The organism is Klebsiella sp. (assembly GCF_027492335.1).
GTDB lineage: Bacteria > Pseudomonadota > Gammaproteobacteria > Enterobacterales > Enterobacteriaceae > Klebsiella > Klebsiella huaxiensis.
This window is the reverse complement of sequence record NZ_JAPUEW010000004.1, coordinates 1-57,671: the sequence shown is the minus strand read 5'-3', so window position 1 is coordinate 57,671 and position 57,671 is coordinate 1. Positions and strand designations below refer to the sequence as shown.

The 57,671-nt window shown below is 52.2% G+C and carries 49 protein-coding genes, 1 tRNA gene, 1 rRNA gene and 1 pseudogene (1 of these 52 running past the window's edge); 23 read left to right on the top strand and 29 right to left on the bottom strand.

All coding sequences use genetic code 11. The annotated features are described in order from the left end of the window. The 3 genes from arcB to mnmL form a co-directional block, all read right to left on the bottom strand. Positions 1–397: the 5' portion of an aerobic respiration two-component sensor histidine kinase ArcB gene (gene arcB / locus QVF11_RS00485; RefSeq protein WP_112213547.1), read on the bottom strand. 1,943 nt of this gene lie to the left of the window's left edge; only the first 397 of its 2,340 coding nucleotides appear in the window; the start codon lies at positions 395–397; its stop codon lies off the left edge, out of view. 149 nt (positions 398–546) lie between these two features. Continuing rightward, entirely contained in the window at positions 547–1,611 is a 1,065-nt protein-coding gene (gene uxuA / locus QVF11_RS00480; RefSeq protein WP_287854738.1) for a mannonate dehydratase, read from the bottom strand. Between the two features lie 143 nt (positions 1,612–1,754). Then, a complete protein-coding gene (gene mnmL / locus QVF11_RS00475) occupies positions 1,755–2,690 on the bottom strand; it encodes a tRNA modification radical SAM protein MnmL/YtqA (protein ID WP_112213545.1) in 936 nt (311 codons plus the stop codon). 672 nt (positions 2,691–3,362) lie between these two features. Here mnmL and gltB point away from each other — a divergent pair. Beyond that, complete coding sequence (gene gltB / locus QVF11_RS00470; protein ID WP_287854736.1) at positions 3,363–7,823, top strand: glutamate synthase large subunit; 4,461 nt, start codon at positions 3,363–3,365, stop codon at positions 7,821–7,823. A 9-nt stretch (positions 7,824–7,832) separates the two neighbouring features. Beyond that, positions 7,833–9,251: a glutamate synthase small subunit gene (locus tag QVF11_RS00465; RefSeq protein ID WP_112213542.1), complete on the top strand. Its 1,419-nt coding sequence runs from the start codon at positions 7,833–7,835 to the stop codon at positions 9,249–9,251. Between the two features lie 72 nt (positions 9,252–9,323). On the opposite strand, the gene nanQ is transcribed toward QVF11_RS00465, so the two are convergent. The 11 genes from nanQ to zapE all read right to left on the bottom strand — a co-directional run bounded on the left by nanQ (position 9,324) and on the right by zapE (position 18,551). Further along, positions 9,324–9,791, bottom strand: a complete 468-nt coding sequence (nanQ, locus tag QVF11_RS00460) for an N-acetylneuraminate anomerase (RefSeq protein ID WP_287854734.1) — start codon at positions 9,789–9,791, stop codon at positions 9,324–9,326. Next, a complete protein-coding gene (gene nanK, locus QVF11_RS00455) occupies positions 9,778–10,662 on the bottom strand; it encodes an N-acetylmannosamine kinase (RefSeq protein ID WP_287854732.1) in 885 nt (294 codons plus the stop codon). Before nanK ends, nanQ begins: the two co-directional genes overlap by 14 nt. After that, positions 10,659–11,348, bottom strand: a complete 690-nt coding sequence (locus QVF11_RS00450) for an N-acetylmannosamine-6-phosphate 2-epimerase (protein ID WP_287854730.1) — start codon at positions 11,346–11,348, stop codon at positions 10,659–10,661. The genes nanK and QVF11_RS00450 overlap by 4 nt, the downstream gene beginning before the upstream one ends. 49 nt (positions 11,349–11,397) lie before the next feature. Next, entirely contained in the window at positions 11,398–12,885 is a 1,488-nt protein-coding gene (locus QVF11_RS00445; RefSeq protein WP_287854729.1) for an MFS transporter, read from the bottom strand. A 110-nt stretch (positions 12,886–12,995) separates the two neighbouring features. Further along, entirely contained in the window at positions 12,996–13,889 is an 894-nt protein-coding gene (gene nanA / locus QVF11_RS00440; RefSeq protein ID WP_112213532.1) for an N-acetylneuraminate lyase, read from the bottom strand. Between the two features lie 136 nt (positions 13,890–14,025). Then, positions 14,026–14,817, bottom strand: coding sequence for a transcriptional regulator NanR (gene nanR, locus QVF11_RS00435; RefSeq protein WP_110272829.1), 792 nt, complete (start codon positions 14,815–14,817; stop codon positions 14,026–14,028). A gap of 93 nt (positions 14,818–14,910) precedes the next feature. Then, positions 14,911–15,408, bottom strand: coding sequence for a ClpXP protease specificity-enhancing factor (gene sspB, locus QVF11_RS00430; protein ID WP_110272828.1), 498 nt, complete (start codon positions 15,406–15,408; stop codon positions 14,911–14,913). A 3-nt stretch (positions 15,409–15,411) separates the two neighbouring features. Beyond that, positions 15,412–16,050: a stringent starvation protein SspA gene (gene sspA, locus QVF11_RS00425; protein WP_112213531.1), complete on the bottom strand. Its 639-nt coding sequence runs from the start codon at positions 16,048–16,050 to the stop codon at positions 15,412–15,414. A 312-nt stretch (positions 16,051–16,362) separates the two neighbouring features. Continuing rightward, complete coding sequence (rpsI, locus tag QVF11_RS00420) at positions 16,363–16,755, bottom strand: 30S ribosomal protein S9 (RefSeq protein ID WP_110272826.1); 393 nt, start codon at positions 16,753–16,755, stop codon at positions 16,363–16,365. 15 nt (positions 16,756–16,770) lie between these two features. After that, positions 16,771–17,199: a 50S ribosomal protein L13 gene (gene rplM, locus QVF11_RS00415; protein ID WP_004106200.1), complete on the bottom strand. Its 429-nt coding sequence runs from the start codon at positions 17,197–17,199 to the stop codon at positions 16,771–16,773. A 218-nt stretch (positions 17,200–17,417) separates the two neighbouring features. After that, complete coding sequence (zapE, locus tag QVF11_RS00410; RefSeq protein ID WP_287854724.1) at positions 17,418–18,551, bottom strand: cell division protein ZapE; 1,134 nt, start codon at positions 18,549–18,551, stop codon at positions 17,418–17,420. Between the two features lie 190 nt (positions 18,552–18,741). Between zapE and zapG the strand changes: the two genes are divergently transcribed. From zapG to degS, 3 genes are all read left to right on the top strand, one after another. After that, on the top strand, positions 18,742–19,140 hold the full coding sequence (gene zapG / locus QVF11_RS00405; RefSeq protein ID WP_110272824.1) for a Z-ring associated protein ZapG: 399 nt from the start codon (positions 18,742–18,744) through the stop codon (positions 19,138–19,140). A gap of 172 nt (positions 19,141–19,312) precedes the next feature. Continuing rightward, entirely contained in the window at positions 19,313–20,680 is a 1,368-nt protein-coding gene (degQ, locus tag QVF11_RS00400) for a serine endoprotease DegQ (protein WP_112213529.1), read from the top strand. Positions 20,681–20,766: 86 nt separating this feature from the next. Beyond that, on the top strand, positions 20,767–21,828 hold the full coding sequence (gene degS, locus QVF11_RS00395) for an outer membrane-stress sensor serine endopeptidase DegS (RefSeq protein WP_142512728.1): 1,062 nt from the start codon (positions 20,767–20,769) through the stop codon (positions 21,826–21,828). A 145-nt stretch (positions 21,829–21,973) separates the two neighbouring features. Here the strand turns inward: degS and mdh are convergent, their stop codons facing one another. Continuing rightward, positions 21,974–22,912 carry a malate dehydrogenase gene (gene mdh, locus QVF11_RS00390; RefSeq protein ID WP_112213528.1) on the bottom strand — a complete coding sequence of 313 codons (939 nt, stop codon included), beginning with the start codon at positions 22,910–22,912 and terminating at the stop codon, positions 21,974–21,976. A gap of 413 nt (positions 22,913–23,325) precedes the next feature. Between mdh and argR the strand changes: the two genes are divergently transcribed. The 3 genes from argR (at position 23,326) to yhcN-B (ending at position 24,785) form a co-directional block, all read left to right on the top strand. Continuing rightward, on the top strand, positions 23,326–23,796 hold the full coding sequence (argR, locus tag QVF11_RS00385) for a transcriptional regulator ArgR (RefSeq protein WP_110272821.1): 471 nt from the start codon (positions 23,326–23,328) through the stop codon (positions 23,794–23,796). Positions 23,797–24,150: 354 nt separating this feature from the next. Then, a complete protein-coding gene (yhcN, locus tag QVF11_RS00380; protein ID WP_112213527.1) occupies positions 24,151–24,414 on the top strand; it encodes a peroxide/acid stress response protein YhcN in 264 nt (87 codons plus the stop codon). Between the two features lie 104 nt (positions 24,415–24,518). Next, positions 24,519–24,785 (top strand): DUF1471 family stress response protein YhcN-B, encoded by a 267-nt coding sequence (gene yhcN-B, locus QVF11_RS00375; RefSeq protein ID WP_049114908.1) that lies wholly within the window; start codon positions 24,519–24,521, stop codon positions 24,783–24,785. A 208-nt stretch (positions 24,786–24,993) separates the two neighbouring features. Here yhcN-B and aaeB read toward each other — a convergent pair whose 3' ends face one another. The 3 genes from aaeB to aaeX are packed head-to-tail and all read right to left on the bottom strand — an operon-like array spanning position 24,994 to position 28,110. Then, positions 24,994–26,961, bottom strand: coding sequence for a p-hydroxybenzoic acid efflux pump subunit AaeB (aaeB, locus tag QVF11_RS00370; protein ID WP_112213526.1), 1,968 nt, complete (start codon positions 26,959–26,961; stop codon positions 24,994–24,996). Between the two features lie 5 nt (positions 26,962–26,966). Next, positions 26,967–27,899, bottom strand: a complete 933-nt coding sequence (gene aaeA, locus QVF11_RS00365) for a p-hydroxybenzoic acid efflux pump subunit AaeA (protein WP_110272818.1) — start codon at positions 27,897–27,899, stop codon at positions 26,967–26,969. A 7-nt stretch (positions 27,900–27,906) separates the two neighbouring features. Then, positions 27,907–28,110 (bottom strand): p-hydroxybenzoic acid efflux pump operon protein AaeX, encoded by a 204-nt coding sequence (aaeX, locus tag QVF11_RS00360; protein WP_002918640.1) that lies wholly within the window; start codon positions 28,108–28,110, stop codon positions 27,907–27,909. Between the two features lie 132 nt (positions 28,111–28,242). Between aaeX and aaeR the strand changes: the two genes are divergently transcribed. After that, the gene (gene aaeR, locus QVF11_RS00355; RefSeq protein WP_112213525.1) at positions 28,243–29,172 is read left to right on the top strand and encodes an HTH-type transcriptional activator AaeR; all 930 of its coding nucleotides are present in this window, start codon (positions 28,243–28,245) and stop codon (positions 29,170–29,172) included. A 45-nt stretch (positions 29,173–29,217) separates the two neighbouring features. Here aaeR and tldD read toward each other — a convergent pair whose 3' ends face one another. The 8 genes from tldD to csrD form a co-directional block, all read right to left on the bottom strand. Beyond that, positions 29,218–30,663 (bottom strand): metalloprotease TldD, encoded by a 1,446-nt coding sequence (gene tldD, locus QVF11_RS00350; RefSeq protein ID WP_287854719.1) that lies wholly within the window; start codon positions 30,661–30,663, stop codon positions 29,218–29,220. A 213-nt stretch (positions 30,664–30,876) separates the two neighbouring features. Then, a complete protein-coding gene (yhdP, locus tag QVF11_RS00345) occupies positions 30,877–34,674 on the bottom strand; it encodes an AsmA2 domain-containing protein YhdP (RefSeq protein ID WP_287854717.1) in 3,798 nt (1,265 codons plus the stop codon). A gap of 69 nt (positions 34,675–34,743) precedes the next feature. After that, positions 34,744–36,213 (bottom strand): ribonuclease G, encoded by a 1,470-nt coding sequence (gene rng / locus QVF11_RS00340; RefSeq protein WP_110272814.1) that lies wholly within the window; start codon positions 36,211–36,213, stop codon positions 34,744–34,746. Positions 36,214–36,215: 2 nt separating this feature from the next. After that, positions 36,216–36,797: a Maf family protein gene (locus tag QVF11_RS00335; RefSeq protein WP_112213522.1), complete on the bottom strand. Its 582-nt coding sequence runs from the start codon at positions 36,795–36,797 to the stop codon at positions 36,216–36,218. A 7-nt stretch (positions 36,798–36,804) separates the two neighbouring features. Further along, positions 36,805–37,293 (bottom strand): rod shape-determining protein MreD, encoded by a 489-nt coding sequence (gene mreD / locus QVF11_RS00330; protein WP_004139709.1) that lies wholly within the window; start codon positions 37,291–37,293, stop codon positions 36,805–36,807. Further along, entirely contained in the window at positions 37,293–38,291 is a 999-nt protein-coding gene (gene mreC, locus QVF11_RS00325; protein ID WP_112213521.1) for a rod shape-determining protein MreC, read from the bottom strand. The genes mreD and mreC overlap by 1 nt, the downstream gene beginning before the upstream one ends. A 70-nt stretch (positions 38,292–38,361) precedes the next feature. After that, positions 38,362–39,405, bottom strand: a complete 1,044-nt coding sequence (gene mreB, locus QVF11_RS00320; protein WP_002918653.1) for a rod shape-determining protein MreB — start codon at positions 39,403–39,405, stop codon at positions 38,362–38,364. A gap of 305 nt (positions 39,406–39,710) precedes the next feature. Beyond that, positions 39,711–41,651, bottom strand: a complete 1,941-nt coding sequence (csrD, locus tag QVF11_RS00315) for an RNase E specificity factor CsrD (protein WP_112213520.1) — start codon at positions 41,649–41,651, stop codon at positions 39,711–39,713. Between the two features lie 219 nt (positions 41,652–41,870). On the opposite strand from csrD, the gene acuI reads away from it, so the two are divergent. The 11 genes and pseudogenes from acuI (at position 41,871) to fis (ending at position 51,276) form a co-directional block, all read left to right on the top strand. Next, the gene (gene acuI / locus QVF11_RS00310) at positions 41,871–42,845 is read left to right on the top strand and encodes an acrylyl-CoA reductase (NADPH) (RefSeq protein WP_112213519.1); all 975 of its coding nucleotides are present in this window, start codon (positions 41,871–41,873) and stop codon (positions 42,843–42,845) included. 77 nt (positions 42,846–42,922) lie between these two features. Further along, positions 42,923–43,924 (top strand): protein-methionine-sulfoxide reductase catalytic subunit MsrP, encoded by a 1,002-nt coding sequence (gene msrP, locus QVF11_RS00305; RefSeq protein ID WP_112213518.1) that lies wholly within the window; start codon positions 42,923–42,925, stop codon positions 43,922–43,924. Next, complete coding sequence (msrQ, locus tag QVF11_RS00300; protein ID WP_112213517.1) at positions 43,924–44,523, top strand: protein-methionine-sulfoxide reductase heme-binding subunit MsrQ; 600 nt, start codon at positions 43,924–43,926, stop codon at positions 44,521–44,523. The genes msrP and msrQ overlap by 1 nt, the downstream gene beginning before the upstream one ends. Before the next feature lie 393 nt (positions 44,524–44,916). Further along, positions 44,917–45,387, top strand: coding sequence for an acetyl-CoA carboxylase biotin carboxyl carrier protein (gene accB, locus QVF11_RS00295; protein WP_110272807.1), 471 nt, complete (start codon positions 44,917–44,919; stop codon positions 45,385–45,387). A 10-nt stretch (positions 45,388–45,397) separates the two neighbouring features. Beyond that, positions 45,398–46,747 carry an acetyl-CoA carboxylase biotin carboxylase subunit gene (accC, locus tag QVF11_RS00290; RefSeq protein WP_112213516.1) on the top strand — a complete coding sequence of 450 codons (1,350 nt, stop codon included), beginning with the start codon at positions 45,398–45,400 and terminating at the stop codon, positions 46,745–46,747. Positions 46,748–46,857: 110 nt separating this feature from the next. Then, a complete protein-coding gene (locus tag QVF11_RS00285) occupies positions 46,858–47,100 on the top strand; it encodes a YhdT family protein (RefSeq protein ID WP_112213515.1) in 243 nt (80 codons plus the stop codon). Then, entirely contained in the window at positions 47,090–48,541 is a 1,452-nt protein-coding gene (gene panF / locus QVF11_RS00280) for a sodium/pantothenate symporter (RefSeq protein WP_112213514.1), read from the top strand. Before QVF11_RS00285 ends, panF begins: the two co-directional genes overlap by 11 nt. An 11-nt stretch (positions 48,542–48,552) precedes the next feature. Next, entirely contained in the window at positions 48,553–49,434 is an 882-nt protein-coding gene (gene prmA, locus QVF11_RS00275; protein WP_182235093.1) for a 50S ribosomal protein L11 methyltransferase, read from the top strand. Positions 49,435–49,493: 59 nt separating this feature from the next. Further along, positions 49,494–49,661: pseudogene (locus QVF11_RS00270) on the top strand (carbonic anhydrase family protein); the annotation flags it as partial. 328 nt (positions 49,662–49,989) lie between these two features. Further along, positions 49,990–50,955 (top strand): tRNA dihydrouridine synthase DusB, encoded by a 966-nt coding sequence (gene dusB / locus QVF11_RS00265; RefSeq protein WP_112213512.1) that lies wholly within the window; start codon positions 49,990–49,992, stop codon positions 50,953–50,955. 24 nt (positions 50,956–50,979) lie between these two features. Next, complete coding sequence (gene fis / locus QVF11_RS00260; RefSeq protein WP_003855228.1) at positions 50,980–51,276, top strand: DNA-binding transcriptional regulator Fis; 297 nt, start codon at positions 50,980–50,982, stop codon at positions 51,274–51,276. 84 nt (positions 51,277–51,360) lie between these two features. Here fis and envR read toward each other — a convergent pair whose 3' ends face one another. After that, positions 51,361–51,999, bottom strand: coding sequence for an acrEF/envCD operon transcriptional regulator (gene envR, locus QVF11_RS00255; protein WP_112213511.1), 639 nt, complete (start codon positions 51,997–51,999; stop codon positions 51,361–51,363). Between the two features lie 378 nt (positions 52,000–52,377). On the opposite strand from envR, the gene QVF11_RS00250 reads away from it, so the two are divergent. The 3 genes from QVF11_RS00250 to QVF11_RS00240 all read left to right on the top strand — a co-directional run bounded on the left by QVF11_RS00250 (position 52,378) and on the right by QVF11_RS00240 (position 57,146). Continuing rightward, a complete protein-coding gene (locus QVF11_RS00250) occupies positions 52,378–53,517 on the top strand; it encodes an efflux RND transporter periplasmic adaptor subunit (protein ID WP_112213510.1) in 1,140 nt (379 codons plus the stop codon). A 13-nt stretch (positions 53,518–53,530) separates the two neighbouring features. After that, entirely contained in the window at positions 53,531–56,641 is a 3,111-nt protein-coding gene (locus tag QVF11_RS00245) for an efflux RND transporter permease subunit (protein ID WP_287854704.1), read from the top strand. 283 nt (positions 56,642–56,924) lie between these two features. Further along, positions 56,925–57,146 carry a hypothetical protein gene (locus QVF11_RS00240; RefSeq protein WP_110272798.1) on the top strand — a complete coding sequence of 74 codons (222 nt, stop codon included), beginning with the start codon at positions 56,925–56,927 and terminating at the stop codon, positions 57,144–57,146. 234 nt (positions 57,147–57,380) lie between these two features. Here the strand turns inward: QVF11_RS00240 and rrf are convergent. Further along, positions 57,381–57,496: ribosomal RNA gene (gene rrf / locus QVF11_RS00235) — 5S ribosomal RNA — on the bottom strand. Positions 57,497–57,534: 38 nt separating this feature from the next. Next, positions 57,535–57,610: transfer RNA gene (locus QVF11_RS00230), tRNA-Thr, on the bottom strand. Positions 57,611–57,671 lie beyond the last annotated feature (61 nt).

Below are 57,671 nucleotides of genomic sequence, written 5' to 3'. Positions count from 1 at the left end.
GCGTCGTTTCACGTTCTGCTTCAGCTTTTTCACGTTCACCGATTTCCTGATTAAGCTGGGCGATGTTGTCCTTAAGCTGCACATTCAACTTGAGATCGCGCTCGCGCATCTCCTCCAGCTTCTCCACTAGCCGCGAGAGGCGCTGCCGGGACTCTTCCAGTTGCTCAACAACGACCGAGAGGAAATAGACCGCCCACGGGGTAATCAGCAGGCCAAAGAAGATGGAGCGGATAACATCAATACTTTCTACCTGGCCGTGCAGCACCATGGTCACGGCCATTTGCACCACAATCGCCAGTACCACCAGCGCAAGGGCCAGTAGCATGGAAAAGCGCACCAGACCCAACTTCATCATCAGGTCAACATAATACTGCGCCAGCATACGGATTTGCTTCATAGGAGATTCCTTCGCGACAACTTCGCACAATAATACTCAATTCTGAGCAAGACGCTGTAAGTTGTGCAAAAAATGCGGGAAGGATTGTGTTACGCGGCTGACCCAGGATTACAGTCAGCCGGAATATAGATTGGAAACAGGACTGGTCGTTAGCGCTTACTGAGTGCTTCCCATAGCCCTTTGAGGTAGGTTACTCCCAGCGCGCGATCGTACAACCCATAGCCTGGACGCCCTGTTTCTCTCCAAATAAAGCGCCCATGATCCGGGCGAATATAGCCGCTAAAACCATTGTCATAGAGCGCCTGCATCACTTTGTACATATCTAAAGAGCCAAATTCTGATGGGTGAGCGCACTCATAAAAGTCTTTGTCTTTGATGAGATTTATATTACGCACATGGGCAAAATGGATTCGCTTACGACGAGTAAACTCGGCCAGAATCGAGTAGACATCATTAGCCGGGTCTTCCGCGATAGAGCCGGTACAGAGCGTGATGCCATTCGCCTCTGAATCCACCGCCCGACAAATCCAGTCCAGATCGTCACGATTTTTCACCACTCGCGGTAGACCAAAAATTGAGTACGGCGGATCATCAGGATGAATAGCCATTTTCACCCCCACCTCTTCACAAACGGGGATCACTGCATTCAGGAAATAGACCAGGTTTTCACGCAGTACTTTGTCATCAACATCTTTATATTGAGCAAACAGGTCCTGAACTTTTGCCAGCCGCTCTGGTTCCCAGCCCGGCAGCGCAAAACCATTCGAATTTTCCAGAACCTCTTTCACCACCTCTTCAAGACTCTTATCAATATCTTTCTTCTCAAAAGCCATCGTCAGGGAGCCATCCGGCAGAACATAGTTCATGTCCGTCTTCATCCAGTCAAAAACCGGCATGAAGTTGTAGCAAATGACCTTAACGCCAAACTGAGCAAGATTGCGGATAGTTTGCTGATAATTGGCGATATAACGATCGCGGGAAGGTAAACCGATCTTAATATCGTCATGAATGTTGACGCTTTCAATGACTTCCATTGTAAGCCCAGCGGCATGGGCTTGCTTCACCAGATCCTCAATTTTATCAACTGGCCAGACCTCACCAACGGCGACATCATAAAGTGCGCCTACAACACCTTCTACACCCGGAACCTGGCGAATATATTCCAGAGAGACCTTATCTTCATCTGGACCAAACCAACGCATTGTCATCTGCATACGAAACCACCTGAGTCAATGTTATCAATAAATAATAGCCTACTACCATACCAGTTTTCATAACCAGAGAAATATTGATGATAGTGACAAAGATCACATTACTTTTTGCAGGCTGTCGTGAAAGGAACACGTGACGGTTTTCATTATTTCGTAGTTACCGGAGACACCCAGCCAGGACCGATGGCCGAGCCCTGGACACCGTGCTGATTAAGGTATTTATCCAGCTCAACCATCCCGGTCCAGCGGTTCTCACACCATAGTGGTGCCAGCAGCGTCGGACGACGGGCACTGGCAGAAATACGGTGATAAATAATCTCAGGTGGGGTATGGCGAATCATCTCTCCTGCAGTGACCGTATAGTCGTCCAGTTCAATACCGTTCAACCTTCCGGCTTCCCACGCTTTTGCCATGATGCTGCCCTTCACAATATGAAGTGGATGCAACTTAATACCATCAACGCCGGTTTCAACCACCCGATCCAGGGTTTGCAGGCAATGATGCTGCCCCTCTCCCGGTAGCCCGACAATCAGATGTGAACATACTTTCAGGCCACGTTCACGCGCCAGTCGGGTCGTGTGCTGATAGCAGGCAAAATCGTGACCGCGATTTATCCGATGCAGCGTTTTATCATGTGCGGTTTGCAGCCCAAGCTCCAGCCATACTTCATAACCCAACTCCCGATATTCGCTAAGTAAATCTAATACTGCTTCAGGCACACAGTCCGGGCGAGTGCCAACGCACAGCCCAACCATATTGGCTTGGCTCACCGCTTGCTGATACATGGAACGCAGTACCTGAACTTCAGCAAAAGTGCTGGTGTAGGCCTGAAAATAAGCCAGATAGCGCTGAGCGCGATTAACCCGCTGCGCCTGATGCGCCAGCTGTTCGGCAATCGAAATATACTGCTGTTGTTCATCGGCGAAAGAAGCCACATTACAAAATGTGCAGCCGCCACGACCAATAGTGCCATCGCGATTTGGACAGCTAAATCCACCATGCAGCGTCAGTTTATGAACCTTTTCGCCATAACGACGCGCAAGATCCCCACCAAACATATTGACTAATTTTTGTAACTGCATAATCTGATAGACCGGCCTTAAGAAAAGGGCCAAGCCTGCCATTTTTAGCTACCGACGGCGATGACCTGGATCAATCGTCAACGCGGCCGCTTACCTCATTGCATAAACACTCAAGATAACCGCAATTTAATTCACATTCATAGTGATGAGTTTTCCTTATACATAGCCTCTGTTTTTGCAATTATCTTTGCCAGAACATAAAACAGTATTACTTTCCGAAATTCAAATGAAAAGCAGTCAAATAGTCTGTTATAAAAAAACTATTCAGCACAGACCGATAATCTTGTGCCATCGATATAGTGAGACAGATCACACTCAATTATGCCGTCGGTTACGTTTCAGCAGCATTCGAAATGTTATTATTCTCTTAAAAATCATAAAACTAAGTGTTACATAGCACATTTTTGTATAAATAAGATTGCCATTTGACGTATGTGCGGATTCCCGATAACTTGGGAATCCGCTGGAAGCTTTCTGGATGAGCGCTCTGCTCATCATATTTATGCAGTAATTGAGATTCCCTCTTAACAGCAAGTCCTCAAACTTGTGTACCGATGCGAAAAGGATTTAAAGAGGGCGAATGCGAGGTGCAAACCCCGTCGCCATGCTCTTTCTGTGCCCGTGCGCAACGGTTCGGAGGGTGTCCCGTAGAGCCTGGGGAGGTTCACTGATATGTTGTACGATAAATCCCTTGAGAGGGATAACTGTGGTTTCGGCCTGATCGCCCACATAGAAGGCGAACCTAGCCACAAGGTAGTGCGAACCGCTATACACGCACTGGCCCGAATGCAGCACCGCGGCGCGATCCTCGCCGATGGAAAAACCGGCGACGGTTGTGGCTTGCTGCTACAAAAACCCGATCGTTTCTTCCGAATCGTTGCGGAAGAGCGCGGCTGGCGTTTAGCCAAAAATTACGCCGTTGGGATGTTATTCCTTAATAAAGATCCTGAACTGGCCAAAGCGGCGCGCCGCATCGTCGAAGAAGAACTTCAACGCGAAACCCTGTCTATTGTCGGCTGGCGCGAAGTGCCAACCAACGAAGGCGTTCTCGGTGAAATCGCACTCTCTTCGCTGCCCCGTATTGAACAAATCTTTGTTAACGCCCCGGCTGGCTGGCGTCCGCGTGATATGGAGCGCCGTTTATTCATCGCCCGTCGCCGTATCGAAAAGCGCTTGCAAGAAGATAAAGATTTCTACGTTTGCAGCCTGTCTAATCTGGTGAACATTTATAAAGGTCTGTGTATGCCGGCGGATTTGCCGCGCTTCTACCTGGACCTCGCGGACCTGCGCCTGGAATCAGCCATCTGCCTGTTCCACCAGCGCTTTTCCACCAACACCGTGCCGCGCTGGCCGCTGGCGCAGCCGTTCCGCTATCTGGCGCACAACGGTGAAATTAACACCATTACTGGTAACCGCCAGTGGGCCCGTGCCCGTACCTATAAGTTTCAGACGCCGTTGATCCCGGATCTCCACGATGCTGCGCCGTTCGTCAATGAAACCGGCTCTGACTCCAGTTCAATGGATAATATGCTGGAACTGCTGCTGGCGGGCGGGATGGACATTATCCGTGCCATGCGCCTGCTGGTGCCGCCAGCCTGGCAGAACAACCCGGATATGGATCCCGACCTGCGTTCATTCTTCGACTTTAACTCCATGCACATGGAGCCGTGGGATGGCCCGGCAGGTATCGTGATGTCCGACGGTCGCTATGCGGCCTGTAACCTCGACCGTAACGGCCTGCGCCCGGCGCGCTACGTTATCACCAAAGACAAACTGATCACCTGCGCCTCTGAAGTCGGCATCTGGGATTACCAGCCTGACGAAGTGGTCGAAAAAGGCCGCGTTGGCCCAGGCGAGCTGATGGTTATCGATACCCGCGAGGGGCGTATTCTGCATTCAGCGGAAACCGATAACGATCTAAAAAGCCGCCATCCTTATAAAGAGTGGATGGAGAAAAACGTCCGCCGTCTGGTCCCGTTTGAAGACCTGCCTGATGAAGATGTCGGTAGCCGTCAGTTTGATGACGACATGCTCGCCAGCTATCAGAAACAGTTTAACTACAGCGCTGAAGAGCTGGATTCCGTCCTGCGCGTACTGGGCGAAAACGGCCAGGAAGCGGTCGGTTCAATGGGCGATGATACCCCATTTGCCGTGCTCTCCAGCCAACCGCGTATCATTTACGATTACTTCCGCCAGCAGTTCGCGCAGGTGACTAACCCGCCGATCGATCCGCTGCGTGAAGCCCACGTAATGTCGCTGGCCACCAGCATCGGTCGTGAAATGAACGTCTTCTGCGAAGCGGAAGGCCAGGCGCACCGCCTGAGCTTCAAGTCACCGATTCTGCTGTACTCCGATTTTAAACAGCTGACCACCATGGAAGAGGAGCACTATCGCGCCGACGTCCTGGATATCACGTTTGATGCCACCGAAACCACGCTGGCTGAGACGGTGAAGGCGCTGTGCGATACAGCCGAACAAATGGTGCGTGACGGAACCGTCCTGTTGGTGCTCTCTGACCGCAACATCGCTAAAAACCGTCTGCCGGTACCCGCTCCGATGGCGGTAGGCGCGATCCAGACCCGTCTGGTCGATAAGAGCCTGCGCTGCGATGCCAACATTATTGTCGAAACCGCCAGCGCCCGCGATCCGCACCACTTTGCGGTGCTGCTGGGCTTCGGCGCGACGGCCATCTACCCGTACCTCGCCTATGAAACTCTGGCGAAGCTGGTAGATAACAAAGCCATCGACAAAGAGTACCGCGCGGTGATGTTGAACTACCGTAACGGCATCAATAAAGGTCTGTATAAGATCATGTCGAAGATGGGGATTTCAACTATCGCGTCCTATCGCTGCTCGAAACTGTTCGAAGCAGTGGGCCTGCATCACGAAGTGTCTGACCTGTGCTTCCTGGGCGTTGTCAGCCGTATCGGCGGCGCTGGTTTCGACGACTTCCAGCAGGATCTACTGAACCTGTCAAAACGTGCCTGGCTGGCGCGTAAGCCGCTGGATCAGGGCGGTCTGCTGAAATACGTCCACGGCGGCGAATATCACGCCTACAACCCGGACGTGGTGCGTACCCTGCAACAAGCGGTACAAAGCGGCGAATACAGCGACTATCAGCAGTACGCGAAATTGGTTAACGAGCGCCCGGCGGCAACGCTGCGCGATCTGCTGGCCATTACCCCGGACGGCACTACCGTCAGCCTGGACGACGTTGAACCGGCAAACGAACTGTTTAAACGTTTCGATACGGCAGCAATGTCCATCGGCGCGCTGAGCCCGGAAGCGCACGAAGCGCTGGCAGAAGCGATGAACAGCATCGGCGGCAACTCAAACTCCGGTGAAGGCGGTGAGGATCCGGCGCGCTACGGCACCAATAAGGTGTCGCGCATTAAGCAGGTCGCCTCCGGTCGTTTCGGCGTGACTCCGGCTTACCTGGTCAATGCCGACGTTATCCAGATTAAAGTCGCTCAGGGTGCGAAACCCGGCGAAGGCGGTCAGCTACCGGGTGATAAAGTCACCCCATACATCGCCAAACTGCGCTATTCAGTACCGGGCGTGACGCTGATCTCCCCGCCGCCGCACCACGATATCTACTCTATCGAGGATCTGGCACAGCTGATTTTCGACCTTAAACAGGTCAACCCAAAAGCGATGATCTCTGTGAAGCTGGTTTCCGAACCGGGCGTCGGCACCATCGCCACCGGCGTAGCGAAAGCCTATGCAGACCTGATTACCATCGCAGGTTACGACGGCGGCACCGGTGCAAGCCCGCTCTCATCAGTGAAATATGCGGGCTGTCCGTGGGAACTAGGCCTGGTGGAAACTCAGCAAGCACTGGTGGCTAACGGTCTGCGTCACAAGATCCGTCTGCAGGTGGATGGCGGTTTAAAAACCGGCGTCGACATCATTAAAGCCGCGATTCTGGGCGCAGAGAGCTTCGGCTTCGGTACCGGCCCGATGGTGGCGCTGGGTTGTAAATATCTGCGTATTTGTCACCTGAACAACTGCGCAACCGGCGTAGCAACTCAGGATGAAAAACTGCGTAAGAACCACTACCACGGCCTGCCGTTCAAAGTGACAAACTACTTTGAATTTATCGCCCGCGAAACCCGCGAGCTGATGGCTTCGCTGGGTGTAAAACGTCTGGTAGATCTGATTGGCCGTACCGACCTGTTGAAAGAGCTGGATGGTTTTACTGCCAAGCAGCAGAAACTGGATCTGGGCAAACTGCTGGAGACCGCAGAGCCGCATCCAGGCAAAGCGCTGTACTGCACGGAGAACAACCCGCCGTTTGACAATGGCGTGCTCAATGCGCAACTGCTCCAGCAGGCGAAACCGTTCGTTGACAGCAAGCAGAGTAAAACGTTCTGGTTCGATATCCGCAACACCGACCGTTCCGTTGGGGCATCGCTGTCAGGTTATATCGCCCAGACCCACGGCGACCAGGGCCTGGCAGCCGACCCGATTACCGCTCACTTCAGCGGTACTGCGGGCCAAAGCTTCGGCGTGTGGAACGCAGGTGGCGTTGAGTTGCATCTGACAGGCGATGCCAACGACTATGTCGGTAAAGGTATGGCTGGCGGCCTGCTGGCGATTCGTCCTCCGGTCGGCTCTGCCTTCCGTAGCCACGAAGCCAGCATCATCGGTAACACCTGCCTGTATGGCGCGACCGGCGGTCGTCTGTATGCAGCGGGGCGCGCAGGCGAGCGTTTCGCAGTGCGTAACTCCGGGGCGATCACTGTGGTCGAAGGTATTGGCGATAACGGTTGTGAATATATGACCGGCGGGATTGTCTGCGTGCTGGGCAAAACGGGTGTCAACTTCGGTGCGGGGATGACCGGTGGTTTCGGTTATGTTCTGGATGAAGACGGTGATTTCCGCAAACGCGTGAACCCGGAGCTGGTGGAAGTGCTGGACGTTGACTCTCTGGCTATCCACGAAGAGCATCTGCGCGGTTTGATTACCGAGCACGTGCATCTTACCGGCTCTCAGCGCGGCGAAGAAATTCTGGCCAACTGGCCAGCCTTCTCAGCGAAGTTTGCGCTGGTTAAACCGAAGTCCAGCGATGTTAAAGCACTGTTGGGTCACCGTAGTCGTTCCGCAGCTGAGCTGCGGGTGCAGGCGCAGTAAGGGGTTAAGATGAGTCAGAACGTGTATCAATTTATCGACCTCCAGCGCGTTGATCCGCCAAAGAAACCGCTGAAGATCCGCAAGATAGAGTTTATCGAGATCTACGAGCCGTTTTCCGAAGGTCAGGCCAAAGCACAGGCAGACCGCTGCCTGTCCTGCGGCAACCCGTACTGCGAGTGGAAGTGCCCGGTGCACAACTACATCCCGAACTGGCTGAAGCTGGCTAACGAAGGGCGTATTTTTGAAGCGGCAGAACTGTCACATCAAACCAATACCCTGCCGGAAGTCTGCGGGCGCGTTTGCCCGCAGGATCGTCTGTGCGAAGGTTCCTGTACCCTGAACGACGAGTTCGGTGCGGTGACCATCGGCAATATCGAGCGCTATATCAACGATAAAGCATTCGAAATGGGCTGGCGTCCTGACCTGACCGGCGTCAAGCAGACGGGTAAAACCGTCGCCATTATCGGCGCAGGTCCGGCGGGCCTTGCCTGCGCAGACGTGTTAACTCGTAACGGCGTCAAGGCGGTGGTCTTTGACCGCCACCCGGAAATCGGCGGTTTGCTAACCTTTGGGATTCCGGCATTTAAGCTGGAAAAAGAGGTCATGACCCGCCGCCGTGAAATCTTCACCGGCATGGGCATTGAGTTCAAACTCAACGTTGAAGTGGGCCGCGATATTCAGCTGGATTCCCTGCTGAAAGATTACGATGCGGTATTCCTCGGCGTCGGCACCTATCAGTCGATGCGCGGTGGGCTGGAAAATGAAGACGCCTCCGGTGTATTCGACGCGCTGCCGTTCCTGATCGCCAACACTAAGCAGATTATGGGCTTTGGCGAAACGGCTGATGAACCGTATGTCAGTATGGAAGGCAAGCGAGTTGTCGTTCTTGGCGGTGGTGATACCGCGATGGACTGCGTGCGTACCTCCATCCGTCAGAACGCGTCCCATGTCATTTGTGCTTATCGCCGTGATGAAGAGAACATGCCGGGCTCCAGGCGCGAAGTGAAAAACGCGCGTGAAGAAGGCGTTGAGTTCCAGTTCAACGTCCAGCCGCTGGGTGTGGAAGTGAATGCTAACGGTAAGGTTTGCGGCGTGAAAATGGCGCGTACCGAAATGGGTCAGCCGGATGCGAAAGGCCGCCGCCGCGCGGAAATCGTCGCCGGTTCCGAGCATGTGGTACCTGCCGATGCCGTAGTCATGGCGTTTGGTTTCCGTCCGCACAGCATGGAGTGGCTGGCAAAACACAGCGTCGAGTTGGATTCGCAGGGCCGTGTTATTGCGCCAGAAGGTAGCGACAACGCCTTCCAGACCAGCAACCCGAAAATCTTCGCCGGCGGTGATATCGTTCGCGGTTCCGACCTGGTCGTGACGGCAATTGCCGAAGGCCGTAAGGCGGCTGACGGGATTCTCAACTACCTGGAAGTGTAATACGGATACCCGGATAGCTTATTTTATCCGAGTAAATCATTCCGGCCCGATGGTTAATTCCATCGGGCTTTTTTATGCGCTTAACAAGTCAGCACGAACCTTAATCACCACTTTTTTAATATCGGCTGGCTCTGTTACCACGCAGCCTGGCTTATGCGGCTCCCCCGGCATAAATACCGCGAACATACCGGGCCTCAAGGTGATGGACTGCTCACCCACCATTTTACCGCACAGTTGATAATCCTCATCAACGTGCATCTCTTCGCACTGCCGCGCACTGTCGGCCACGCCATAAAAAATACGCTCCTCACCCGCCAGTAAAATCTGGATATCGATAAACTGCGCATGCAGTTCGGCCTTCTTCTTTTCAGGTAAACCTGACGCAAACTGCATCACGTTCATAAAGATATCGCCCCCCTGCAACTCGTAGCTTCCGGGAGCAATACTTTGTAAGTCGTACGCCTGTGCGAGGATTATTGCTTGCTGCAACATGGCCGATATCCCTGCCTGTGACGGATTATTTACATCACCGAAAATCATGATTTCTCTCCCTGCCCCACAGCGCCGCGCCCATTAGCCCGGCATCATGCCGATAGCGTGCTTCACGTAGCGGGACGTGATAAACCGCTGGCTCCTGCGCCAGATATTCACGCACCAGCGGCAAGTATCCATTCGCCAGGCCGATGCTGCCGCCAACCACGACGCACTGACAGTCGGTCAGCGCTTTAAGATCGGCAATCAGCCGCGCCAGCGTTTGCGCCGAGCGCTGAACCAGTGAACGCGCCTGCAGATGATGTTGTTCCGCGAGAGCAAAAATAGATTTCGCATCCAGCCCGGTGAGTTCACCGCCAGCCGCATCGGCAATCGCCCTCCCGGCGGCAATTGCTTCCACGCAACCCACTCGACCACAACCGCAGCGTGGCCCATTTGGGTCAGCCAGCGTATGTCCGCAATGTCCGGCTAACCCCCCGCTTCCGGTTAGCAGCCTGCCGTTAGTGACCATACCGCCGCCAACGCCCGTCGAAACCGTCAGAAAAACCATTTCGCTCACGTTCTCCGTTAACGCACGATATTCTGCCCACGCCGCAGCCTGGGCATCGTTCAGGGCGATTCCAGGCAGTCCGCTGAGTTCAGACAAACAATCGATTAAGGGAAAATGCGCCAGGCCGCCAAGGTTAGCTGGGTTGAGTGCGGTTAAAATGCCGTCCTGAATAATGCCGGTAGAAGCAACCGCAAATCGTTCGGCTTGCGCCAACAGCGGAGCAATCAGCTCTTCTAACGCTACGGCAAGCCCGGCAGGCCGCTCGCTCGCTGGGGTCGGGATTTCCCGCCGTTCACGAATAGTAAGATCCTTATCGACCAACGCGGCGGCAAGCTTGGTGCCGCCAATATCTATCGCCAGCGTGGTCATGGCTGCGCCTCTTTTAACGCCGAGTTATACCACTGGCAAATATGCTCTAGCCGGGTAATCGCTGAACCGACGGTTACCGCCCATGCCCCGTGACGCATAGCTTCTGCCGCCTGAGCAGGGGTGTTATAGCGGCCTTCCGCATTCACCCGACAACCCGCCTTCGTCAGCGCTTCCACCAGCGCCAGGTCGGGCTCATCTGGCGTGTGCAACGTGGTATAGCCTGAAAGCGTGGTACCAATAATCTCCGCGCCAAGCGCCTGACAGGCCAGGCCATCCTCCAGAGAGGAACAATCGGTCATCGCCAATAGCTTGTGCTGATGAATGCGCGCCAGCAGCGCTGCCACCGGAACCGGGCGTTCACGGTCAGTGCCATCAATGGCGATGACATCGGCCCCGGCCTGCGCCAGCGCATCGATATCTTCCAGATAAGGCGTGATCCGCACCGGCGAATCATCCAGATCGCGTTTAATAATGCCAATAATCGGCACCGTAACCAGCGCTCGGGTGGCGTGCAGATTCTCAACTCCTTCAATGCGCAACGCTACTGCGCCCGCCTGCTCCGCCGCCAGCGCCATCGCGGCAACGATCGAAGGATTGTCCAAAGGGCTGCCGGGGACCGGCTGGCAGGAAACAATAAGCCCGCCGTTAGCGCTGATGCGTAAATCCAATTCTTCCAGCAAAGACATAATAGCTCCCTGATGAATGTTTTCGCCCGGCACCGCTGCCGGGCGATCGTTATCTGGTTTTAATTAATCCACTTTTACTGCCACCTAACGGTACCGCGCCGCTGAACGGCTTCCCGTCAATCGCATCATGGGTCCGTACGGCTTCCGGGCGGATCCAACGCTGTACACGGGATGGCATATCCAGACCAATCAACAGGATCACCACGAACGTCAGACCGAAAGAGAGCGATCCCAGTGCAGTACCCAGATCCAGACGCTGGGCAATTAAGGCACCAAGAACCGGCGCAATCGCACCGCCCAGCGCCCCCACGTTATAGGTAAACCCAAGCCCCGCCGCGCGTTGATCGGTATCGAAGTAACCGCCGATCAGTTTCGGTAAGATCCCCGAGATCCCCTGTCCTAACATCTGCTGGAAAAACAGTAGCAGGCCAAGGACCCATATGTTTGTGCCGCCGATAGCAAAGACCGGAATAATCAACAACTGTGAAGCCAGCAAGCTGCAAACGTAAGCCTTGCGGGTTCCCAGCCAGTCGCCAAGAAAACCGCCCACGCAGCACCCTACCGCCGCACCAAAGCCGCTGAAAAACAGAATATTCGCTACCGTGGTATGGTCATAAGCCAATTCGGTTTTCAGATAAGTGGGTAGCAGCGCCTGGATAGGCCACGAGTAAAGGAAAGCGAAAAGCACGACGACCATCAGCATCACGCCAGTGGGCCAGCGCTTACCGCTGCTCTGGACCATAAAGCTGATAAAAATAACCGCGCACATCACGCCCAGTAACAGCACGATACCGGCATTTTGCAAATCGCCTGCAAAGCAAAACCATAGTGCGGTCGCTGCAACAACGGTCATCAGAATATTAATAACCCGATGCTTACCGCGATAAAGCAGATCGACCATCGTCTGCACCGGTTCTTTGCCCTCATGCTTCTCTTTCCAGTCCTCGGCTTCCGGAATATTTTTGCGTAACCAGAGAGCGAAGACGATCGGCACAATGCCAATGAAGAACAGTGCGCGCCAACCCCAGACGGGCACCACCAGGCTGTAAACCTGCGCGGCAATAACGGCCCCGACGGAGAATCCGGAGATCAGAAAACCGCTGGCTTTGTTACGTAAATGCTTCGGCCAGCTTTCAATAACATAAGTCGCGCTTGAGCCATACTCACCTGCCATTCCCATGCCGATAACCAGACGGGCGATAAACATGGTGGTGTAACCTGGCGCAAAACCGCAAGCCAGGGTACCAAGTGAAAAAAGAATAATGCTGGTGACCATCGCCAGGCGTCGACCGTAGCGGTCGCCCATTGCGCCGAGCATCAGGCCGCCAAACCAGCGAGAGATAAAAGCGGCTGAGATCAGGCTGGCCGCCTGGACCGTTGTCAGACCAAAATCCCCCTGGACCTCGGTAAGTACCAGGGCAATCAAGACAAAATCAAAACCATCAAGCAAATATCCCAACCATGCAGCTGAAAAAGCCCGCCACTGAGGGCGACTAAGATGGCGATACCACGGGATGTTCTGGGTAGAAGTACTCATTTTACTCTCCCGATAATTTTTTGTTGTTGTGCCGGGTGGCGGCTTCGCCTTACCCGGCCTACGGTCGAAATATGTAGGCCGGGCAAGCGTAACTCCCCGGCAACTTGCGGTTACGCCTTCTCTGCCAACAACTGCTGAGCCAGCGCTTTCAGCTCCGGCAGGAATTGTTCGTCAACCGGGGCGAACGGCTTACGGCACAGCGGCTCAGCGACAACATCCATATAGTGCAGCACGGTTTTCAGACCACGGAATACGCCGGTTTTAATCAGCAGATCGATAACCTTGTTACATTCGCACTGCAGGTGTTGCGCTTTGGCGACATCACCTGCTTTCAGCGCCTGTACGATCCCCTGATAACGCCACCCCATGATGTTGTAGGTGCTGCCAATTCCACCATCGGCACCTGCCAGCAGGCCAGAAGCGAAGATCTCGTCATAGCCGTTGTACAACACCAGGTCCGGATGAGCCCGACGGATTTGCTCCATCTGATAAAGATCGCCGGAGGTCTGCTTCAGCGCGCCGACGCCCGACAAGGTCACCAGAGTATTGATCTGATCGAGCGTCAGCTTAACGCCGCTTAGGGCCGGGATGTTGTACACCACCATCGGCAATCCATCAGCCGACTCAATAATGGCCTGATAATGCGCGCAATGCTCTTCAAAGCTAAACGGATAATAGAATGGCGTCACCGCAGAAACGGCATCATATCCATAGCTTGCCGCCGCCTGCGCCAATTGTTGGCTTTCAAGAGTACTCACGCAGCCGACATGGGCGATCAGCGTCATTTTTCCCTTCGCCTCTTCCGCCACGATTTCTAATACTTCCTGACGCTCAGCGCCGCTCTGCACAAAGGCTTCACCAGTGGAGCCCCCTACGTAAAGCCCGTCGATCCCCTGGCTCAGATTGAAACGAACCAGCCGGCGCAGACTCCCCTTATCCAGTTTTTGCTGACCATCGAACGGCGTAAGCAGTGCCGCCATGACTCCACGTAAATTGACCGCCATATAAACCTCATAGTGATATTATTGTGATTAACTATGTACCTTTATACCTGTTATACCAGATCAATTAAGCAGCAGCGTAATAGATAACGCTTATAATGCGATCTACTTCACTAAACGATCCTGAGGATCGAGAGGGTTACTTACGTGGCTGTGTTTTCTGGCCGAGGGCGTGCCAGGTGGCGGAGACGCTATTGAGGTGGGTTTGGAGGGCGCGATCGGCTTCATCGGGATCGCGACGGCGAATAGCATCAACAATAACAATGTGTTGTTGATAACTCACGCTATTATGTTCGTGCAACTCACGTTCTGGCACCGTAGGCCGGGCGGCGATTAGCCAATCCAGCAATGCCACGTGAATAGCCATAAAGATCGGATTACCCGGGATTTCCGCCAGCACGCGGTGAAACTCGACGTCAGATCGGATAAACAGCGCATTGTCATCAAGCGACTGGCTGTTGATCTTCAGCGCCTGCATCAGCTTTTCGATCTGCTCGTCGCTGGCATGTTCTGCCGCATAGCGAACCAGGCTGGATTCAAAAAACAGGCGTAGTTGTTCAAAATGCGCGATACCGCCAGGGTGAGACAAAAAGTCTTTCGCCATGCCGGAAAGCTCGCCAATGATGGTGTCCGCTGAAGGTCGGGACACGCGGGCCCGCTCGCCGTTGCTAATTTGCACCAACCCCTTACGCTTCAGCGCCGCCAGCGCTTCACGTACCGAGGGGCGTCCGACGTTAAAAAACGTCATCAATTCACGCTCTGACGGCAGTTGTTCACCTTCGGCAAACTCCCGTCGGCGGATCATCTGCTCCAACTCTTCTTCCACCATTTCGGACAGTTTTTTGCGCGCCAAAGGACGACGGCCCAAACTGTTGCCAATGGAGGATGGAGTATCTTCGGCTTGTGGATCAAATGCGCTCATAGGGACCATTGTGTGATTTGTGACAGCACGTGACGACTGTTCCATCTTAACACAAGAATTTTGCAGAGATCAGAAAACAGGCCCCGAAGGGCCTGATAGAGATTACTTCACGACGCGTAGCGCAGGGCGCCCACCGCGTGGCGGAGTTGGCGTATCATCGGGATCGTCATCATGATTATCTGGCTTATCGCCATCAATCACCGACATGACCGTTTCGCTGTCGTTGCCTGGCAATTCTTCGTCATCATTCAGACTGGTGACGTCTTCATCGTAGGCCGCTTCAGGTTCAAACATGGTGCCCGCACCATTTTCACGTGCGTACACAGCCAGCACTGCAGCCATCGGTACAGAGACATTGCGCGGCACACCGCCGAAACGCGCATTGAAACGTACTTCGTCGTTAGCCAGTTCCAGATTACCTACAGCACGCGGGGCAATGTTAAGAACGATTTGTCCGTCGCGAGCATACTCCATTGGAACAAGTACGCCCGGCAGCGTCACATCGACGACCAGGTGCGGAGTCAGCTGGTTATCCAGCAGCCACTCATAGAACGCCCGTAACAGATACGGACGACGCGGCGTCAGCTGTGATACATCCATTGATTAGCCTCGACCCAGGCGCATTTCACGCTCGGCTTCAGTTAAAGAAGCGAGGAAGGAATCACGTTCAAATACGCGAGTCATATAGCCCTTAAGCTCTTTCGCGCCAGTTCCGGTCAGTTCCACACCGAGAACAGGCAAACGCCATAACAGCGGTGCCAGATAGCAATCAACCAGGCTGAACTCATCGCTCAGGAAGTACGGCTTCTGGGTGAAGACTGGCGCAATCGCCTGTAATTCTTCACGCAGTTGCTTACGTGCATTATCAGCCTGCGTAGCAGTACCGGTCTGGATGGTATTCATCAGCGAATACCAGTCTTTTTCGATACGTTGCATGTACAGACGGCTTTCCCCACGAGCTACCGGGTATACCGGCATTAACGGCGGATGCGGGAAACGCTCATCCAGGTATTCCATAATGATGCGAGATTCCCACAGAGTGAGCTCACGATCCACAAGCGTTGGTACGCTTTGATTCGGGTTGAGGTCAATCAGATCCTGAGGTGGGTTATCCTTCTCCACGTGTTCTATCTCAAAACTAACACCTTTCTCGGCCAGCACAATGCGGACCTGATGGCTATAGATGTCAGTAGGACCAGAAAACAGCGTCATTACCGAACGTTTGTTGGCAGCGACAGCCATGAAAACCTCCAGGTATATTCAGAATTATTGTACTGCTGCCGACCACGCATGGTCAGCCAGATGTAAAAACCCCATTCGCGTGACATCATTTCCATTTATCATCTAAACAAAAAATGAACAATCACCTGCATTTGGGCAGAAAATTGGATGATAGTTTACCAGATTTTGAAGGCGTTGTGGTGAGGGTATTCTGGAAATGCTGAAAAAGTGGCAAGAACAGGGCAGATCCATATGGATAATGACAGATTTATCCATAAAAAAACCCGCCGGAGCGGGTTTTTTCGCAAATTGTTCTGCGTGAGCAGAAAACAATTAACGCTTGGAGAACTGCGGACGACGGCGTGCTTTACGCAGACCGACTTTCTTACGTTCAACCTCACGAGCATCACGAGTAACGAAACCAGCTTTACGCAGTTCGCCACGCAGTGACTCATCATATTCCATCAGTGCACGGGTGATACCGTGACGGATAGCGCCAGCTTGACCGGAAATACCACCACCTTTAACGGTGATGTACAGATCCAGTTTACCAATCATGTCGACCAGTTCCAGCGGCTGACGAACTACCATGCGGGCAGTTTCACGACCGAAGTACTGTTCCAGAGAACGCTGATTGATAACGATTTTGCCGTTGCCCGGTTTGATGAAAACGCGAGCTGCGGAACTTTTGCGGCGACCAGTGCCGTAGTATTGATTTTCAGCCATTGCCTATAATCCCGATTAGATGTCAAGAACTTGCGGTTGCTGTGCCGCGTGGTTGTGCTCGTTACCCGCATAAACTTTCAGTTTACGGTACATAGCACGACCCAGCGGGCCTTTTGGCAGCATGCCTTTAACCGCGATTTCAATCACACGCTCAGGACGGCGGGCAATCATCTCTTCAAAGGTCGCTTCTTTGATACCACCGATATGACCGGTGTGGTGATAATACATTTTGTCTTCACGCTTGTTGCCGGTTACAGCAACTTTTTCTGCGTTCAGAACGATGATGTAATCACCGGTATCTACGTGCGGAGTATATTCCGCTTTATGCTTGCCGCGCAGGCGCAGAGCCAGTTCGGAAGCCAGACGGCCCAGAGTTTTACCGGTCGCGTCAACAACATACCAGTCGCGTTTTACGGTTTCTGGTTTAGCTGTAAAAGTTTTCATTAAAAGCTTACCCAAATAATAAGTTACACGTTGGTGAACACCCAAACGTTTTGTCAGTTGAGGTTCACACGACATTGTCCAGCAAACCTACCCCTTCGAATAGCCTATGCCGGCACATAGAAAGTTTTGGGAAAAAAACCTTCTCGTAACGTGGGGTCGCAAGATTATAGAGAAGTCGGGGTCAAAGATCGACCCCTTTATGTGATTTGTACCCGGTTTTACCCCGGTAAATGCTCTCGCTTCAAATACTCCTCGCTCTGCATCTCCTGCAGGCGGGATAGACAGCGTTGATACTCGAATTTCAACCGTTCGCCCTGATAAATGTCATACAGGGGCACCGCTGCGCTGACCACCAGTTTAACGTGACGTTCATAGAACTCATCCACCAACGCGATAAACCGCCGCGCCTCGCTTTCCATCAGCGACGTCATCACCGGCACATCAAACAGCATCACGGTATGAAACAGTCGCGAGAGCGCAATATAATCATGCTGGCTGCGCGCATCCACGCACAGCGTCGTAAACGAAGCCGCCAGGGTCTGATTTTCTACCCCTAATGTCGACAACGGACGATGGTTTATCTCCAGCGTTGGCGTCTGCTCACGCTTCGCGCCCGCCAGAGCCTGCCAAAGCTTATCCATTTGTTGCTGAGTCTCGGTATTGAGCGGCGACAGCCACAGGTGCGCCTGGGTCAGCGTGCGCAAACGGTAATCAATACCAGCATCAACGTTCATTACATCACAATGCTGTTTAATAGCGTCAATAGCGGGCAGGAAACGGGCACGCTGGAGGCCATTACGGTACAGCTCGTCAGGAGGGATGTTCGACGTGGCTACCAGGGTAATGCCGCGAGCGAACAGCGCTTTCATCAAGCCGCCCAGCAGCATCGCATCGGTAATATCAGAAACAAAAAACTCATCGAAACAGAGCACGTCAGTTTCGGCTTTAAAACGGTCGGCAACGATCTCCAGCGGGTCGCTGTGCCCTTGCAGATGAGTTAATTCTTCATGAACACGCAGCATAAAGCGATGAAAATGCAGACGTTGTTTACGTTCACCTGGCAGGCTTTGATAGAACATATCCATCAACCAGGTTTTCCCCCTTCCTACGCCCCCCCACATATAGAGGCCGCGCACGGCCACCGTTTCGGCAACCGGCTCGCGCTTGCCCAACAGCTTGCCGAATTTTGCCCGCAGACCGCCATTGTTTTGCGGCGCGACAGACGGCTTATTCTGCAATTCATGGTAAATGGCATCAAGGCGGCTAACCGCCTCTTGCTGAACGTCGTCGGGCTGATGACTGCCCTCTTTGAGAACGGAAAGGTAACGCGATGTTGGCGACAGGCTTTGCATGATCTTATTGTTATTCCTTGAAAACCGTAATGCTGTAGCTCACGATTGACGAAAAAAAGGCCGTTCTACACTACGCGATGATACGCCAGGATTCCACTTCTGTGGGATTAGCGGTTATAGTGGCACTATCGGGCGCAGGCGGAGAGCCTAACAGCCACCCTACGGAACCACAAAACAACGGGAGATGTTCATGACCTGGGAATATGCGCTAATTGGGCTAGTCGTCGGTATTATCATTGGTGCCGTGGCAATGCGTTTTGGCAACCGCAAATTACGCCAACAACAGGCGCTGCAATTCGAACTGGAAAAGAATAAAGCAGAGCTGGAAGAGTACCGTGAAGAGCTGGTAAGCCATTTTGCTCACAGCGCTGAGCTACTCGATAACATGGCACATGACTACCGTCAGCTGTATCAGCATATGGCGAAAAGCTCCAGCAACCTGCTGCCAGCGAGCATGGCGGACGCCAATCCGTTCCGTAATCGTCTGGAAGAGTCAGAAGCCGGTAACGATCAGGCTCCGGTCCAGATGCCGCGCGACTACTCTGAAGGCGCATCCGGCCTGCTGCGCGGTGGCGCGAAGCGCGACTAATCCTCCAGCGGCAGTAAAAATATTGTCCGGGCGCCCTCTCAGCGCCCGTCTCCATCTCTCATCCCGGCTACAATTTAAACATTGACCACATTGTTACCTGATCGAAAATTCAATAACATCAGGCCATTCGGGACGTTTCCCATACACCTCAGGTTACGAGAGCCAGCATCTAATGAAGAAACAGACTTTGCTGTTGAGTGCGTTAGCGTTAAGCATTGGGTTGTCGTTGTCCGCCTTACCTCCGGCTGCAGCGTCATTACCAACACAGGTACCGGGCCAGGGCGCATTGCCAAGCCTTGCCCCGATGCTGGAAAAAGTGTTGCCAGCGGTGGTGAGCGTACAGGTTGAGGGTACGGCATCTCCGGCACAGAATATGCCGGAAGAGCTGAAGAAGTATTTTGGCGACAATGCCCCACAAGAGCAGGCGCAGCCGTTTGAAGGTCTGGGTTCTGGCGTCATCATCGATGCAGCGAAAGGCTATGTGTTGACCAATAATCACGTCATCAACCAGGCGCAGAAAATTAGCGTCCAGCTCAACGATGGCCGTGAGTTCGATGCCAAACTGATCGGTAGCGATGAGCAAAGCGACATCGCCCTGCTGCAATTACAAAAGCCCAGCAATCTGACGCAAATCGCTATCGCCGATTCCGATAAACTTCGGGTGGGTGATTTCGCCGTCGCCGTCGGTAACCCATTTGGCCTTGGGCAGACTGCCACTTCCGGGATTATTTCAGCTCTGGGCCGCAGCGGCCTGAACCTGGAAGGGCTGGAAAACTTTATCCAGACCGATGCGTCCATCAATCGCGGCAACTCCGGCGGCGCGCTTCTGAACCTGAACGGCGAGCTGATTGGTATTAATACCGCTATTCTGGCACCAGGCGGCGGCAGCGTCGGTATTGGTTTCGCCATCCCCAGCAATATGGCACAAACCCTCGCTCAACAGCTTATTCAGTTTGGCGAAATCAAACGCGGCCTGCTGGGTATTAAAGGCATGGAAATGAGCGCGGATATCGCCAAAGCGATGAATCTTGATGTTCAACGCGGTGCCTTCGTCAGCGAGGTTCTACCGAACTCGGGGTCCGCTAAAGCTGGGGTCAAATCTGGCGACGTTATCGTTAGCTTGAATGGCAAATCGCTTAACAGCTTTGCCGAACTCCGTTCGCGTATTGCCACCACCGAACCGGGGACCAAAGTGAAGCTAGGGTTACTGCGCGATGGTAAGCCCGTCGAGGTCGAGGTCACGCTGGATAAGAGCACCTCTTCTACCGCCAGCGCTGAACTTATCATTCCTGCCTTGCAGGGAGCGTCGTTAAGCGATGGGCAGATGAAAGATGGGACCAAAGGCGTCGCTATTGATAACGTGGATAAAGGAAGCCCTGCCGCGCAAGCGGGTCTGCATAAAGACGACATTATTATCGGCCTCAACCGCGAGCGAGTACACTCCATCGCTGAACTGCGGAAAGTTCTGGAAAGCAAACCGGCAGTTATTGCGCTGAACGTCATTCGCGGCAACGAAAGTATCTATCTGCTACTGCGCTAAACCTCTTTCCGGACATCGCGTGCAGTGCGATGTCCGGACAAGTCGTGTTATGCTGCGCCTGTCCATCCATCAACGATATCGGCATCATGTCTGGAAAGCTTTTACGTTCAATACTCATTGGCCTGATCGTCGGGGGTCTGCTGCTGGCCATTATGCCTTCGCTGCGCCAATGGCAGCTTTCGCCGACCACGCAATACGATAGCGCGGATGAATCCCCCGCTAGCTATAATCCTGCTGTGCGCCGCGCCGCACCTGCAGTGGTGAACGTGTATAACCGCGCCCTTAACAACACCAGCCAAAATCAACTGACTCTTGGTTCCGGCGTGATAATGGACCAACGTGGCTACATTCTGACGAATAAACACGTTATCAACGATGCGGATCAGATAATCGTCGCGTTGCAGGATGGTCGGGTTTTTGAAGCGCTGCTGGTTGGTTCAGATACCCTCACCGATCTGGCGGTATTAAAAATCAACGCCAGTAGCGGCCTGCCGGTCATTCCGATTAACCCAAAACGCGTGCCGCATATCGGTGACGTGGTGCTGGCGATTGGTAACCCTTATAACCTCGGGCAAACCATTACCCAGGGGATTATCAGTGCCACCGGTCGTATCGGCCTGAACCCGACCGGACGCCAGAACTTCCTGCAAACCGATGCCTCAATCAACCACGGTAACTCCGGTGGCGCTCTGGTGAACTCCCTGGGCGAACTTATGGGTATCAACACCCTGTCATTTGATAAAAGTAACGATGGCGAAACGCCTGAAGGGATCGGTTTTGCTATTCCTTTCCAGTTGGCAACTAAGATCATGGATAAGCTGATCCGCGATGGTCGCGTCATTCGCGGCTACATTGGCATCAGCGGTCGCGAAATTGCGCCTTTACATGCTCAGGGCGGAGGCGGCATCGATCAGCTTCAGGGGATCGTGGTGAATGATGTTGCGCCGGAAGGCCCAGCCGCCCAGGCCGGGATTCGCGCCAACGACGTGATTATTTCGGTTAACGATAAACCCGCAGTGTCAGCTCTGGAAACGATGGATCAGGTGGCGGAGATTCGCCCGGGTTCGGAAATTCCGGTGGTGATTATGCGTGACGATAAGAAAATCACCCTGCATATCGCCGTACAGGAATATCCGGCAACCAACTGACAGTCATGGCAACAACGTCCTCGTTTATTACCGGTCAAGACGCGGGGGAGTTTAGCAGATTTACCAGCAGGTTGAGTCATTCAGGGGCAGGAGAAAACCATAAAAAAGCCGGAAAACAGGTTCCGGCTTATCTTTTCGTGAAAAGTTATTTATTCACAAAATCTTCGCCGAGGGCGATATCTTTCTTCAACGTATCCAGCATCCCTTCCAGAGCCTGCTGCTCGAACGCGCTGAGTTTGCCAATAGTTCGGCGCTCTTCTACGCCATTTTTACCCAACAGTAACGGCTGTGAGAAGAAGCGGGCATATTGACCATCACCTTCAACATAAGCACATTCTACAACCCCTTTCTCACCTTGCATTGCGCGAACCAAAGAGAGGCCGAATCGCGCTGCAGCCTGGCCCATCGACAGCGTCGCTGAACCACCACCGGCTTTTGCTTCAACAACTTCAGTTCCGGCGTTTTGAATGCGCTTAGTCAAATCAGCAATTTCCTGTTCGCTAAAGCTCACGCCAGGAATTTGTGACAATAAAGGAAGAATGGTTACGCCAGAGTGGCCGCCAATAACCGGCACTTCAACGTCTGATGAAGATTTGTCCTTCAGCTCAGCGACAAACGTATTTGAACGGATAATATCCAGCGTCGTGACGCCAAACAGCTTGTTCTTATCGTAAACGCCAGCTTTTTTCAGCACTTCGGCCGCAATCGCCACCGTTGTATTCACCGGGTTGGTAATAATCCCAACGCAGGCTTGCGGGCAGGTTTTGGCGATCTGTTGCACCAGATTTTTCACAATCCCGGCGTTAACGTTAAATAAATCGGAGCGATCCATGCCGGGCTTACGCGCGACACCTGCGGATATCAGCACCACATCAGCACCTTCCAGTGCCGGGGTTGCGTCTTCACCGGAAAAACCTTTGATTTTTACATCGGTAGGGATATGGCTAAGATCAACCGCCACGCCCGGGGTTACCGGAGCAATGTCGTACAACGAGAGTTCTGAACCTGAAGGCAGTTGGGTCTTAAGTAGTAGGGCAAGCGCCTGGCCAATTCCACCAGCGGCGCCGAGGACTGCAACTTTCATCCTAAACTCCTTATTATGGTTAAAATAGTCTTTCGTTACTCCGTCGCCTGGACCTTAATTCACAAGATGAACAATTACAATAATTATGGCTGAAGAATGCGTGGTCGTGCGCAGCGATGCAACAGCTTCGCATTTTCCTCCCTGAGACTGACCATCCAGCAAAGCGTAGTACCGGATCGACTGTTGGTTACAATACACCCAGCGCATTGGGCAGAACAACATCATTTAATAACATTTCATTTACTTTTGTAGCAATTTGCGTGCCGTGACGAAGGCATGTTCCTTATTAGGGTTTTTTGCTAAAATATGCCCCCTTCATAACATTATTTACGCTTCTCCCCTGCGGATTATTTGCATAAAAATGCATGGTTATGCATAATGATGTTGTTTTTACCACCATAATTGGGTGACTTATGCGAAGTTCGGCGAAACAAGAAGAACTGGTTAAAGCGTTCAAAGCGCTGCTTAAAGAAGAAAAATTCAGCTCTCAAGGTGAAATCGTACAGGCGCTACAAGAGGAAGGCTTCGATAATATCAATCAATCGAAAGTCTCGCGTATGCTCACGAAATTTGGCGCAGTGCGTACCCGTAATGCCAAAATGGAGATGGTGTACTGCCTGCCTGCCGAGCTTGGCGTCCCGACAACCTCCAGCCCGCTGAAAAATTTGGTGCTGGATATCGACTATAACGATTCGGTCGTCGTCATCCATACCAGCCCTGGCGCAGCACAGCTGATTGCCAGACTGCTGGACTCTTTAGGCAAGGCTGAAGGTATTCTTGGCAGCATTGCAGGTGACGATACTATCTTTACCACCCCAGCCAGAGGTTTTAGCGTTAAAGATCTGCATGATGCCATTCTCGTCCTGTTTGAACAGGAACTCTAAGCTTCTTCCCTCTGGTTAACTCCAGAGGGCTTCCTCTCAAAAAATCAGCATTTTTTTAACATTTAGTGTGTTTTTCCACTTCTATACATTCCTTTACCTAATGAATATCCCTGAAGCGCACAAAAGATCAAATCATACTATCCATATGATTTTATTAACTATAAAAGTCAGTCATGACCAAAGCCTGACATTTCTAATTCTTATACGTTATAAAGAAGACATTTCTTTGTAATTATTTACAAGAACAACAATTAGCACGGTATTAATATTTTCAGTGATTAGTGTATACTTGATTTTGTGATGAGGGTCACGAAACAAAGACCCCCAACAATAAGATTCGACGAGGTGAACATCATGAAAATCAAAACCACTGTAGCAGCATTAAGCATCCTTTCCGTTCTGTCTTTCGGCGCTTTTGCCGCTGATTCTATTAACAGCGAACAGGCTCAAGGCCGTCAGGCAATCGGCACTATTTCCGTCGGCGCGGTAAGTGCTTCCCCGATGGATATGCACGAAATGCTGAATAAGAAAGCTCAAGAAGAAGGCGCTTCCTCCTATCGCATCATTGAAGCGCGTACTGGTGACCACTGGCATGCAACTGCAGAGCTTTATAAATAAGATTTAACAATTTTCGGTCATTAGCTGAAATGCAGAATATCCCCAGCGGCCTGAGTGCATTGCAACCTCCCGCCGCTGCAAACAATATGATTGGAGTAAAGATTATGAAAAGCGCAATTATCATCGCATCCCTGGGCCTTGCTTCCGTACTCTCTTTTGGCGCGAACGCTGCCGTCAATCAAGTTAACGCTGAGCAGGCACAAAATCTGCAATCTATGGGTACCGTTTCCGTTTCTCAAGTAGGTAGCGCCCCAATGGATATGCGTCAGGAACTGGCGGCTAAAGCCGAGAAAGAAGGCGCCAGCAGCTACCGTATTATTGAAGCCCGTACTGGTGACAGCTGGCATGCTACTGCTGAGCTGTACAAATAAACCCTCGTCGTCTCATCTGACGACTTGCCCCCGCCTGTTGGGGGCTTTTTTTGTCTCTGTCGTGCGTTAAAACGCGAGTTCCCTTCCAGCCCTTCTTCCGCTTCATCAAATGCTAAAGCATCTACGCTGCTTATCGCCAGGTGAGTGTTAGCGCCTTATCCAGCCATAAAACCCGCTATATCAACCTATAACGCGGCGGTTCAGGCGGTTAGCTATTGATCAGTACATGCTGGTATTTATGCAGCATCTCCACCAGCCTGCGCACGGGTTCCGTCACCTGCGGTGATGCTTCCCAGTGCTGTAGCTTTTCCTGATAGATATTGAGTTCATCTAACAGTCTGGCGAAATAATATCGACGTTTATCATCGCTACCGGCAGAAATAACGCGATCGGCTGTACGCCGTAGCTGCCGATGAAACGCAGACAGGTCGTCGTTTATCGGTACAGGTGCATCACGCAGACGTTGATGGGCAATAATCAAGGTCAGCGCCAGACGAAAACGCGCGATATCGCCAGGGAACTTATTCAGCAGTAAAAAAAGTTGGCGATACAGCGCCGGCAGATGGTTCTCCTTGCGTCGCGCCGTATTGGTCGTCAGCGACGAAACCGCTGCCGATACAAACTGGTTTAATAGCACGCGTCCGGTACGTGCCTGTGAATTATCGCGGACCAGCAAGATCACCATCAGCGCGAGGAAACACCCCACAATCTGTCCTAAAGCGCTATCAAGGAACTGGCTAAACTCAAACTTCATCGGGTTATCGAGCACCAGAATATTGATTGTACTGGCCAGCGCCCCCAGCGAGCCCAGACGCCGCTTTTGCACCTCAATGCCGATAAAGAACGCCATCACGGCAAGGCTAATACATAGCAGCAGCATGCTTTGCTGCGTCGCGGGCATAATCACGAGGAAAAACAGCGCACCCAACGGTAAAGCAGCCAACGTGCCGTAGAGGAAATCGATAGCCACCATCCGGGGATTAGGCAAACGCATCGCCAGCGCGGTGACCACCGCAATCATGACCATCGCCCCACTACCCGAAGTCCAGCCAGTCCACAGCCAGAACAGTGTCCCGAGAATACAGGAGATAGATGTACGCCAAAAGTTAACCATCGCATGATGGCGCTCAGCAGATTCAGCCTTAACCACCACTTCGCCCTGAAGAACTTCATTTTCAATACGGCTGATTTTGGTATTGCTGACCACTCCGCGTTTCAATAACAGATAGCGCGTCGCGGCTCCCACCCAACTGTAAATCGTCACCGGGGTATTATGCTCCCCCTTCCAGGTCAGAAAGCGGCGCATCCGTTTTAGTTGCCGGTGAACGTCCTGCACGGTTTCAACTGGTTCAGCAAACAGTTCACGATAGTCATCGGTGACCATTTCAGGGCGCGTATTTTGAATCAGGTAGGTTTCGCAAGCTTGGGTAATCAGGGTCAGAGAAAGAGTATTGATCGCCTTCAGGCGCTGATTCACTTTTGCCCAGCGCGAGGACTCCATAATCAGGTTCCCACGCATACCTTCCAGCGCGTTAGTACGGCGTACCATCGCGCTCCAGGCTTTATCGACTTCTTCTTTATCGCCATGCGCCACGCAAAGCTGCATCAGGCGATATTGATCAATCAGCAGATTATCCAACTCAAGATCGATCTCTTTTTTAATCGAACGCGGTGAAAACAGCAGGTCGGCTAAGATAGCGCTGACGATACCAACAACAATCTCACTGCATCGTTCGACGGCAAACTGCGGTGCCAGCATCGGCTCTGCGTGAATGGTAATGATGATGATAAGTGCGGTATAGCCCGCCAGCCCCCAGGCATAGGAGTTCTCGACACGCACCAGTGATGAGATCCAGGTACAAAAGCCCGCCCACAGGCAGCAGACCAGCATCATCAGCAGCGGAGCGCGGATCATTACAATGATGATCGCAAGCGCGGCTATACAACCAATAAAGGTGCCGACAATACGCAGCATTCCGCGATAGCGAATCGCACCAGAATAGGGTTCTCCCCCGGCAGCAAAAGCCGGGCCAGCGGCGACAATAGCCGCAGTGAGCACCGCCCAACGCGGCGTTTCCAGTTGGAAATGAAAACCGACGAATAGCGCCAGCACTACCGCAGATGCTAATTTCACGGCAAAGCGGAGGTGCCGGGGTTCAATGCTAAAGATCCCCATGACGATTAACCGAACTCACGCAGGCGCATAGCCAGTTTCTGGAAGAAATTTGCCTGGCTAGTATCGCGATCTTCTTTGCCTGTAATGACAACCGTCGCGGTGGTTCCCGCAGGCCAGAGGTTCCCCTGCTGCTGATCAAGATGAATACGTACCGGCACACGTTGCGCCAGGCGTACCCATTCAAGATTGGAATCGATAGAGGCCATTCCTTTTGCATCGCTGCTGCTGCTGGCGTTGGTCACCCCGGCAGCAATGCTGTCCACGGTACCTTTAATCGTGTGCCCGCTTCCCAGAGGGGTGATTTCAGCACGATAGCCTGGACGCACTCCCTCAAGTTTAGTCTCTTCAAGATAAGCCATGACATAGAAAGAGTTCTGTTTCACCAGGGCCACCGCGGTAGAACCCCGGGTAATAAACTCACCACTATAGACGTTCAGGTTAGTCACCCAGCCGTCTGCCGGGGCGCGGATCACCGTGCGATCCAGATCGAGCTTCGCCAGGTCGCGGTTCGCCGTCGCTTTCGCCAACTGATGCTCAACGGTTTGCAGTACGTTGTTCGCCTGGTCTATCTCTTCGCGAGACATCGCCTGCACGCCAAGACGGTTACGGCGACCAGCCTCAACGCGCTTCTCCTGCGCCAAAGTCTGGTAATAGGAGACATCGGCTTCAGCTTCGGCTAATGCTTTCTGGTAACGAGGTTGGTCAATAACGAACAAAACCTGGTCTTTCTTAACCAGTTGGTTATCCTTAATATCCACCTGCGAAATCAGCCCTGAGACATCCGGGGCGATGGCCACGATATCCGCACTAAATCGCGCATCGCGCGTCCAGGGCGAAGCGGTGTAATACACCCATGCGCGAAAAATCGCGATAAATGCGAGGATAACCAGTATCACAGTGATTGCGGTACGGAGGATATTTCTTGTTAGTGTTTTCACATCGACCTCAAACGAACAAACGCGATATCAGATAAAACAGGCAGCAATATAGCGCGGTATTAAACAGCGCCGGGTGCCAGACAAAATCATAAATGCCGGTTGGAACCAGCAGGCGGTGCACCAGCCAGAAGATGGCTAGAGACAATAGCAATTCAAAGAAGATCGGCGGAAACGACAAGCCGAAAATCACAATGACAGGAAACAGACTCATGATGACCTTGATAAGAAGCGTACAGGTGACAAGCTGTGATGAATTTATTATGTAGCTAACAGTATATTAGCGTAATCATTACAGCCTTATCTATATTGTGTGATCTAAATCACTTTTAAGCCAGAGTGAATAATGGAACGACTAAAACGTATGTCCGTTTTCGCCAGAGTGGTTGAACTAGGTTCATTTACCGCCGCGGCTCGCCAGCTCCAGATGAGCGTTTCTTCCATCAGTCAGACTGTAGCCAAACTGGAAGATGAGCTGCAGGTTAAGCTGCTCAACCGCAGCACTCGTAGCCTTGGTTTAACAGAAGCAGGGAAAATCTATTACCAGGGCTGCCGGCGAATGCTGTTCGAAGCCCAGGATGTCCATGAACAGCTATACGCCTTTAACAACACGCCTATCGGTACGCTGCGCATCGGCTGTTCTTCAACTATGGCACAGAATGTCCTGGCTCGCATTACCGCCGAAATGCTCAAAGAGTATCCCGGGTTGTCGATAAATCTGGTGACCGGCATCCCCGCCCCTGATCTCATTGCTGACGGCCTGGACCTGGTAATTCGCGTGGGCGCCTTGCAGGATTCCGGCCTCTTTTCCCGTCGCCTGGGGTCGATGCCGATGGTGCTCTGTGCCGCGAAAAGCTACCTCTATCAGGCGGGATGTCCGGACAAACCCGCAGATCTTGCCAGCCACTCCTGGCTTGAGTATAGCGTCCGCCCGGATAACGAGTTTGAAATCATCGCCCCGGAAGGGATCTCAACCAAGCTGATCCCACAGGGACGCTTTGTGACTAACGATCCGATGACCCTAGTGCGCTGGCTTACAGCGGGTGTCGGCGTCGCTTACGTTCCGCTGATGTGGGTGATCGAGAAGATCAATCGTGGCGAACTGGAGATCCTGCTGCCGAGCTACCAGTCCGATCCGCGCCCGGTTTATGCGCTCTATACCGAGAAGGACAAACTCCCTCTGAAGGTGCAGGTATGTATTAACTCTCTGACGGAATATTTCGTTGAGGTGGCAAAAATTTACCAGGGTATGCACGGGCGCGGAATCACCCGCTAAGTTGATCTGCGCTTTCGCAGGATGCGAAAGCGCATTGGAGAAGTATCAGGCAGTACCGCCGACGGTGAGTTTATCCACTTTGAGGGTTGGCTGACCGACACCAACCGGCACGCTCTGGCCCTCTTTGCCGCAGACGCCGACGCCGCTGTCCAGCTTCAGATCATTGCCAACCATCGAAATCTGCTGCATCGCTTCAATCCCGGAGCCGATAAGCGTCGCGCCTTTTACCGCTTTCGTCACTTTCCCTTTTTCGATCAGGTAGGCTTCAGAAGTAGAGAAGACAAATTTCCCGGAAGTAATATCTACCTGACCACCGCCGAAATTCGGGGCGAAGATACCGTAATCAACCGATTCGATAATCTCCTGCGGCGTGGATTTCCCCGCCAGCATGTAGGTGTTGGTCATGCGCGGCATCGGCAGATGTGCGTAAGATTCGCGACGACCGTTGCCGGTTGGCGCCACGCCCATCAACCTGGCGTTAAGCTTATCCTGCATGTAGCCCTTCAGGATGCCGTTTTCGATCAGTATGTTGTACTGGCCCGGCGTGCCTTCATCGTCGATAGCGACGGAACCGCGACGATCGGCGATCGTGCCATCATCAACGACTGTACACAGTTCTGATGCCACCAGTTCGCCCATATGGCCGCTGAAGACTGAGGTCCCGCGACGGTTAAAGTCACCTTCCAGACCGTGACCCACCGCTTCATGCAGCAGTACGCCAGGCCAGCCCGCGCCCAGTACCACTGGCAGCATCCCGGCAGGTGCGGCAACGGCCGTCAGATTCACCAGCGCCATACGCACGGCCTCTTTCGCCCAGGCATCAGCACGCACTTCGCCATCCTGAGAGGCAAGGAAATAATCATAACCGAAGCGACCACCACCACCGCTGGCACCACGCTCGCGTTTACCATCTTCCTCCACCAGCACGCTGACGGAAAGGCGAACCAACGGACGCACATCAGCTGCTAGCGTGCCATCCGTCGCGGCGACCAAAATTAATTCGTAGACACCGGTCAGACTGGCGGAAACTTCCTGCACCCGCTTGTCGGCGGCACGGGCCGTTTTGTCCACCCGACGCAGAATGTCCAGCTTCTCTTCACGGCTCATGCTCTGCAGTGGATCGATGCTGGTATAGAGGGAGCTGTATTCTACTGCGCCAAGAGTATGGACTTTGCCATCTCCGTGGTCACGCACGATGGTACGAGCTGCCTGCGCACTCTGTTCCAGCGCCAGTCGACTAATTTGGTCGGCATAGGCAAAGCCCGTTTTTTCGCCGCTCACCGCACGCACGCCGACGCCCTGGTCAATATTGTACGAACCATCTTTAATGATGCGGTCTTCCAGAACCCAGGACTCGTGATAGCTCGACTGAAAATAGAGATCGCCGTAATCCAGACGGCGCTCGGCCAGTTGACCAAGAATGGCAAACAGATCCTGATGATTCAGGCCATTTGCCGACAGTAATTGTTCACTTACCAGGTTCAGACTCATCGTTATGCTACTCGTTTGTTGTCGCGTATCAGGCGGAAATAGATACCCTAAATAGTTCAAGTTGCAGGAAGGCGGCAAGCAAGAGAATCCCCAAGAGCATAGATAACTATGTGACTGGGGTGAACGAGCGTAGCCAACGCATCTGCGGCTTGAAATATAACGGGTATAGAACGCTATCTATTGAGAGTGCGATAATTACGCACAATCGTCAAATCATTGCTTTTTGTCGCTCCGCGCCTGGCGCAGGACTTCATTAATTTGCGGCTGATCGATAGGGCCGGTGATGCGATAGCGCAAAATCGAGACCTTGTTCCACAACGGCCCCAGCACCTTGCTGGCGGCAAAGACCGCGGCACCGATAATCGGGTTAACGGCAAAGGCCGCCGCAACGCCTACGGTGGCGGAAATTTCCGGCGCTACCACGGCCTGCAGGTCCAGCTGGCGGCGAACGAGATCGACAGAGCCTTTCATGGCGATATCCGCTTCCAGACCATCGACCAGCGTATCATCGGTATTCATCACGCCGTCTTTAATCCACGCCGTGCTATGAATCGAATCGAAGTAGAACCCTTCGCTAAACGTATCACTAAAGTCAAAACGTAACTTACGCAGCAGCGCATCAACACTCAGCAGACGCAGAAGCTGACCGGCATGGCCGGTGCTCAGGTCGGTAAACTCACCTTTTCCAAGATGGCTTTTTAAGATTCCGTTAAGCGAGGCAACGTCCGGCTGCCACGGCGGCGCGCGCCAGTGCAGGTCATAATCGATATCGAATGCAGAGCCTTTTACCGGAGTTGATACGCCAAAGAAATTCACGAAATCATCGGTTTTATTACCGTGCAGCTTACCTTTTAGCGAGGTCCGTACGCCGCTTGGGGCACTAACCCACACGCCATCCGTAGTCAGGCGACCAAAACCGGTATCCACCAATCCGTTCGCCAGCGTCAGAGTATCCCCGCTAATATTGAAATCACCCTCGATGCGGCCATATTTTTGCCCCCACAGCCAGCACTCTGCGCAGCGAAGCTGAAGATCCGGCCAGCCGTGGAAATCAATTTTGGTATCAGACAGGGGACTGCTGGTTTTCGCCGTCTCGCCGCTCTTCGCTGACGCTGGGTTGTAGTAGAGATAACGAATCGCCGCCAGCCACGGGGCATTTTTACGCATCGTCAGCGTTGCATTAATTTCGCGCCCCTGAGCTTCAACTTTGGTGCCGCCGGCATCGGGCTGTGAAACAAGGCTGACGTTATTCCAGCTCTGGCCCGCCATCGTTAACGCAGGCGTACGCAGCGTGACCCGCTCCGGGAAGACCATATTACTGCTGACATCGTTTGCCGCTCCCCCCTGGAACAGCGCCAGCCACTGCGCACCGTCCATCGGCGGCATGTTCAGTTCTACACCAGATTGCTCAGGCAGCGGTGACACCGCTTTACTGTCAGAGGTCAAAATAGCGCGGTCCAGGGTTAACTTATTACCCAACAACCAGCGGCTGTTAATATGATTTTTTGCGCCAATAGAACCGGTTAGATTGAAGCTGCTTAACCCGCCATCAACCTTGATCTTTACTGGTAAAGATTCACCGGCTTGCTTATCAACTGGCGCAGGTAAGTGACTACTTACATTCTTCAGATCGCCGTTGATATCAACTTTATAGTTCGCACTGCCGTGATACGGCAGCTCAATCGCCACTTTACCGTCCCAGGGTACGTTGCCGCTTAGAGCGCTATCAATCGCCTTGGGTAATAAGCCAGTACGCGACGGCTGCCAGTTGGCTTTCATCCCGACGTCCACCAGGAACGCCTTTTCGCCCTCAGTGGTCGAAAAATCAATATTCAGCGGCTGATTAAACCAGTTGGCGCTCATCGGCTCGCTTTTCAGATCACCATTTGCAAAGCTGAATTTGCCGGTCAGGTTCTGCAATGTGGTGCCGATAGGCTTGATGAACAGGTTGTTGTTCTTCAACTGAACATCGCCTTTCGCAGTGGTCATCTCGCCGTCCAGCGGGATATCAAGATGTAAGCGAGCGCTCACATTACCATCCAGTTGAAGCTCATCCAGCGCCGCACCCAACGTTTTTTTCAATGGGGTCTCATTAAAGTAAGGCCCCACCTCTTTACCCGGCCCGTTAACGTCGGCATCAATCAACAGCTTCTCTCGCGAATAGTCGGGGATAACCGCATCCAGGTTGCTGGCAGTGACTTTACCCAGCATCACCTTATCGGCCTTCATCCATAAACCGTCATTGATAAAGTTGAGGTCGATATTCAGCCCGGTTAGTGCTGGCCAATCAGGCTGGAAAGCAAAGGTGGCGTTCTTAAGCGGCACCGAGACCTGGAACTGGCCTTCGTTATGCTTATATGGGAACAGGTGGGGATTACCGCCGTAGGCCAGCGTGGCATCGGTGGCCTGACCACCTTTAATCGCCCCACTGAGGTAATCTACCAGCTCTTTGCCCATGAGATTTTCCGGGAAGTAGCGCCATGCCTGACCGCCGTCATTGGTACTGATACCGGCCAGAATCCCCAGCCAGGGTTCATCGCCCTGCGGTTGCAGATAGCGGAATCCACCGCGAGCGCGAACACCGATCGCCTGCACATCAATATCGCGACCATCGAGCATAAAGCCTTTATCATTCTTCACCCAGCTCAGGGTCGCATCGCCTTTGGCAATTTCCAGCGGCGCGCGAAAGACCGTCTCATACGGCATTTTCGCCTGTGTCATGCTGACGTGCAGAGCACCGTTCTCCACGCTCCCGGAAACGTTTCCTGAAAAGTGTTCAGCGCCCGGCAACAGCTTCCACTGCTTCCATGACATATCGCTCCAGTCAGCCTGGAAGCGGGTCTTTTCCGCCGCTTGCAAGGGAATATCCAGCGCCAGAAGATTGATTTTTCCGCTCGGCTGGGTAGTTCGCCAGATTTCGCCCAGCGAAGGAGCCAGCTTGTCAGCCATCGGCTGCAGCCCGGTCAAACCGTTAAGGTTAAGATTGCTGGCACGAATGCGCAGTTCGTCGCTGCGCTTGCTGTTGTTCCCGCCGACATCCTGAGCCGGGATCCACGCCATAGCCAGCGCGCCGCGCGGCCAGGGTTTATCATCAATAGAGATGCGCGTATCCGGAATTCGAAAACCCCAGCTTTGATTGTCGCGATAGATATGTGCCGTCAGGTTATCGACCGAAAGATGATGCTTATCTTTATCGCCTTGCCAGCTGGCCCCGCCTTTCTTCAGCCAGACATCGCCGCTGGCAACATCACCTTTATCGATGGTCATCCAGCCTTCAAGGCTAAACCGTGCGCTCTGCAAGGCAATATTGTCCTGCATCCAGCGCCCAAGCCATGGTTTAACGTCGATATCATCGGCCTGAAGCCAGACCCGCCCTTTATTGAGCAGGCCATCTTCGTCGCGCAGATCCATTCGCACCTGCATCACCCCATGCTGGCCGGTCAGGCTACTGAGGCTAAGCTGTCCTTCTGCACGATGGCGATTTTTGCCGTTTAGCCAGGTAAGCTGCGGGATTGCCAACTCAGCCCGCTGGCCGGAAATAGTCAGGAAGCTCAGATGGCTATCGCGGAGGATAAAGTGATCGAACTGGCGGAGGAAAAGATCGCTGATACGGTCGGTTTTCAGCCCCTCACCGCCGTCATTGGTTTGAATCGGGGTGTTAGTATGAACCTGTAACTGCCAGAAAGTGAGATCGCGAAACTGCCAGCGCATATGCAGCAGGCTTTGCCACACGTCCAGCGCCAGGGTGACGCGTTTAATGGAGAGTTCACCGCCATCATTCAGGCCGGTCTTAATATCGCGAACATCAAGCGTAGGGCCAAAAGTTTGCCAACTGGCGGTAATTTGCGAGGCATCGACCGGTACGCCAGCAATAGCGGAAATTTTCGCCAGCACTTGCGGACGCCAGGTGTTCAACTGCGGCAACGCGAGGCGCAGACCGCTCACCAGCAGTGCGACGACGACAATCAATGTTGCCGCGGTGAGCAGTAATATCCCGGGCAGTCGCCTCACGCATCTCTCCTTGTCAGCCTGTTACACTTCATCCGACTGCCTCTCCTAAAAATAGAGGCAAGCGGATGATTACATCATGACCACATCAAACTGCTCTTGATTATAGAGCGGCTCAATTTGCACTTTGACTTGTTTACCGACAAAGATTTCGACTTCAGCCAGCGCATGTGATTCTTCCCCTTTCAGCGTTTCCGCTACCGCAGGAGAAGCATAGACCAGGAAACGATCTGAATCGTAGGCATGATGCACGCGCACGATCTCGCGCATAATTTCATAGCACACCGTTTCCACGGTTTTCACCGTGCCGCGGCCATGACAGGTCGGGCACTCATTGCACAGCACGTGCTCGACGCTTTCGCGGGTGCGTTTGCGGGTCATCTCTACCAGCCCAAGCTGAGAGAAACCGTTGATACTGGTTTTTACCCGATCCTTGCTCAGCGCCTGTTCAAGCGAATGCAGCACCCGGCGACGGTGATCCTCATTGTTCATATCTATGAAATCAATGATGATAATCCCACCGAGATTACGTAGTCGCAGCTGGCGGGCAATGGCCTGCGTCGCCTCAATGTTGGTGTTAAAGATAGTATCATCGAGATTGCGATGACCAACGAATGCACCAGTATTGATATCAACGGTGGTCATCGCTTCGGTCTGATCGATAATCAGGTAACCGCCGGATTTCAGCTCTACTTTACGTTCGAGCGCACGCTGAATCTCATTTTCGACATCAAAGAGATCGAAGATCGGCTGGCGGCCACTATAGTGCTCCAGCTTGTTAGTCATCTCCGGAATATATTCAGCAGTAAACTCGAGCAGCGATTCGTAAGTCAAACGTGAGTCGACGCGAATACGATCGAGCTGTGCATCGGCAAAATCGCGCAGCACACGTTGAGCCAGAGCCAGTTCACCGTACATCTGGTAGCGCGTTTGCTGGCGTTTTTTACGCTCCATGACTTTCGTCCAGACGCGCTTGAGATAGGCAGCATCAGCCGCCATCTCTTGTTCGTGAACGCCTTCAGCCGCCGTACGGATGATAAATCCGCCCTGCTCATCGCAGTAATCGGCCACTACTTTTTTCAGCCGTTCACGTTCAGCTTCGCTTTCAATACGTTGCGAAACACCAACGTGCGAAGCGCCCGGCATAAAGACCAGATAACGGGAAGGAATAGTGATGTCGGTTGTCAGGCGAGCGCCTTTCGTACCGAGGGGATCTTTCACCACCTGCACCATCAGGTCCTGCCCCTGACGCACCAGTTCGGAGATGTCGCGGACGGTAAACTGCTTTTGTTCTTCACCTGCCACACATTCGGTATGCGGCATAATATCGGAAGCGTGCAGAAATGCGGCCTTATCCAGACCAATATCTACAAAAGCCGCCTGCATTCCCGGCAGCACACGGCTGACACGGCCTTTGTAGATATTGCCTACTATCCCACGGCGCGCTTCACGCTCAATATGTATTTCTTGAAGAATACCGCCATCAATATACGCGACACGCGTTTCGGATGGCGTTACGTTAACTAATAATTCAGCTGTCATCTTTATCCCTTTTCTTCACGCAGTGAGTTAAAGTTACTGAGCAACTCATACGTTTCCACCAGCGGTAAGCCGACTACGGCGTGATAGCTGCCATTTATCTTCCTGACGAAACAGCCACCCAGCCCTTGAATACCGTATGCACCTGCTTTGTCTAAAGGTTCACCACTGGCCACATAGTCGGCAATATCCTGCCCGGAAAGCAGGCGGAAGGTCACCTCTGTTATCACCAGGCAATCCAGCGTCTGTTGCTTATCGGCCAACGCCACGGCAGTCATGACCTGATGGGTTTTCCCGGAAAGCATACGCAGCATTTCTGCGGCGTGTCCGGCATCACGCGGCTTTTCCAACACTTCACCGTTAAGAATGACGATGGTGTCCGCCCCCAAAACAGGCAGATCCCGCGGCGCTAACGCCACACCGGCCTGCGCTTTTTCCCGCGCCAGGCGCGAGACGTATTGTTGCGCACTCTCCTGCGCATGACGTTGTTCCTCAATACCAGGAACCAGTCGCTCAAAAGAGAGGCCTAGCTGGGTCAGCAGTTCCTGCCGACGCGGAGAACCTGAAGCCAGATACAGAGTCGTCATATCAACCTTATTGCACTGCAAATTGCTGGCGTACTTTACGCATCAGCAGGAAGATCCATGGCCAGAGCACACCGTTTACTACACTACTCCAGAACACTTCCGGACGGAAAGAGACGTTGATCACTAAAAACTCTGCCCAGAAAACAATGATATCCACGGCGAGCGATAACATCACCACCACCAGCGCCTGCTGCCAGAGCGCCAGATTGCGGAACAACTGATATTTCAGCGCCACCAGATAAGCCACGATACTTAATGATAGTGCGCGAACGCCAAGCGTAGAGCCACTGATGAGATCGAGGATCGCTCCCATCACAAAACCCGTGCCGACATTCACCCGATGGGGTAACGCGAGGATCCAGTACAGCAGGATAAGGAGTACCCAATTTGGCCGGTAGACGCTGATGTCCGCCGGCCAGGGCATAATCTGCAGCAATAGCGCAATGAGAAACGAGAGCCAGATAACCCAGCGTCCCTGGCTACGATAGCTTGCCACTATTGCCCCCCAGCAGGCAGAGGTTGCTGAGCCGGAGGCGGCGTTATGCCGGTTGCCGGAGCAGGCATTTGCGGCCCCATAGCATCCGGTGCAGGCAGAACCTGCGGCATCATCTGAGTCAGTCGTTCATTCGCGACGCGATGAACTTCTTCCGGCGTCATCGGGTTAGCGCCGTTGCGATCGGCTCCCCACAACAACAGCAGATAACGCAAACGCTGAAGGCCTGCGGTCGGGCGCGCCTGAATTACCGTATACGCGCGCTGTGTATCCAGCTTCACGGACGAGACCACACCAACTGGATACCCTTCAGGGAAACGACCACCAAGACCTGAAGTCACCAGGACGTCGCCCACACGAATGTCGGTATTAGCTGGCAGATGCTCCAGTTGAAGATCGTCAGTACAGCCATTACCCGCAGCAATCACGCGAATGTCGTTACGTAGTACCTGAATTGGTAACGCATGTGTTGCGTCGCAAATCAGCAGTACGCGGCTGGTCATCTTCGCCACGGCGACGACCTGACCAACGACGCCTTTATCGCTGATAACCGGCTGACCTTCATAAACGCCGTTAACGCTGCCTTTATCGATAACAACCTGATCGCTGTAAGGATCGTTAACCGTTGAGATGACCTGAGTCACCATTTTTTGCTCGTCCTGGCGCAGCGGAGAACCCAACAGCTCACGCAGACGCGCGTTCTCCTGTTTGTACTGACCCAGCATCAGTAAGTCGCTGTTCTTCAGCAACAGTTCCTGGCGCAGCGCGCGGTTTTCCAGTTCGAGCTGGTCACGGGTTGCCAGCGTTTGCGATACGCTGTCGAGTAGCTCCCGAGGACCATTAGAGACAAAGTAGAAAGGGCTGACGGCAGTATCCATGTACGTTCGGATTTGACTGAACGTACCCAGGCGGCTGTCGGCGATTATCACGCCAAGCGCCACCAAAACCGCCAGAATAAGGCGAATCTGTAGCGACGGGCCACGGCTAAAAATTGGCTTCATAGGCTATGCGTATTCTCGTGTCAGTTAAGACCGGGGCAGCCGTATGCCAGCCGCCCGGATCTCAGGCTGACTACTCTTCGCTGAACAAGTCGCCGCCGTGCATATCGATCATTTCCAATGCCTTACCGCCGCCACGAGCGACACAGGTCAGTGGATCTTCTGCAACTACGACAGGAATTCCTGTCTCTTCCATTAACAGACGGTCGAGGTTGCGCAGTAAAGCGCCGCCGCCGGTCAGAACCATACCGCGTTCGGAGATATCGGAAGCCAGTTCCGGTGGGCACTGTTCCAGCGCAACCATCACCGCGCTAACAATACCGGTCAACGGCTCCTGTAGCGCTTCGAGGATTTCGTTAGAATTCAGGGTAAAGCCACGTGGAACACCTTCCGCCAGGTTACGTCCGCGAACTTCAATCTCGCGCACTTCATCACCCGGGTAAGCAGAGCCGATTTCATGCTTAATACGTTCGGCGGTGGCTTCGCCGATCAGGGAGCCATAGTTACGACGCACATAATTAATCACGGCTTCATCAAAACGGTCACCGCCGATACGTACGGAGGAGGAGTAAACTACGCCATTCAGGGAGATAACCGCCACTTCAGTGGTACCGCCGCCGATATCCACAACCATAGAACCGGTTGCTTCAGAAACCGGTAAGCCAGCACCGATCGCAGCCGCCATCGGCTCTTCAATCAGGAAAACTTCACGGGCGCCTGCGCCCTGCGCGGATTCACGAATAGCACGACGTTCAACCTGGGTCGCGCCAACCGGCACGCAGACCAGTACGCGCGGGCTCGGACGCATAAAGCTATTGCTGTGCACCTGTTTAATAAAGTGTTGAAGCATTTTTTCGGTGACGAAAAAGTCGGCGATAACGCCGTCTTTCATCGGGCGAATAGCGGCGATATTGCCCGGTGTACGCCCAAGCATCTGCTTCGCTTCATGACCAACAGCGGCGACGCTTTTCGGCGATCCGGCACGATCCTGACGAATGGCCACGACGGAAGGCTCATTCAATACGATGCCTTGTCCTTTTACATAGATAAGGGTATTCGCGGTACCCAGGTCAATGGACAGGTCATTGGAAAACATGCCACGAAATTTTTTTAACATACTAAGGGATAATCCTGAAAGCTGGGGCGGAAAACAAAATCCGCTTACTTTACCAACCACGCGCAGCAGCGACAAGGCGAAAAAATCATCTGCTGCGGTGAAAATTAGTGCAGTTCGTTTCCTTTGTTACAAATTTAACTGAGTCCGTCTGATGCTGAAATCTTCAGCAGCGCTCCGCGCTTGAATCTGTAACCTGTCAAAGGTCATGAACTGGCATTTACATTGCGATAATCCGGCAGGTAGACAAGCACACCCCCTTCACTATAGCGCGCGTTATTCTACGTGAAATCACGCTAAACGGCAGATCAAACAGAGTATCTTTGCGAATATTTTTTCACATTTGTGTCAAGTGGCTGTGAGGCGGCAAAAAATTCCCCCTGACCACCGGTGACACCGCATTGAGACAGCACCTGCCACTCGCTACGGCTGAGCACGCCCGTCGCGAAAACCTGAACCGGCATTCCCTTACAGGCTTCAACCAGGCTCTGAACCAGCAGTTGATTCTCACTGCGTTTTTCTATATTTCGCGATAATCCCGAATGCAGCTTAATAACTTCGACGTCAAGCTGCTTGATCCAACTGGTTCCAACCAGCGTCAGACCCGCCTGAACAACAGCCACCCGAATACCTAAAGCATTAATTAGCCGCATAACCGGCTGCAGACGGGCGATATATTGACAAACATCAGCCTCTGCAAGTTCAAAAATAATACGTCGACGCTGCGATTTTTCGCATTGCATCAAAGTATCGCGCAGCCAACGCTGGAATCGCGGGCGAATTAACGACTCAACCGTAATCTGTAAAGCGAGGTTTTCTTCCGGCCAGAAACCTAAAAATGGCAATATTCGGGTAATCTGCAGGCGGTCATACTCTTCTGCCAGACCGAATTGCAACACCATCGGCATATATTCCGCCGCAATCACTTCTTCTTTGCCGTCATAAAGACGGCACATCAGTTCCCGGTGATGAACGCGCCCATCGCGAGTTACGGCGGGTTTCTGGTAGAGTCGCGGTCCGCCTCGGCTAAGCATTTGCTCAATCAGCGTTCGCCAGCGGACGTTACCACGGCCTTTCTCCGGCAAAGAATCATCATAGACTGCCCAACTATTACTGCCTTGCAGTACCGCATTGCGTGTTGCCGCTTCCGCGTGTTCCATGACCTGAGCCGCCGTTTGCCCACTGCGAAATGCACAGATCCCAATATGCATCATATCGTCACGATCGAGAATTCGCGTCGGCGGCAGGGCATCCATGGCTTTCAATAGCAATCCGGCAATGCTGTCAGCCTCTTTTAACGTGCGATGAGGAAGCAGGACAGCAAAATCGCTACGGTGATAGCGGGCCAGCAGCGCGCCGGGGTAGCGCATAATAAAAGTGGAAAGCATGTTGATCAGCGTAAAGTAATGCTCTTCGGTCGCAGCACGTCCCCAGTTATCGCGCAGTAGATCGAAATCAGGCAATCGGATCATCATCACGATGCCATATGACCCGACTTTTTCCTGGTCTTCGAGCAGCGTCGTCAGCTGATTATCAAAGAACAGACGGTTACTCAGCCCAGTTTTTGAGTCCTGAGCGACGTAAGAGCGAATCAGCGTATCCATACGACTTCGCTGATCGCTGGCAAACTGAAGTTCTGATAGCAGCATATCCAGCGCGCTACTGATGTTAGCCGGCCATTCATGTACCGATCCACGAACCTGCGGCCCACGCTCACCATTAAGAATGCGTGCGGCTCGCAGCTCCAGTAACTCCTGTCCTGCCAGTTGACGGCGGATCCAGCGCACGGAGAAAAAGATGATCAACACCATAAAGCCAATGGCGATAGAGAGCGGCGCGGTGACATGTAGAGAACGGAAATAATTAGCCATCGGATCCAGATAAACCAGATGGATAACCATACCAGGGTGCTTAAGCGATGGCACCGTGATATTGCGAAACTGGTTGCTGCTGCCTAACGGGCGATAATTATCGGTACGTGAATGGCGGTAGACCGATTTGCCATTGAGCTGAAAATCAATGTGCACTACTTCCACCGGCGTCATCAGCTCATCCATCTGCGGTTCGAGCTGGTCAAAAGACATAGAAACCAGGCGGTTATCCAGCATCGTCGCCACGGCCTGGACGCGGTTGGACATTTTGAGCTGAATACCATTATAAAAACTCAGCGAAGAACCAATAAGCGTGACAAAGATAGTCAGGCTAGTCAGTAGCGTGACAAACGCTGAGAATTTCGTCGTTAATCGCATCCCTGTGTTAACTCCGCATGTGAATGACTACCCGACAAACATTCGGGCTCCTATAGTGGCACTTAGGCTAAAGTAAGCACTAACTTGCTAAAGAGCGACGCATACTACCAAAGCTGGCGCATCTGGCAATTTATTGCGTTACATCGGTGTCATAATGCCGTTAGCGAGTATAGTCTGCAGAAAAAATTTTCCAATCATCCAACCTATGAGGATCGGCGCATGCAGGCTTTAATCTTAGAACAGCAGGATGGCAAAACAATCTCTTCGGTGCAAACCATTGACGCCAGCCAGTTGCCGCAGGGCGATGTGACAGTGGATATCCAATGGTCGAGCCTAAACTATAAAGATGCATTGGCCATCACCGGTAAAGGAAAAATCATCCGAAACTTTCCGATGATTCCTGGCATCGATTTCGCAGGCTCTGTGCACAGTAGCGAAGATCCACGCTTCCATGCAGGCCAGCAAGTGCTGTTAACCGGGTGGGGTGTCGGTGAAAACCACTGGGGCGGACTCGCAGAGCGAGCTCGCGTAAAAGGCGACTGGCTGGTGGCAATGCCTCAAGGTCTGGATGGCCGTAAAGCAATGGCCATTGGCACCGCAGGTTTCACCGCCATGTTGTGCGTGATGGCGCTGGAAGATGCCGGTATTCGTCCTGAAGATGGCGAAATCGTGGTGACGGGTGCCAGCGGCGGCGTTGGCAGTACCGCGGTGGCTCTGCTGCATCATCTGGGATATCAGGTAGTGGCGGTGTCCGGTCGCGAAAGTACCCATGAATATCTGAAAAGCCTTGGTGCACAGCGCATCCTTAGCCGCGATGAGTTCGCCGAAACCCGCCCGCTGGAAAAACAGCTGTGGGCTGGTGCCGTAGATACCGTCGGCGATAAAGTGCTGGCGAAAGTGCTGGCGCAAATGAACTACGGCGGATGCGTAGCAGCCTGTGGTCTGGCCGGGGGATTCGCCCTGCCGACAACCGTGATGCCGTTTATTCTGCGCAACGTCCGCCTGCAGGGCGTGGACTCCGTCATGACCCCGCCCGCTCGCCGTGCTCAAGCCTGGCTGCGACTGGTTCACGATCTGCCGGAGTCATTCTATGCGCAAAGCGCAACTGAAATTACCCTCGCCGAAGCCCCTGAGTTTGCCGATAAGATTATGGCTAACCAGATTCAGGGCCGCACGCTGGTGAAGATCGCCTAATCTGCAATTTTTCGTGACATATTCGCGATAAGTCTCCGCCTCCGTCATGCTTAGAAAAATGCATGACGGAGGATGCCATGAAACTGAAAAAACTGACGGAAGCCGACGTGACGGCAGAATCCGTTTTTATGCTGCAACGTCGCCAGGTACTGAAAATGTTAGGCATCAGCGCGACCGCCCTTTCACTCTCTCCCACCGCGCAAGCGGATCTGCTGGATTGGTTTAAAGGCAACGACCGCCCACCAGCACCTGCAGGTAAAGCACTGACTTTCGATAAACCAGAACAGTGGCAAAACAATCTGACGCTGACGCCGGAAGATAAAGTATCCGGCTACAACAACTTCTATGAATTTGGGCTCGATAAAGCTGACCCTGCTGCCAATGCTGGCAGCCTGCGCACCGATCCGTGGACGCTGACGATCGGTGGCGAAGTGGCGAAACCGCTGACGCTCGATCATGATGACCTGACCAGGCGATTCCCGCTGGAGGAGCGTATTTACCGGATGCGCTGCGTCGAAGCCTGGTCGATGGTGGTTCCGTGGGTCGGATTCCCGTTACATAAATTACTCTCGCTGGTCGAACCCACCAGCAACGCCCGCTACGTGGCATTTAAAACCCTTTACGCCCCTGAGCAAATGCCAGGCCAGAAAGATCGCTTTATCGGCGGCGGGCTGGCATACCCATACGTTGAGGGGCTGCGGCTTGATGAGGCGATGCATCCTCTGACTCTGCTCAGCGTTGGCGTATATGGCAAAGCGCTGCCGCCGCAGAACGGCGCGCCGGTTCGGTTAACCGTTCCCTGGAAATACGGCTTTAAAGGGATCAAGTCCATCGTCAGTATCGAACTGACTCGCGAGCGCCCACCCACGACCTGGAACCTGGCCGGTCCTGATGAATATGGTTTCTACGCCAACGTCAATCCGCACGTCGATCACCCCCGCTGGTCACAGGCTACCGAGAGATTTATCGGCGCGGGCGGCGTCCTCGATGTCAAACGTCAGCCAACGCTGTTGTTCAACGGCTATGCTGATGAAGTTGCATCGCTGTACCGGGGCCTGAATTTGCGGGAGAACTACTAGTGCGCCTGAACGTAAAACAGATAACCGGGCTGAAAGTGATACTCCATCTGGCCGGTTTTTTACCCTTGATATGGCTTTTCTGGGCAGGAAATCAGGGGTATTTCAGCGCCGACCCGGCAAAAGATATTCAGCACTTTACCGGTAGGATGGCTCTTAAATTCCTGCTGGCGACCTTGCTTGTCTCTCCGCTGGCGCGCTACGCTAAGCAGCCTTTATTGATACGCACCCGACGCTTATTAGGTTTATGGTGCTTTGCCTGGGCCACACTGCATTTGACCAGCTACACGCTGCTCGAACTCGGCATTAACAATCTGGCGCTATTGGGCACGGAAGTGCTCACCAGGCCTTACCTGACGTTGGGCTTAATTAGTTGGTTGATACTGCTGGCCCTTGCGGCGACATCTACCCAGGCGATGCAGCGAAAACTTGGCCGCCGCTGGCAAACATTACATAACTTCATCTATTTAGCTGCGATCCTCGCCCCCATCCACTATCTGTGGTCGGTGAAGATTTTATCCCCGCAGCCGATAATCTATGCACTGCTGGCGGTCCTTGTTTTAGCATGGCGATACAAGAAGTTCCGCCAGTGGTGGCGCTAATTTCGGATGTGTGCAGTTTCCCGCAGATCTTTTATCAACCGCGACTCTTTACACGATAGCGGTTGATAATCTTCCCTGATAAGACCAGTATTTAGCTGCCAAATGCTACGAAATAGTTATAATGTGCGACTTTGGTTTTCCTGACGGGCTTTTTGAGTCCCGAAAAGGTGACAATCGCACATCGAAGGTATATTTTGTTTTTTACCCGAGAATGGCAGAAGATGGCCGCATGATGGCTGATAAGTTCCGCATTTTGCTACTAGACTATCGGAGCTTACCTGTCGACCTCAAAAGAGACGCGGCGTCTTGTTCGTAGCAGTAGTTCATATGCTTTACAGACGGTGCTAACACGCCTGTCACAATCACACTAAACAAAGAGTACGGAACCCACTCATGGATATTCGTAAGATAAAAAAACTGATCGAGCTGGTTGAAGAATCAGGCATCTCCGAACTGGAAATTTCTGAAGGCGAAGAGTCTGTACGCATCAGTCGTGCCGCGCCGAACGTAGGTTTCCCGGTGATGCAACAGGCTTACGCTGCACCGATGATGCAGCAGCCAGCTTTGTCTAACGCTGTCGCTCCGGCGGCAACTCCAGCAATGGAAGCCCCTGCAGCAGCGGAAATCAGTGGTCACATCGTACGTTCCCCAATGGTTGGTACTTTCTACCGCACCCCGAGCCCGGACGCGAAAGCATTCATCGAAATCGGTCAGAAAGTTAACGCGGGCGATACCCTGTGCATCGTTGAAGCCATGAAAATGATGAACCAGATCGAAGCCGATAAATCCGGCGTGGTGAAAGCCATTCTGGTCGAAAGTGGTCAACCGGTAGAATTTGACGAGCCACTGGTCGTCATCGAATAACGAGGCGAACATGCTGGATAAAATTGTTATCGCCAACCGTGGCGAGATTGCATTGCGTATCCTGCGTGCCTGTAAAGAATTAGGCATCAAGACCGTTGCTGTGCACTCAACGGCGGATCGCGATTTAAAACATGTATTGTTAGCGGATGAGACGGTCTGTATCGGCCCGGCTCCGTCCGTAAAAAGCTATCTGAATATCCCGGCAATCATCAGCGCCGCTGAAATTACTGGCGCGGTGGCTATTCATCCGGGTTATGGTTTTCTCTCAGAAAACGCGAATTTCGCCGAACAGGTAGAACGTTCTGGCTTTATCTTTATCGGCCCGAAAGCAGACACCATCCGCCTGATGGGCGACAAAGTGTCTGCTATCACCGCGATGAAGAAAGCGGGCGTGCCGACCGTTCCCGGTTCCGACGGCCCTCTGGGCGACGATATGGATGTTAACCGTGCTCATGCGAAACGCATTGGCTACCCGGTGATTATCAAAGCATCCGGCGGCGGCGGCGGTCGCGGTATGCGCGTTGTTCGCGGTGATGCCGAACTGGCGCAATCCATCTCCATGACTAAAGCTGAAGCGAAAGCTGCTTTCAGCAACGACATGGTTTATATGGAGAAATATCTGGAGAATCCTCGTCATATTGAGATCCAGGTTCTTGCTGACGGCCAGGGCAACGCTATCTATCTGGCGGAACGCGACTGTTCTATGCAGCGTCGTCACCAGAAAGTGGTCGAAGAAGCGCCAGCACCGGGCATTACTCCGGAACTGCGTCGCTATATCGGCGAGCGCTGCTCCAAAGCATGCGTGGATATCGGCTATCGCGGGGCGGGTACTTTCGAGTTCCTGTTTGAAAACGGCGAGTTCTATTTCATCGAAATGAACACCCGTATTCAGGTTGAACACCCGGTAACTGAAATGATCACCGGCGTTGACCTGATCAAAGAGCAATTGCGTATTGCAGCTGGTCAGCCGCTGTCCATCAAACAGGATGAAGTCGTGGTTAAAGGCCATGCGGTGGAATGCCGTATCAACGCCGAAGACCCGAACACCTTCCTGCCGAGTCCGGGTAAAATTACTCGCTTCCACGCGCCGGGCGGTTTTGGTGTACGTTGGGAGTCTCATATCTACGCAGGTTACACCGTGCCTCCGTACTATGACTCAATGATCGGTAAGCTTATCTGCTACGGCGAAAACCGTGATGTGGCGATTGCACGTATGAAAAATGCGTTGCAGGAACTGATTATCGATGGCATCAAAACCAACGTTGATCTGCAGATTCGTATCATGAACGACGAGCATTTCCAGAATGGTGGTACCAATATCCACTATCTGGAGAAAAAACTCGGATTGCAGGAGAAGTAATACTGCCATCGTTGCAAGAGGCCGGATAATCCGGCCTTTTTCTTTTTCTCTCTCTTCTCATCTTTTCCATGCGGTACAATCCCCGCTTTCTTCATCTTCAAGGGACAAAAATGGACAAACGGTTTGTTCAGGCCCATAAAGAAGCGCGCTGGGCGCTGTGGCTGACCCTCCTCTATCTTGCTGCCTGGCTGGCTGGTGCCTATCTGCCGGGCGTGGGTATTGGTATAACCGGCCTGCCACATTGGTTCGAAATGGCCTGTCTGCTGGTACCACTGCTGTTTATCCTACTGTGTTGGGGAATGGTGCGTTTCATTTTCCGCGACATCTCTCTGGAGGATAACGATGCAGTTTGAAATCATCGTCGTCCTGCTTGCCTACCTGTGTTTGGTATTCGGGCTGTCGTTTTACGCGATGCGCAAACGCAGTAGCGGCAATTTTCTCAGCGAGTATTTTCTCGGGAGCCGTTCAATGGGTGGTTTCGTCCTCGCGATGACGCTGACGACCACCTATATCAGTGCCAGCTCATTTATTGGTGGACCGGGAGCCGCCTATAAATACGGACTTGGCTGGGTGCTGCTGGCCATGATTCAGGTTCCGACAATCTGGCTCTCGCTCGGCATTCTCGGCAAGAAATTCGCTATCCTGGCGCGGCGTTACAACGCGATCACCCTAAACGATATGCTACAGGCGCGTTATCAAAGTCGCGCGGTCGTATGGATAGCCAGCGTGAGCCTGCTGGTCGCTTTTGTCGGGGCGATTGCTGTGCAGTTTATCGGCGGAGCCCGACTGCTGGAGACAGCCGCCGGAATTAAGTATGAAAATGGGTTGCTGATCTTTGGCATCACCATTGCGTTGTATACGGCCTTCGGCGGCTTTCGCGCCAGCGTCCTCAATGACACCATGCAGGGTATGGTAATGCTGATCGGCACAATCGTGCTGCTGGTTGGCGTCGTCCACACAGCTGGCGGTTTACATAATGCTGTCGATACGCTACAGCACATCGACCCGAAGCTGGTATCGCCACACGGTGCGGATGATATTCTCACCCCTGCCTTTATGATGTCCTTTTGGGTGCTGGTATGCTTCGGCGTTATCGGCCTACCGCATACCGCCGTGCGCTGTATTTCCTATAAGGATAGTAAAGCCGTCCACCGCGGGATCATTATCGGTACCATTGTTGTCGCGATCCTAATGTTTGGTATGCATCTGGCCGGCGCGCTGGGAAGAGCGGTGCTGCCTGACCTGACCGTCCCGGATCAAGTGATCCCGACTCTGATGGTACAGGTCCTGCCGCCGTGGGCCGCCGGCCTGTTTCTGGCCGCGCCAATGGCCGCAATCATGTCGAACGTTAACGCCCATTTATTGCAGGCATCGGCTACGATCATTAAAGATCTTTGGCTCAGCGCACAACCGGCAAAAAGACATAACGAGCAGAAGCTAAAGCGGATCTCAACGATCACTACGCTGGTACTAGGGATCCTGATGATGCTCGCCGCCTGGCGTCCGCCTGAGATGATCATCTGGCTCAACCTGCTGGCATTCGGTGGGCTTGAGGCTGTGTTCTTATGGCCACTGGTGCTGGGTCTGTACTGGGAACGTGCGAACGCCAAAGGCGCATTGAGCGCCATGATCGTCGGCGGAGTACTGTATGCCATACTCGCCACTTTTAATATTCAGTATCTGGGGTTCCACCCGATCGTGCCCTCATTACTGCTAAGTTTGTTGGCTTTCCTGGTCGGAAACCGTTTTGGTTCCTCCGCCCCGCAAGCCGCCATGTTGACTACTGATAAATAAAGAGTTCTGCCATGCCATGGATCCAACTGAAACTGAACACTACCGGTGCAAACGCGGAAGAACTGAGTGATGCCCTGATGGAAGCGGGCTCCGTTTCTATCACTTTCCAGGACACTCACGACACGCCGGTGTTTGAACCTTTGCCCGGTGAAACCCGCCTGTGGGGCGATACCGATGTTATTGGTCTGTTTGACGCAGAAACGGACATGAAAGAGGTGGTTGCACTTCTGGAACAGCATCCGCTTCTGGGTACCGGTTTCGTACATAAAATCGAACAGCTTGAAGACAAAGACTGGGAACGCGAATGGATGGATAACTTCCATCCCATGTGCTTCGGTAAGCGTCTGTGGATCTGCCCTAGCTGGCGCGATGTGCCGGATAAGAATGCCGTCAACGTGATGCTCGACCCGGGTCTGGCGTTTGGTACTGGTACGCATCCTACAACTGCAATGTGTCTACAGTGGCTGGATGGACTCGATCTCGAAGGCAAAACGATTATCGATTTTGGCTGCGGCTCCGGCATCCTGGCCATCGCTGCATTAAAACTGGGCGCAGCGAAAGCCATCGGTATTGATATTGACCCGCAGGCTATTCAGGCCAGCCGCGATAACGCCGAGCGTAATGGGGTTTCTGAGCGACTTGAACTCTATCTGCCGAAAGATCAGCCAGACGCCATGAAAGCCGATGTAGTGGTCGCAAACATACTGGCCGGCCCTTTACGCGAGTTAGCACCTCTTATCAGCGTGCTGCCAGTTACAGGCGGTCTGTTGGGCCTTTCCGGTATCCTTGCCAGCCAGGCTGAGAGCGTTTGTGAAGCCTATGCTGAGCTCTTTGACCTCGACCCGGTGGTGGAGAAAGAAGAGTGGTGCCGGATCACCGGTTGTAAAAAATAATCTTCTCTGTGGCCTCTCAGCAGGCCACATTTCTCCGCGTTTTCTGTGCAACCCCTCCGTTCAGCGGTTCTCTGACCACTCCACCTTGTTCCGAAGGCGTCACCTGGATTGTCCTCAAACATCCCCTGACACTTTCTGCCGTACAGTTGGAAAACTTCAGCCATACCATGCATCACGATAACAATCGCCCGACACAGCCGCTAAATGGTCTCGTAGTCGTCGAGTAATCTTAAGATACGCTTCACGATCATGTTCTGAAAATGAGAGAATAGTCACATTAAGTTGGGATAATTTGTTGATTTATTCAGCAGATTATCTTGTCAGTCCGTGACCTGATGAAGAAAAAACGAGAAGTTACGCAAAATTATATGTGTAGATAAATTCAACGCAAATTCTTAATTCAATGATTTATATAGTTAATTATTCATAGTCGCTTAATTGTACAGCGATTCTTTGATCCATCTCAGTGGATTGGTTAAAGTTTGGCCTTTCATCTCATGCAAAAAATGCGTAATATACGCCGCCTTGCAGTCACATATGGTCATTTCTTAACTCATGCGTATCGGACAATACCAGCTCAGAAATCGCCTGATCGCAGCGCCAATGGCTGGCATTACTGACAGACCATTCAGGACGCTGTGCTACGAGATGGGAGCAGGATTGACCGTATCCGAGATGATGTCTTCTAACCCTCAGGTTTGGGAAAGTGACAAATCTCGTTTACGGATGGTACATGTTGATGAGCCCGGTATTCGTACCGTGCAAATCGCCGGTAGCGTTCCGGAAGAAATGGCTGCAGCCGCCCGAATTAACGTGGAAAGCGGTGCCCAAATTATTGATATCAATATGGGGTGCCCGGCTAAAAAGGTGAATCGTAAGTTTGCAGGTTCAGCCCTCTTGCAGTACCCCGATCAGGTTAAGTCAATCCTGACGACGGTCGTCAAGGCAGTGGACGTTCCCGTGACTCTCAAGATTCGCACCGGTTGGGAACCGGAACACCGTAACTGTGTAGAGATTGCCCAACTGGCTGAAGAATGTGGCATTCAGGCTCTGACTATTCACGGACGCACACGCGCCTGTTTGTTTAACGGAGATGCTGAGTACGACAGTATTCGGGCAGTTAAGCAGAAAGTTTCCATTCCGATTATCGCGAATGGTGACATTACTGACCCGCTTAAAGCCAGAGCTGTGCTCGACTATACGGGGGCTGATGCCCTTATGATAGGCCGCGCGGCTCAGGGAAGACCCTGGATCTTTCGGGAAATCCAGCACTATCTGGACACTGGAGAGCTGCTGCCCCCGCTGCCTTTGGCAGAGGTTAAGCGCTTGCTTTGTGCGCACGTTCGGGAACTGCATGACTTTTACGGTCAGGCAAAAGGGTACCGAATCGCGCGTAAACACGTATCCTGGTATCTCCAGGAGCACGCTCCAAATGACCAGTTTCGGCGCACATTCAACGCCATAGAAGATTCCAGCGAACAGCTGGCGGCGTTGGAGGCATACTTCGAAAATTTTGCGTAATAGAAATAAAGAGCTGACAGAACTATGTTCGAACAACGCGTAAATTCTGACGTACTGACCGTTTCTACCGTTAACTCTCAGGATCAGGTAACTCAAAAACCCCTGCGTGACTCGGTTAAACAGGCACTGAAGAACTATTTTGCTCAACTGAACGGTCAGGATGTGAGTGACCTGTATGAGCTGGTACTGGCTGAAGTAGAACAGCCCCTGTTGGACATGGTGATGCAATACACCCGTGGTAACCAGACGCGTGCTGCCCTGATGATGGGTATCAACCGTGGTACTCTGCGTAAGAAACTGAAAAAATACGGCATGAACTGATACTAATCAGTTAACTGTATGATTAAAAAGGCGCTCTTCGGCATGGGGAAGCGCCTTTTTTATTTTCTCTGATTTATCAATTTACTACCCTCGCAGCCCATTTGCATGACTATTTACACCGCAAAGTACCGACATAATATTATCCACCAAAGCGGGAGCCTGTTGATGAAGATCGAATTGTTCCGGCTCCATTAACCAGTTTTTGATAATGCCGGTAAATGCACTGTGTAAGACAATCAATAAAATTTCAACGTTTGTTTCAGCTGGTAATAATCTATTACTAAGACAACGCTGTAAAACCCCTCGAATAATGGGATAGCTAAAACCAATTCTTTTACGAATCTCCACCTCTGACATCATATCGCTGGAAAATTCGCATTTATGATACAGAATTTGCATTAACGCACGCTGCCTGGGATTATCGGCAATATATTGCAAACCTGTAATAAATTTCGCCCGTAAATTGCCTAACAGATCCTGACTATCTGTCGGAATTTGATGCTGAAGCAGATCTCGTAACGGTTGCTGTTGTTGCCACATCTCGTTAAACAGTTCTGCTTTACTGGAGAAGTGCCAATATACAGCCCCTCGCGTCACGCCAGCAGCATCAGCGATGTCAGTTAGCGTAGTGTTGGTGACCCCACGCAGAGCGAATTGCTGAATGGCAGACTCAATCAGGAGCTGCCGCGTCTTTAACGCATCTTCTTTTGTTCTTCTTGGCATACGATGCTCCATTTAACGCCATATCTATAATATAAGAAATACCAGGATACATATAAATCTAGCATCAGATAATTAATATTGTTTAGCAAAAACACAGATGAGCAAAATCTCAATAAAAAAACAATAAATACACAAACCAAATAATTAACAAGTGCATTATTCATTTAATGAATATCAATGTAAGAGAATTTTAATTTGAGATCATTCTTAGATTAAAATGACTATTGCTTTGCTTTTGCGTGCCTTGCTGATGGCTAAAAAATAACTATTCCTTACATACCTCGTTTTTTATTTGTAGGATAACAAACCGCATTTTTATCCATTATTTCTTTCACAGATTGGTTGCCAAACTCGGCCCGCAATCTATAAGGAACAGCAATGACGAGTCACGCCCGGGTTACACTTTTATCCAGCCTAATCATCTCTACCATCTTGCTTAGCGGTTGCGATAATTCAGGTGATCAACAACCGCATACGCAGATACCTCAGGTTTCAGTCCATATTGTAAGCAGCGCGCCGCTGTCAGTGACCACGGAACTTCCGGGTCGAACATTAGCATACCGCGTTGCGGAAGTACGCCCGCAGGTTAGCGGAATTATTCTACAGCGTAACTTTGTCGAAGGTAGCGATGTCAATGCCGGGCAGTCTCTCTATCAAATCGACCCGGCGACTTATCAAGCCGCTTATAACAGCGCAAAAGGTGATGAAGCCAAAGCCGAAGCAGCAGCGACCATCGCTCATCTGACGGTGAAACGCTACGCACCTCTTCTCGGAACACAATACATCAGCCAGCAGGAATACGATCAGGCTGTAGCGACCGCACGTCAGGCTGATGCCGATGTTATTGCCGCAAAAGCCACCGTCGAAAGTGCGCGCATTAATCTGGCTTACACCAAAGTGACATCGCCAATCGGCGGTCGCATAGGTAAATCCAGCGTGACTGAAGGCGCCCTCGTGACCAATGGACAGGCAGATGCAATGGCAACGGTACAGCAACTCGATCCGATTTATGTCGATGTCACCGAATCCAGTAATGATTTCATGCGTCTGAAACAGGAAAGCCTGCAGCACGGCAGCGATACCAAAAGCGTGCAGCTAATTATGGAAAACGGTCAACCTTACGCACTAAAAGGCACTCTGCAATTCTCCGACGTCACAGTGGATGAAAGCACTGGCTCAATTACGCTGCGAGCAATCTTTCCGAATCCACAACATTCGCTGTTGCCGGGGATGTTCGTCCGCGCCCGCATTGATGAAGGCGTAGCTCCGAATGCCATTCTGGTTCCTCAGCAGGGAGTCACCCGCACACCACGTGGTGATGCCAGCGTGATGATCGTTAATGACAAAAACCAGGTTGAAAGCCGCCAGGTTGCGACCTCACAGGCGATTGGTGATAAGTGGTTAATTACCAGCGGTCTTAAATCTGGTGAAAAAGTTATTGTCAGCGGTCTGCAGAAGGTTCGTCCCGGCGTCACAGTGAAGGCCGAAGTGGATACCGCGACATCCGTCGCGCAATAAGGTACGAATAACTATGTCTAAGTTTTTTATCCATCGACCGGTATTCGCCTGGGTGCTGGCCATCGTTATGATGATTGCTGGCGGTCTCGCAATTATGCAACTGCCTATTGCACAATACCCGACGATCGCCCCACCAGCTGTTGCCATATCTGCGACCTATCCAGGTGCCGATGCGCAGACCGTGCAGGATACTGTGACTCAGGTTATCGAACAGAACATGAATGGTATCGATAACCTGATGTACATGTCTTCAACCAGTGATTCCGCAGGCGGCGTCACCATCACCTTGACCTTCACATCGGGTACAGATCCGGATATTGCGCAAGTCCAGGTACAGAATAAGCTCCAGCTCGCCACACCGCTGCTACCTCAGGAAGTGCAGCAACAGGGGATTAGCGTTGAGAAATCAAGCAGCAGTTTCCTGCTGGTCGCTGGATTCATCTCCGATAACACCAGCACTACTCAGGATGATATTTCTGACTACGTTGCATCAAACGTCAAAGATACTATTAGCCGACTTAACGGCGTTGGCGACGTACAACTCTTCGGGGCCCAATATGCCATGCGTGTTTGGCTGGATGGCAACCTGCTGAATAAGTACAACCTGACGCCTGTTGATGTGATTAACCAGTTGCAGGTACAGAATGATCAGATTGCCGCAGGCCAACTTGGCGGAACACCCGCTATTAAAGGCCAACAATTAAACGCGTCAATCATTGCTCAAACACGACTTAAAGACCCTGCAGAGTTTGGCAAGGTGACGCTGCGGGTAAACGCTGACGGCTCAGTGGTTCATCTGAAAGACGTGGCTCGCATTGAGCTGGGCGGTGAAAACTATAACGTCGTCGCCAAAATTAACGGTAAACCAGCATCCGGGCTGGGGATTAAGCTTGCTACCGGCGCCAATGCCCTCGATACCGCTGCCGCGATTAAAGCAAAGCTTGCTGAACTACAGCCCTACTTTCCGCAGGGAATGAAAGTCGTTTACCCTTACGACACCACACCGTTCGTGAAGATCTCTATTCATGAGGTGGTGAAGACGCTGTTTGAAGCGATTATTCTCGTCTTCCTGGTGATGTATCTGTTCCTCCAGAACATTCGTGCCACATTGATCCCCACCATTGCGGTTCCTGTCGTCTTGCTTGGCACATTCGCCGTGCTGGCTACCTTTGGCTATTCCATCAACACGCTAACGATGTTCGGTATGGTGCTGGCAATAGGATTGCTGGTCGATGATGCCATCGTGGTGGTGGAAAACGTCGAGCGCGTGATGGTTGAAGAGAGGCTATCCCCAAAAGAAGCGACAGAAAAATCAATGTCGCAAATTCAGGGGGCGCTGGTTGGTATAGCCATGGTGCTATCGGCAGTTTTTGTTCCCATGGCCTTCTTTGGCGGTTCTACGGGCGCGATCTATCGCCAATTCTCCATTACTATCGTCTCAGCGATGGCGCTATCCGTGTTGGTTGCACTGATTCTGACTCCTGCACTTTGCGCCACTTTATTGAAACCCACCTCAGCCGATCATCATGAGAAGAAAGGTTTTTTTGGCTGGTTTAATGCGAAATTTGACCGTAGTGTCAACCACTACACCAACAGCGTCAGCGGAATACTACGCTGTACCGGGCGCTATCTCATCATCTATCTGCTGATTGTCGTTGGCATGGCTGTACTGTTTATGCGTCTGCCAACCTCCTTTTTACCGGATGAGGATCAGGGGGTATTTATGACCATGATTCAACTTCCATCCGGCGCAACGCAAGAACGTACTCAGAAGGTCCTCGATACCGTTACCGACTACTATCTGCATAAAGAGAAGACGAATGTTGAAAGCGTCTTTACCGTTAACGGTTTTAGCTTTAGCGGCCAGGGACAAAACTCCGGCATGGCATTTGTCAGTCTGAAGCCATGGGAGGCGCGCAGTGGTTCGGAGAATGGGGTTGAAGCAATCATCAAGCGAGCCACGGTCGCATTCAGCCAGATTAAAGACGCCATGGTTTTCCCATTTAATCTCCCCGCAATTATTGAGTTGGGTACCGCGACAGGCTTCGACTTTGAGCTTATCGACCAGGGTAACCTCGGCCATAGCGCGCTGACTCAAGCACGAAATCAGTTGCTTGGTATGGTAAGAGAACATCCGGATCAACTGGTTCGCGTACGACCAAATGGGCTTGAAGATACTCCGCAATTTAAGCTCGATGTTGATCAGGAGAAAGCCCAGGCACTGGGTATTTCACTATCTGATATCAATGAAACCATTTCCGCAGCGCTAGGCGGCTATTACGTTAATGATTTTATTGACCATGGTAGGGTTAAAAAAGTCTATGTTCAGGCTGACGCCCATTTCCGTATGTTGCCAAGCGACATCAATAGTATGTACGTCCGTAGCGCTAATGGCGAAATGGTACCATTCTCAGCTTTTGTAACCTCACACTGGGTTTATGGTTCTCCGCGCCTGGAGCGTTATAACGGCTTACCTTCGATGGAAATTCTGGGTGAAGCCGCTCCGGGCAAAAGTACCGGTGATGCAATGATTTTAATGGAACAACTAGCAAACAAGTTGCCTACTGGTATTGGCTTCGACTGGACAGGAATGTCTTATCAGGAACGCTTATCCGGTAATCAGGCACCTGCTTTATATGCAATTTCGCTAATAGTGGTTTTCCTGTGTCTTGCCGCACTCTATGAAAGCTGGTCTATTCCATTCTCCGTAATGTTAGTCGTCCCGTTAGGGGTTATTGGGGCATTATTGGCTGCCTCATTACGTGGGCTTAATAATGATGTTTATTTTCAGGTAGGTTTATTAACGACGATCGGTCTCTCTGCCAAAAACGCTATTCTTATTGTCGAATTTGCGAAAGACCTTATGGATAAAGAAGGGAAGGGAATCATTGAAGCAACGCTCGAAGCATCTCGTATGCGTTTACGCCCTATCTTAATGACCTCATTGGCCTTTATTCTTGGGGTACTGCCCTTGGTTATTAGCCATGGGGCAGGCAGCGGGGCACAAAACGCCGTGGGTACGGGAGTGATGGGAGGAATGTTGACAGCAACGTTGCTGGCTATCTTCTTCGTACCAGTGTTCTTTGTTGTCGTAAGACGCCGCTTTACTAAGCATATCGAGTAAGCCTCTCTTTCCAAAGGCGCCATTCAGGCGCCTTTTTTTATGCCTGAAGTTTTTGATCATCCCGATAGAGATCAACGTGTTTATTATTTTTTAAAAGATCGCACGTTATTCAACTAGCCATATTATGACGACATAATCGCGTAAGTTTCTTCACGATATTTACGTTGCTCATAAATTGAGATTATTTACCCTACCCGTCCTCAGTATTACCGATGATAAAATAGGCTATTCCGTAATGTATGGGTTCCCATTACAGCGAAACGGATTATTTAGAGGTAACATCATGAAAAAATTCGTTTTAGTCACATTGTTGACAACGCTTCTCGCTGGTTGTGCACACGATTCTCCGTGCGTACCTGTCTATGACTCCGAAGGTAGATTAGTACACACTAATACCTGTATGAAAGGAACGACTCAGGACAACTGGGAAACCGCGGGTGCTATTGCCGGAGGCGCGGCTGCAATTGCAGGCTTGACGCTTGGCATTGTCGCACTAACTCGCTAATCACTTACAATCCCCGCTATGCACTGGTACCGGAGCTAATCCCGGTACCATTTTTCGGCAAGATACACTCAATATACTTAAGTTACTGCACCAATGCTCTGTGATCGGAATAGCGCAGGCCACTCTAACGATATAAACCGAAGCTGAATTGAGTACATAGCGCGAATTGATATTTTCACGCGATTAGAAACGCAAAAAGCCCATCCTGACGGATGGGCTTTTCACTTATTTGGTGCCTGGCAATGCCCTACTCTCACATGGGGAGACCCCACACTACCATCGGCGCTACGGCGTTTCACTTCTGAGTTCGGCATGGGGTCAGGTGGGACCACCGCGCTATCGTTGCCAGGCAAATTCTTTTCAAATCGCCGAACTTTAACCTAAAAACTGGTGCTGATACCCAGAGTCGAACTGGGGACCTCACCCTTACCAAGGGTGCGCTCTACCAACTGAGCCATATCAGCACACTAAATTTGATGCCTGGCAGTTCCCTACTCTCACATGGGGAGACCCCACACTACCATC

Coding starts and splice junctions, on each gene's coding strand:
- QVF11_RS00240 (WP_110272798.1), top strand. CDS start 56,925: ATGAAAAAATTCGTTTTAGTCACATTGTTGACAACGCTTCTCGCTGGT.
- mnmL (WP_112213545.1), bottom strand. CDS start 2,690: ATGCAGTTACAAAAATTAGTCAATATGTTTGGTGGGGATCTTGCGCGT.
- aaeX (WP_002918640.1), bottom strand. CDS start 28,110: ATGAGTCTGTTTCCTGTCATTGTGATTTTCGGCTTGTCGTTTCCGCCG.
- acuI (WP_112213519.1), top strand. CDS start 41,871: ATGCAGGCTTTAATCTTAGAACAGCAGGATGGCAAAACAATCTCTTCG.
- msrP (WP_112213518.1), top strand. CDS start 42,923: ATGAAACTGAAAAAACTGACGGAAGCCGACGTGACGGCAGAATCCGTT.
- aaeR (WP_112213525.1), top strand. CDS start 28,243: ATGGAACGACTAAAACGTATGTCCGTTTTCGCCAGAGTGGTTGAACTA.
- nanQ (WP_287854734.1), bottom strand. CDS start 9,791: ATGATTTTCGGTGATGTAAATAATCCGTCACAGGCAGGGATATCGGCC.
- nanA (WP_112213532.1), bottom strand. CDS start 13,889: ATGGCGGTCAATTTACGTGGAGTCATGGCGGCACTGCTTACGCCGTTC.
- mdh (WP_112213528.1), bottom strand. CDS start 22,912: ATGAAAGTTGCAGTCCTCGGCGCCGCTGGTGGAATTGGCCAGGCGCTT.
- accB (WP_110272807.1), top strand. CDS start 44,917: ATGGATATTCGTAAGATAAAAAAACTGATCGAGCTGGTTGAAGAATCA.
- QVF11_RS00450 (WP_287854730.1), bottom strand. CDS start 11,348: ATGTCTTTGCTGGAAGAATTGGATTTACGCATCAGCGCTAACGGCGGG.
- panF (WP_112213514.1), top strand. CDS start 47,090: ATGCAGTTTGAAATCATCGTCGTCCTGCTTGCCTACCTGTGTTTGGTA.
- nanR (WP_110272829.1), bottom strand. CDS start 14,817: ATGGTCCCTATGAGCGCATTTGATCCACAAGCCGAAGATACTCCATCC.
- aaeB (WP_112213526.1), bottom strand. CDS start 26,961: ATGGGGATCTTTAGCATTGAACCCCGGCACCTCCGCTTTGCCGTGAAA.
- gltB (WP_287854736.1), top strand. CDS start 3,363: ATGTTGTACGATAAATCCCTTGAGAGGGATAACTGTGGTTTCGGCCTG.
- QVF11_RS00445 (WP_287854729.1), bottom strand. CDS start 12,885: ATGAGTACTTCTACCCAGAACATCCCGTGGTATCGCCATCTTAGTCGC.
- accC (WP_112213516.1), top strand. CDS start 45,398: ATGCTGGATAAAATTGTTATCGCCAACCGTGGCGAGATTGCATTGCGT.
- zapG (WP_110272824.1), top strand. CDS start 18,742: ATGACCTGGGAATATGCGCTAATTGGGCTAGTCGTCGGTATTATCATT.
- mreB (WP_002918653.1), bottom strand. CDS start 39,405: ATGTTAAAAAAATTTCGTGGCATGTTTTCCAATGACCTGTCCATTGAC.
- dusB (WP_112213512.1), top strand. CDS start 49,990: ATGCGTATCGGACAATACCAGCTCAGAAATCGCCTGATCGCAGCGCCA.
- rng (WP_110272814.1), bottom strand. CDS start 36,213: ATGACAGCTGAATTATTAGTTAACGTAACGCCATCCGAAACGCGTGTC.
- zapE (WP_287854724.1), bottom strand. CDS start 18,551: ATGCAAAGCCTGTCGCCAACATCGCGTTACCTTTCCGTTCTCAAAGAG.
- QVF11_RS00465 (WP_112213542.1), top strand. CDS start 7,833: ATGAGTCAGAACGTGTATCAATTTATCGACCTCCAGCGCGTTGATCCG.
- sspB (WP_110272828.1), bottom strand. CDS start 15,408: ATGGATGTATCACAGCTGACGCCGCGTCGTCCGTATCTGTTACGGGCG.
- prmA (WP_182235093.1), top strand. CDS start 48,553: ATGCCATGGATCCAACTGAAACTGAACACTACCGGTGCAAACGCGGAA.
- QVF11_RS00245 (WP_287854704.1), top strand. CDS start 53,531: ATGTCTAAGTTTTTTATCCATCGACCGGTATTCGCCTGGGTGCTGGCC.
- QVF11_RS00335 (WP_112213522.1), bottom strand. CDS start 36,797: ATGACGACTCTGTATCTGGCTTCAGGTTCTCCGCGTCGGCAGGAACTG.
- csrD (WP_112213520.1), bottom strand. CDS start 41,651: ATGCGATTAACGACGAAATTCTCAGCGTTTGTCACGCTACTGACTAGC.
- envR (WP_112213511.1), bottom strand. CDS start 51,999: ATGCCAAGAAGAACAAAAGAAGATGCGTTAAAGACGCGGCAGCTCCTG.
- rpsI (WP_110272826.1), bottom strand. CDS start 16,755: ATGGCTGAAAATCAATACTACGGCACTGGTCGCCGCAAAAGTTCCGCA.
- sspA (WP_112213531.1), bottom strand. CDS start 16,050: ATGGCTGTCGCTGCCAACAAACGTTCGGTAATGACGCTGTTTTCTGGT.
- mreC (WP_112213521.1), bottom strand. CDS start 38,291: ATGAAGCCAATTTTTAGCCGTGGCCCGTCGCTACAGATTCGCCTTATT.
- QVF11_RS00285 (WP_112213515.1), top strand. CDS start 46,858: ATGGACAAACGGTTTGTTCAGGCCCATAAAGAAGCGCGCTGGGCGCTG.
- degQ (WP_112213529.1), top strand. CDS start 19,313: ATGAAGAAACAGACTTTGCTGTTGAGTGCGTTAGCGTTAAGCATTGGG.
- rplM (WP_004106200.1), bottom strand. CDS start 17,199: ATGAAAACTTTTACAGCTAAACCAGAAACCGTAAAACGCGACTGGTAT.
- uxuA (WP_287854738.1), bottom strand. CDS start 1,611: ATGCAGATGACAATGCGTTGGTTTGGTCCAGATGAAGATAAGGTCTCT.
- yhcN (WP_112213527.1), top strand. CDS start 24,151: ATGAAAATCAAAACCACTGTAGCAGCATTAAGCATCCTTTCCGTTCTG.
- tldD (WP_287854719.1), bottom strand. CDS start 30,663: ATGAGTCTGAACCTGGTAAGTGAACAATTACTGTCGGCAAATGGCCTG.
- fis (WP_003855228.1), top strand. CDS start 50,980: ATGTTCGAACAACGCGTAAATTCTGACGTACTGACCGTTTCTACCGTT.
- QVF11_RS00250 (WP_112213510.1), top strand. CDS start 52,378: ATGACGAGTCACGCCCGGGTTACACTTTTATCCAGCCTAATCATCTCT.
- nanK (WP_287854732.1), bottom strand. CDS start 10,662: ATGACCACGCTGGCGATAGATATTGGCGGCACCAAGCTTGCCGCCGCG.
- yhcN-B (WP_049114908.1), top strand. CDS start 24,519: ATGAAAAGCGCAATTATCATCGCATCCCTGGGCCTTGCTTCCGTACTC.
- degS (WP_142512728.1), top strand. CDS start 20,767: ATGTCTGGAAAGCTTTTACGTTCAATACTCATTGGCCTGATCGTCGGG.
- argR (WP_110272821.1), top strand. CDS start 23,326: ATGCGAAGTTCGGCGAAACAAGAAGAACTGGTTAAAGCGTTCAAAGCG.